Annotated in this window: 47 protein-coding genes (2 of these 47 only partly in view); 22 read left to right on the top strand and 25 right to left on the bottom strand. The window is 71.5% G+C overall.

The features are described from left to right. From ACSP50_RS12455 to ACSP50_RS12440, 4 genes are all read right to left on the bottom strand, one after another. Positions 1–461 carry the 5' portion of an SGNH/GDSL hydrolase family protein gene (locus ACSP50_RS12455; protein WP_014689552.1) on the bottom strand. It extends 781 nt beyond the left edge of the window, so 461 of the gene's 1242 nt are visible here — the first part of the coding sequence; the start codon lies at positions 459–461; the stop codon falls past the left edge of the window. A gap of 112 nt (positions 462–573) precedes the next feature. Then, the gene (locus tag ACSP50_RS12450) at positions 574–1647 is read right to left on the bottom strand and encodes a lytic polysaccharide monooxygenase (RefSeq protein ID WP_014689551.1); all 1074 of its coding nucleotides are present in this window, start codon (positions 1645–1647) and stop codon (positions 574–576) included. 5 nt (positions 1648–1652) lie between these two features. Continuing rightward, positions 1653–4574 (bottom strand): glycoside hydrolase family 48 protein, encoded by a 2922-nt coding sequence (locus ACSP50_RS12445; RefSeq protein WP_014689550.1) that lies wholly within the window; start codon positions 4572–4574, stop codon positions 1653–1655. Positions 4575–4585: 11 nt separating this feature from the next. Continuing rightward, on the bottom strand, positions 4586–7204 hold the full coding sequence (locus ACSP50_RS12440; protein ID WP_014689549.1) for a cellulose binding domain-containing protein: 2619 nt from the start codon (positions 7202–7204) through the stop codon (positions 4586–4588). Positions 7205–7571: 367 nt separating this feature from the next. Between ACSP50_RS12440 and ACSP50_RS12435 the strand changes: the two genes are divergently transcribed. From ACSP50_RS12435 to ACSP50_RS12420, 4 genes are all read left to right on the top strand, one after another. Further along, positions 7572–8936 (top strand): UDP-glucose/GDP-mannose dehydrogenase family protein, encoded by a 1365-nt coding sequence (locus tag ACSP50_RS12435; protein ID WP_014689548.1) that lies wholly within the window; start codon positions 7572–7574, stop codon positions 8934–8936. Positions 8937–9282: 346 nt separating this feature from the next. After that, complete coding sequence (locus ACSP50_RS12430; protein WP_014689547.1) at positions 9283–10656, top strand: ABC transporter substrate-binding protein; 1374 nt, start codon at positions 9283–9285, stop codon at positions 10654–10656. Positions 10657–10794: 138 nt separating this feature from the next. Next, complete coding sequence (locus ACSP50_RS12425) at positions 10795–11748, top strand: carbohydrate ABC transporter permease (protein ID WP_052311564.1); 954 nt, start codon at positions 10795–10797, stop codon at positions 11746–11748. Continuing rightward, positions 11748–12659: a carbohydrate ABC transporter permease gene (locus ACSP50_RS12420; RefSeq protein WP_014689545.1), complete on the top strand. Its 912-nt coding sequence runs from the start codon at positions 11748–11750 to the stop codon at positions 12657–12659. Before ACSP50_RS12425 ends, ACSP50_RS12420 begins: the two co-directional genes overlap by 1 nt. Positions 12660–12724: 65 nt before the next feature. Here ACSP50_RS12420 and ACSP50_RS12415 read toward each other — a convergent pair whose 3' ends face one another. Genes ACSP50_RS12415 through ACSP50_RS12400 form a run of 4 tightly spaced genes read right to left on the bottom strand, consistent with a single transcriptional unit; the run spans position 12725 to position 19855 of the window. Continuing rightward, a complete protein-coding gene (locus ACSP50_RS12415; RefSeq protein ID WP_014689544.1) occupies positions 12725–13405 on the bottom strand; it encodes an ABC transporter ATP-binding protein in 681 nt (226 codons plus the stop codon). Then, positions 13402–14355: an ABC transporter ATP-binding protein gene (locus ACSP50_RS12410; RefSeq protein WP_014689543.1), complete on the bottom strand. Its 954-nt coding sequence runs from the start codon at positions 14353–14355 to the stop codon at positions 13402–13404. The genes ACSP50_RS12415 and ACSP50_RS12410 overlap by 4 nt, the downstream gene beginning before the upstream one ends. After that, positions 14352–16997: an FtsX-like permease family protein gene (locus ACSP50_RS12405; RefSeq protein ID WP_014689542.1), complete on the bottom strand. Its 2646-nt coding sequence runs from the start codon at positions 16995–16997 to the stop codon at positions 14352–14354. Before ACSP50_RS12405 ends, ACSP50_RS12410 begins: the two co-directional genes overlap by 4 nt. Beyond that, positions 16994–19855, bottom strand: a complete 2862-nt coding sequence (locus tag ACSP50_RS12400) for an ABC transporter permease (RefSeq protein ID WP_014689541.1) — start codon at positions 19853–19855, stop codon at positions 16994–16996. The genes ACSP50_RS12405 and ACSP50_RS12400 overlap by 4 nt, the downstream gene beginning before the upstream one ends. A 356-nt stretch (positions 19856–20211) precedes the next feature. On the opposite strand from ACSP50_RS12400, the gene ACSP50_RS12395 reads away from it, so the two are divergent. Continuing rightward, positions 20212–20430, top strand: a complete 219-nt coding sequence (locus ACSP50_RS12395; protein WP_014689540.1) for a hypothetical protein — start codon at positions 20212–20214, stop codon at positions 20428–20430. Positions 20431–20800: 370 nt separating this feature from the next. Here ACSP50_RS12395 and ACSP50_RS12390 read toward each other — a convergent pair whose 3' ends face one another. From ACSP50_RS12390 to ACSP50_RS12360, 7 genes are all read right to left on the bottom strand, one after another. Next, positions 20801–21388, bottom strand: a complete 588-nt coding sequence (locus ACSP50_RS12390; protein ID WP_014689539.1) for a hypothetical protein — start codon at positions 21386–21388, stop codon at positions 20801–20803. A 241-nt stretch (positions 21389–21629) separates the two neighbouring features. After that, on the bottom strand, positions 21630–22955 hold the full coding sequence (locus ACSP50_RS12385; protein WP_014689538.1) for a NarK/NasA family nitrate transporter: 1326 nt from the start codon (positions 22953–22955) through the stop codon (positions 21630–21632). A gap of 1 nt (position 22956) precedes the next feature. Next, positions 22957–23262, bottom strand: a complete 306-nt coding sequence (locus ACSP50_RS12380; protein WP_014689537.1) for a Rieske 2Fe-2S domain-containing protein — start codon at positions 23260–23262, stop codon at positions 22957–22959. Further along, positions 23259–25721, bottom strand: coding sequence for a nitrite reductase large subunit NirB (gene nirB, locus ACSP50_RS12375; protein ID WP_014689536.1), 2463 nt, complete (start codon positions 25719–25721; stop codon positions 23259–23261). Before nirB ends, ACSP50_RS12380 begins: the two co-directional genes overlap by 4 nt. A 95-nt stretch (positions 25722–25816) precedes the next feature. After that, entirely contained in the window at positions 25817–26473 is a 657-nt protein-coding gene (locus ACSP50_RS12370) for a sirohydrochlorin chelatase (protein ID WP_014689535.1), read from the bottom strand. Between the two features lie 202 nt (positions 26474–26675). Beyond that, complete coding sequence (locus ACSP50_RS12365; RefSeq protein ID WP_014689534.1) at positions 26676–27776, bottom strand: uroporphyrinogen-III synthase; 1101 nt, start codon at positions 27774–27776, stop codon at positions 26676–26678. Positions 27777–28699: 923 nt separating this feature from the next. After that, positions 28700–29593 (bottom strand): diiron oxygenase, encoded by an 894-nt coding sequence (locus tag ACSP50_RS12360; RefSeq protein ID WP_014689533.1) that lies wholly within the window; start codon positions 29591–29593, stop codon positions 28700–28702. 92 nt (positions 29594–29685) lie between these two features. Here ACSP50_RS12360 and ACSP50_RS12355 point away from each other — a divergent pair, with 92 nt between their 5' ends. The 7 genes from ACSP50_RS12355 to ACSP50_RS12325 all read left to right on the top strand — a co-directional run bounded on the left by ACSP50_RS12355 (position 29686) and on the right by ACSP50_RS12325 (position 35602). Beyond that, complete coding sequence (locus ACSP50_RS12355) at positions 29686–30369, top strand: TetR/AcrR family transcriptional regulator (protein ID WP_014689532.1); 684 nt, start codon at positions 29686–29688, stop codon at positions 30367–30369. Then, positions 30366–30665, top strand: a complete 300-nt coding sequence (locus ACSP50_RS12350; RefSeq protein WP_014689531.1) for a DUF4873 domain-containing protein — start codon at positions 30366–30368, stop codon at positions 30663–30665. Before ACSP50_RS12355 ends, ACSP50_RS12350 begins: the two co-directional genes overlap by 4 nt. Beyond that, the gene (locus ACSP50_RS12345) at positions 30662–32119 is read left to right on the top strand and encodes an NAD(P)/FAD-dependent oxidoreductase (RefSeq protein ID WP_014689530.1); all 1458 of its coding nucleotides are present in this window, start codon (positions 30662–30664) and stop codon (positions 32117–32119) included. The genes ACSP50_RS12350 and ACSP50_RS12345 overlap by 4 nt, the downstream gene beginning before the upstream one ends. Continuing rightward, on the top strand, positions 32119–32985 hold the full coding sequence (locus ACSP50_RS12340) for an SDR family oxidoreductase (protein WP_014689529.1): 867 nt from the start codon (positions 32119–32121) through the stop codon (positions 32983–32985). The genes ACSP50_RS12345 and ACSP50_RS12340 overlap by 1 nt, the downstream gene beginning before the upstream one ends. Beyond that, positions 32982–33821 carry an alpha/beta fold hydrolase gene (locus ACSP50_RS12335; protein ID WP_014689528.1) on the top strand — a complete coding sequence of 280 codons (840 nt, stop codon included), beginning with the start codon at positions 32982–32984 and terminating at the stop codon, positions 33819–33821. Before ACSP50_RS12340 ends, ACSP50_RS12335 begins: the two co-directional genes overlap by 4 nt. Positions 33822–34206: 385 nt before the next feature. Next, positions 34207–34674: a hypothetical protein gene (locus ACSP50_RS12330; RefSeq protein WP_014689527.1), complete on the top strand. Its 468-nt coding sequence runs from the start codon at positions 34207–34209 to the stop codon at positions 34672–34674. A 289-nt stretch (positions 34675–34963) separates the two neighbouring features. Further along, complete coding sequence (locus ACSP50_RS12325; RefSeq protein WP_014689526.1) at positions 34964–35602, top strand: nitroreductase family protein; 639 nt, start codon at positions 34964–34966, stop codon at positions 35600–35602. 376 nt (positions 35603–35978) lie between these two features. Here ACSP50_RS12325 and ACSP50_RS12320 read toward each other — a convergent pair whose 3' ends face one another. Continuing rightward, on the bottom strand, positions 35979–37232 hold the full coding sequence (locus ACSP50_RS12320) for a citrate/2-methylcitrate synthase (RefSeq protein ID WP_014689525.1): 1254 nt from the start codon (positions 37230–37232) through the stop codon (positions 35979–35981). A 68-nt stretch (positions 37233–37300) separates the two neighbouring features. On the opposite strand from ACSP50_RS12320, the gene ACSP50_RS12315 reads away from it, so the two are divergent. Next, positions 37301–38431: a citrate synthase 2 gene (locus ACSP50_RS12315; RefSeq protein ID WP_014689524.1), complete on the top strand. Its 1131-nt coding sequence runs from the start codon at positions 37301–37303 to the stop codon at positions 38429–38431. Then, positions 38428–39276, top strand: a complete 849-nt coding sequence (locus ACSP50_RS12310) for a class I SAM-dependent methyltransferase (protein ID WP_014689523.1) — start codon at positions 38428–38430, stop codon at positions 39274–39276. Before ACSP50_RS12315 ends, ACSP50_RS12310 begins: the two co-directional genes overlap by 4 nt. Positions 39277–39482: 206 nt before the next feature. Here ACSP50_RS12310 and ACSP50_RS12305 read toward each other — a convergent pair whose 3' ends face one another. Beyond that, on the bottom strand, positions 39483–41375 hold the full coding sequence (locus tag ACSP50_RS12305) for an ABC transporter ATP-binding protein (RefSeq protein ID WP_014689522.1): 1893 nt from the start codon (positions 41373–41375) through the stop codon (positions 39483–39485). A 203-nt stretch (positions 41376–41578) separates the two neighbouring features. Between ACSP50_RS12305 and ACSP50_RS12300 the strand changes: the two genes are divergently transcribed. Beyond that, positions 41579–41983, top strand: coding sequence for a MarR family winged helix-turn-helix transcriptional regulator (locus ACSP50_RS12300; protein ID WP_014689521.1), 405 nt, complete (start codon positions 41579–41581; stop codon positions 41981–41983). Positions 41984–42300: 317 nt separating this feature from the next. On the opposite strand, the gene ACSP50_RS12295 is transcribed toward ACSP50_RS12300, so the two are convergent. After that, entirely contained in the window at positions 42301–43146 is an 846-nt protein-coding gene (locus ACSP50_RS12295; RefSeq protein WP_014689520.1) for a tetratricopeptide repeat protein, read from the bottom strand. A 63-nt stretch (positions 43147–43209) separates the two neighbouring features. Further along, on the bottom strand, positions 43210–43713 hold the full coding sequence (locus ACSP50_RS12290) for a MarR family transcriptional regulator (protein ID WP_014689519.1): 504 nt from the start codon (positions 43711–43713) through the stop codon (positions 43210–43212). Positions 43714–43787: 74 nt separating this feature from the next. Between ACSP50_RS12290 and ACSP50_RS12285 the strand changes: the two genes are divergently transcribed. Further along, on the top strand, positions 43788–45743 hold the full coding sequence (locus ACSP50_RS12285) for an MMPL family transporter (protein ID WP_014689518.1): 1956 nt from the start codon (positions 43788–43790) through the stop codon (positions 45741–45743). On the opposite strand, the gene ACSP50_RS12280 is transcribed toward ACSP50_RS12285, so the two are convergent. The 3 genes from ACSP50_RS12280 to ACSP50_RS43885 form a co-directional block, all read right to left on the bottom strand. Beyond that, positions 45733–46878: an LLM class flavin-dependent oxidoreductase gene (locus tag ACSP50_RS12280; RefSeq protein ID WP_043514020.1), complete on the bottom strand. Its 1146-nt coding sequence runs from the start codon at positions 46876–46878 to the stop codon at positions 45733–45735. The genes ACSP50_RS12285 and ACSP50_RS12280 overlap by 11 nt on opposite strands. A gap of 157 nt (positions 46879–47035) precedes the next feature. After that, positions 47036–47209 carry a CsbD family protein gene (locus ACSP50_RS12275; RefSeq protein ID WP_063714005.1) on the bottom strand — a complete coding sequence of 58 codons (174 nt, stop codon included), beginning with the start codon at positions 47207–47209 and terminating at the stop codon, positions 47036–47038. An 81-nt stretch (positions 47210–47290) separates the two neighbouring features. Next, positions 47291–47476 carry a hypothetical protein gene (locus ACSP50_RS43885; RefSeq protein WP_231956914.1) on the bottom strand — a complete coding sequence of 62 codons (186 nt, stop codon included), beginning with the start codon at positions 47474–47476 and terminating at the stop codon, positions 47291–47293. Here ACSP50_RS43885 and ACSP50_RS12270 point away from each other — a divergent pair. The 3 genes from ACSP50_RS12270 to ACSP50_RS12260 all read left to right on the top strand — a co-directional run bounded on the left by ACSP50_RS12270 (position 47460) and on the right by ACSP50_RS12260 (position 52752). Next, the gene (locus tag ACSP50_RS12270; RefSeq protein WP_231956913.1) at positions 47460–48416 is read left to right on the top strand and encodes a LacI family DNA-binding transcriptional regulator; all 957 of its coding nucleotides are present in this window, start codon (positions 47460–47462) and stop codon (positions 48414–48416) included. The two genes, ACSP50_RS43885 and ACSP50_RS12270, sit on opposite strands and share 17 nt — an antisense overlap. Before the next feature lie 82 nt (positions 48417–48498). Further along, positions 48499–50172 carry a glycoside hydrolase family 13 protein gene (locus ACSP50_RS12265; RefSeq protein WP_014689514.1) on the top strand — a complete coding sequence of 558 codons (1674 nt, stop codon included), beginning with the start codon at positions 48499–48501 and terminating at the stop codon, positions 50170–50172. Between the two features lie 195 nt (positions 50173–50367). Next, entirely contained in the window at positions 50368–52752 is a 2385-nt protein-coding gene (locus ACSP50_RS12260; RefSeq protein WP_099344048.1) for a bifunctional diguanylate cyclase/phosphodiesterase, read from the top strand. Between the two features lie 168 nt (positions 52753–52920). Here the strand turns inward: ACSP50_RS12260 and ACSP50_RS12255 are convergent, their stop codons facing one another. From ACSP50_RS12255 to ACSP50_RS12245, 3 genes are read right to left on the bottom strand one after another with little or no spacing between them, the layout of a single operon-like run. Next, the gene (locus ACSP50_RS12255; RefSeq protein ID WP_014689512.1) at positions 52921–53730 is read right to left on the bottom strand and encodes an ABC transporter ATP-binding protein; all 810 of its coding nucleotides are present in this window, start codon (positions 53728–53730) and stop codon (positions 52921–52923) included. Continuing rightward, positions 53717–54748: a glycine betaine ABC transporter substrate-binding protein gene (locus tag ACSP50_RS12250; protein ID WP_014689511.1), complete on the bottom strand. Its 1032-nt coding sequence runs from the start codon at positions 54746–54748 to the stop codon at positions 53717–53719. The genes ACSP50_RS12255 and ACSP50_RS12250 overlap by 14 nt, the downstream gene beginning before the upstream one ends. Before the next feature lie 14 nt (positions 54749–54762). Beyond that, the gene (locus ACSP50_RS12245) at positions 54763–55611 is read right to left on the bottom strand and encodes an ABC transporter permease (RefSeq protein ID WP_014689510.1); all 849 of its coding nucleotides are present in this window, start codon (positions 55609–55611) and stop codon (positions 54763–54765) included. Positions 55612–55773: 162 nt separating this feature from the next. Here ACSP50_RS12245 and ACSP50_RS12240 point away from each other — a divergent pair, with 162 nt between their 5' ends. The 3 genes in view from ACSP50_RS12240 to ACSP50_RS12230 are tightly spaced (at most 15 nt apart) and all read left to right on the top strand, a layout consistent with a single transcriptional unit that may run on beyond the window. Continuing rightward, positions 55774–56685 carry an amino acid ABC transporter permease gene (locus ACSP50_RS12240; protein WP_043511293.1) on the top strand — a complete coding sequence of 304 codons (912 nt, stop codon included), beginning with the start codon at positions 55774–55776 and terminating at the stop codon, positions 56683–56685. Next, a complete protein-coding gene (locus ACSP50_RS12235) occupies positions 56682–57449 on the top strand; it encodes an amino acid ABC transporter ATP-binding protein (protein ID WP_014689508.1) in 768 nt (255 codons plus the stop codon). The genes ACSP50_RS12240 and ACSP50_RS12235 overlap by 4 nt, the downstream gene beginning before the upstream one ends. Before the next feature lie 15 nt (positions 57450–57464). After that, on the top strand, positions 57465–57671 hold the beginning of the coding sequence (locus ACSP50_RS12230; RefSeq protein WP_014689507.1) for an ABC transporter substrate-binding protein. It continues 771 nt past the right edge of the window; only the first 207 of its 978 coding nucleotides appear in the window; the start codon lies at positions 57465–57467; its stop codon lies beyond the right edge, outside the window.

Below are 57671 nucleotides of genomic sequence, written 5' to 3'. Positions count from 1 at the left end.
CGGCCGTGCTGGAAGGAGTGCGGGCTGAGGGTGCCGGTCCGGGTCCGTTCGGGCAGGTGAAAGCTGATCACCAGGTCGGCGCCGGGCGCCAGCGGCAGGTCCGGCACCGGGTCGCTGACCAGGTCACCCCAGGCCGGCAGCCGGCCCTCGGTGCGGCCGTCGAAGGTGACCGGGCGGATCGTGCCCGGCCACATCGCGGTGCTGTCCGGGTCGCCGGCACGCACCCCGATCCAGACCTCGCCGAACCGGATCCGTTCCGGGCCGTACCGGTTGGTCAGGTGCACCCGCGGCGCGGCGCCGCCCAGGCTCAGGTGCACGACCTGGCGCACGGTGCAGTCCGCGGGCAGCGGTGCGGTGTCCGGTGTCGCCTCGGTCGGCCCGGTGCTCCAGGTCCCGGTCCAGGGCGCGGCGACGCGGGCGGCGTACTTCGGCCCGGCGTTGCCGGGCACGGCGATCAGCACGGTGACGCCGGCGCCACCGAAGATCAGGGCGCGCCGAGAGACGGCGCGCCCTGATCCGCGGGTGGAACCTGGTGGCAGGATAGTCAGAAGGTAGGAAATCGTGCGGGTGGCGTCAAGAGCCGGAAGTGCAGGTCAGGTTCGGTACGGTGGCCGGCGCGCTGCCCGAGCCGAGGAACCCGAACGTGGTGTGGTCGCCGGCCGCGATCGTGCCGTTCCACGTCTCGTTGGTCACCGACACCAACGATCCGGTGCTGGTCGCCCTACCGCTCCAGAGCGAGGCCAGCGTCTGACCGCCGGGCCAGGTCCAGGAGACGTGCCAGCCGTTCACCGCGGTGGTGCCGGCGTGCACCATCACCTGCGCCTGGAACCCACCGGTCCAGGACGAGGTGACGTTGTACATCGCCGAGCACCCGCTGCCGGTGCCGCCGCCCGGGGTGGACGGCGACGCGCTGGGTGAGGACGGCGGCGGTGAGCTCGGCGGGGTGCCGATTCCGGTCACCTGCCCGTTGCCGCCGTCGAACACCACGTCGGAGCAGCCGTAGAAGGTCTCCGTGCTGTCCGAGCGGGACCAGACCGAGTAGATCAGGTGCTTGCCGCTCTTGCCGGACGGCAGCTTCCCGGTCCAGTAGTAGTGTCCGGCGTCGGTGCCCGGCCCGCCGTCGGCCGGCGGGTTGGTCACCGTGTCGAACGGGGTCGGCTCCAGGTCGCTCCAGGCGAGCGGCCTGGTCGGGTCGTACCCGTCCTTGGTGATGTAGAGCGAGAAGGTGCCGGGGTGCTTGGCCCAGTCGTTGTAGTGGAACTCCATGGTGGCGCCGGCCGTCAGGTGGGTCGTCGGCCAGTCGTCGCGGGCCAGGTTGTAACCGGTGAAGTCGTACGGTCCACCGGTCCCGCCGCTGCACAGCTGGCCGTCCGGGATGAACCCGGAGACCCGCCCGGCCCCGTCCGAGCGGAGCACGGCGAACCAGTTGTACAGCGACGTCACCCCGCTCTTGGCGACCGCCGCGGCACAGGCCGGGTTCTTCGGCTCGATCGCGCCGGTGGTCGGGTTGCGGCCGTCCTGGTAGCAGAACCAGGTGCGGCTGCCGGGCACTTGGATGGCCCCGTGCGCCTCGGCCGTGGCCGGGACGAAGAGGGCCCCGGCCGCGGCAGCCAGGACGGCTGCCGCGACCAGACGGGCGAGTTTCATGCGTGTCACCCCTCCGGGAAGAGTCGGGCGTAGTCGGCGTAGCCGGTGGCGACGTCGACCTGGGCCCAGAACCGGTGGTAGTTGAAGGTGGGTGCGGCACCGCCGTTCAGGTACGCCTGGACCTTCGGGAAGTCCGGGTCCTTCTTGTAGAAGGAGCGGATGTCGAGGAACGACACCCCCGGCTTGATCACGTCGCCGTTGGGCATCCTGCCGGTCCAGCCGTTCGGGATGTAGATGCCCTGGCCCGTGGTGGCGTCGTAGGTGTCGTCCATCCGCTTGTAGTCCTCACGCGTCTCGGTGACCGAGACACCCTTGGTGTCCTTGTGCGTCCAGATCGCGTCGAGCAGGTTCTTCGCCGCGGTCTTGGCCGCCGTGTTGCCGGACTTGGCGGCGTAGTAGGCGAGCAGCTTGGCGAACGAGCCGGCCACCCCCAGGTCGGTGCCCCTGCTCTTCACCGTGACGTGCAGGTTCGTGTTGGCGGCCGGGCTGGCCGCGTTCCACGTCGCCGGAGCGCCCGACCAGCCCAGGTCGGACGGGATGGCGAAGCTGCCCGCGGTGATGTCGGAATTGGCGAGGGCCCAGGTCACCCACTTGTCGAGGATGGTCTTGGCCGTGGCGTCACCGGTCGTGTAGTAGTACTCGGCGAGCCGCTCCAGCGACCAGGTCTGCATCCCGAACCACTGGTTGGACGGCGGGTCGCCGTACACCGGCGCCTCCACGTACGACATCCCGTAGAAGGTCGGCGTGCCGGCCGGCGGCGCCGAGTAGCTGCCGTCCCAGCTGTTCGTGGCACCACCGGCGATGGCGCCCTCGCTGGACTGCAGCCACCGGTAGAACTCCAGCTGCCGGCTCAGGCTGGCCTGCCAGTCGGCCTTGCCGGTGGGCGACTTCGGGTTGAGTGCGGCGACGCTGGACAACGCGTACGCCGCCATCGGGTTCTGATAGCCGAAGTGACTGGTGCTCGATCCGATCCGCCAGGCCCACCCAGCGCTGGTGTCGTACGCGCCGCCCCAGGCGTAGTACCAGGACAGCAGGTTGCTGGAGCTGTTCTTGCCGGTGCCGGCCGGGCACGCGGTGGACGTGCAGCCGGGCTGCTTGAAGTACTTGTCGTAGAACGCGTACCGCAGGTAGTCGCCCATCTTGGCGGCGTTGGCCACGGTGCCGGAGATCTGCGACTGCTTGCCCTGCGCGGTGGCCCACCGGTTGGCCCAGTAGGCGACCTGGATCGACCGTGCGTCGGCGTCCGGCGCGTTGGTGTACTTCCACTGCCTGGCGTACGACGTGTCCTTGGTGAACAGGTCCAGGTAGCCGTTCGGACCGCCGAACTTGAACGTGTCACACGACGGCTGCGGCACCGTCTCGAACGTCGACTCCTGCGGGCCGCGCTGGAAGGTGTTGATGTACGCGACCCGGGTGGTGCCGTCCCCGCAGTGCCCGAAGCCGTAGACGTTGTCCACGTCCATCAGCCAGTGCGTGCCGTAGATGTCGTCGGTGTTGTACGTGCTCTTCAGCTCGGCGGCCAGCGGGTCGGAACCCACCGAGACGCTGCTGTCCAACTGTGACGGGTACTGCGACGGCAGCGGGTGCTCGGCCGCGTAGGTGGCCGGCTTGGACGCGTTGTAGTTGGCGTTGGTCGGCTGGTCGGCGTGCGACGGGATGATGTACTTCTCCATCGTCGACCAGGCACTGTTGAACGGCGCCCAGTCCCCGGTCACCTGGCCGTGCTCGGCCTCCAGCCACAGCCAGTAGCTGAACGCCTCGCTGGTCGTCTCGTGCCCCTGGTCGGGCGCCTCGTCGATCAGCGTCTCGATCGAGTGGTACGGCACGCCCTCCGGGCTGAAGTAGCCGTTCGACGGGTTCTTGATGTCGTTGTACATCTGGGTGAACCGGACGTCGGTCGACCCGGCCGCGACCACGCTGACCGCCACGGTCGCCGCCGTGTACCCGGTGGCGGTGGCCGAGATGGTGGCGGTCGACCCGGCGGTCGCCGAGGTGCTGGCCGCGACCGTCACCGGCTGGCCGGTCCGCCAGTTCTGCGGGGTGAAGGTGAGCGTGGCCGGGGTGGCGGTGACCGCGGTGGTGCCGGCCGACCGGGCCACCGTGACCGTCACGTCGGCGGTCGGCGCCGCGCTCAGCGCCAGGTTGAACGTCCCGCTCCGGCCCGGCTCCAGGGTGGCCGAGGTGGCGTCGGCGACGATCGACGGGGTGGTCGACGCGTCGACGAAGACCGGTACGTCGGCGGTGCTGCTCCTGGTGCCGGCCCCGTCGTACGCCACCGCCTGCAGGTGGTAGGCAGCGGCCTGGGCCGGGACACCGCTCCAGGTGTACGTGTACGGCGCCGTGTCGTCGCTGCCCAGCAGCAGCCCGTCGTGGTAGAACTCGACCTTGGCGATGGTCTGCCCGCCGGCCGCGGTCGCGGTGGCCGCGATCGGGATGGCCGCCGGCCCGGTGTACCGGGTGTTCGCGGCGGGGCTGCTGATCGCCACCGTCGGCGCGGCGGCCGAGCCGTTGCAGGGCTGCCCGTTGAGGGTGAACGAGGTCGGCACCGGGTTGGTCGAGCCGAACGTGCCGTTGAACCCGGTGCCGGTGGTGGCGCCGGTGCCCAGCGTGCCGTTCCAGGACGCGCTGGTGATCGTGACGTGTCTGCCACTCTGCGCGTATGTGCCGTTCCAGCCCTGGGTGACCTTCTGGGCGGCGTCCGGGAAGTCGTACTCCAACTTCCAGGAGGTGAGCGGGTCGCCGGAGTTGGTGATGGCGATGTCGCCGGTGAACCCGCCGGGCCACTGGCTGGGCACCTTGTAGACGACGGCGCAGCCGGCCGCGGCGTAGGCGGGTGGGCCGCCGGCCGCGAAGGCCGCGCCGGCGCCGAGAACGGCGACGCCGAGGACGGCGAGCCTGCGTCGCAGGCGGTGTGCGGACTGTCTCACGGGAAGTCCTCCTAGGGGACGCGGGAGCAGGAAACGGGAGACGGGACGGGGTCGGTGGTGCCGGTGGTGCTGCCGAGGAATCCGAAGGTCGTGGAAGCCCCGGACGCGAGGGCGCCGTTGTAGGACGCGTTGGTGACGGTGACCGCGGAGCCGGACTGCGCGGCGGTGCCGCCCCAGCTCTGCGTGACGGCCTGTCCAGCCGTATAGGCCCACTTGACGGTCCAGCCGGTGGTGGCGGACGCGCCGGTGTTGGCCACCGTGACTTCGCCTTGAAAACCGCCGGACCAAGAGCCGATTGTTTTGTACGAGGCGGAGCACCCGGCCGTGGGCCGACGGGGACTGGTCGACGGGGATGCGCTCGGGCTCGGCGACGCGGGTGCGGAGGGCGTTGCACCGGTCCGGTCGGCGTAGAGGATGCCCCGGCCGTTGGTGCCGAGGTAGACCCGGCCGTAGATGCGGGGGTCGCCGGCCAGGGCGTCGCCGGCGTTGCCGTACCGGTGCCCGTCGTCGTTGATCCGCACCCAGGAGGCCCCGGTGTCGTCGGAGCGGTACACCCCGTCCACCCCGTCGACCGTGCCGACCAGGAAGACCGCCGGGTGGCTCGCGCCCGGCGCGGCCTTGCCGAAGGCCACGTTCACGCCCGCGGTCACCTCCGCCGACACCTGGGTGAAGGTCTTGCCGGAGTCGGTCGAGCGGAGCAGCCCGGTGCTGCCGGCCACCCACACCTCGCCGGCCACGCCCGGCACCGCCTTCACGTGCAGCCGCCCGGCGCTGGGCAGCGCCACGGTCGACGCGGTGAAGCTGGCGCCCCCGTCGACGCTGGTGTAGAAGCTGCCGCCGGCGTACGCGTAGAAGGTCTCGGGGTTGACCCGGTCCGACTCGACGATCGCCCCGGCCGGGACGCCGGTGGACGCCGTCCAGCTGCTGCCGCGCGTGGTCGAGTAGTGGACCCCGGTGCCGGCCGGCGACCAGACCACCGCGTTCGCGTCGGCGCCGACTGCGACGGTGCCGCCGCCGGACACCCCGGCCGGCTCCTGCCCCTGGTACCAGGTCTTGCCGCCGTCGTTGGAGACGCCGATGTGCGGTGCCGCGTCGGCGTTGCCCACCCGGACGAAGAACGACGGGCTGAGCTCGGCGAAGTCGAGGCTGGTGTTGCTGCCCAGGCTCGGGGTGTCGTGGAAGCTCGCCGGCACGGTGTCCAGGTCGGCGTGGTAGAAACCGCCCACGTCACCGAGCGCGCTGACCAGCGGGGCGCCGCTGGGCGGGCTGGCCAGGTCGAGGACCGCGGTCTCCTCGATGCCCTTGGCGACCGGCTTGATGGTGATGGTGCCGCCGGAGTCCCACTTGGTCAGGTCGGTGGTCCCGTACAGGGTGGCGCCGGTGCCGTAGAGCAGCCGGTTCGAGTCGAACGGGTCGATCTGCAGCGACTCGTTCATCCAGCCGAGCTTCGGGCTCTCCTCCGGGGCGGCCGGGGCGTTGTTGAAGTCCAGCCACGGGTCGGCCGAGATGTCCAGGGCGTAGCGCCGGGAGCGGCTGGGGTAGCCGGTCCAGTCCCAGGCCCGGGTCCAGGTGGCGCCGTTGTCGGTGCTGCGGAAGAAGATCGCGTCCGGCCACCAGGAGATCTGGGTGGCGACCATCAGGGTGCCCGGGTGCTGGGTGTCGACGGTCAGCCCGGAGTAGCCGTAGTACCGGTCGGCGACCGCGGTCGGCGAGATGTCGGTCCAGGTGGCGGTGCTGATCCGGTATTTCCAGACCGCGCCGGCGCCACCGTCGTACGGCCCGCCGGTATCGCTGGTCGCGATGTACAGGTAGTCGCCCTGAACCACGCCCTTGTGCGCGAGGTATCCGGTGGGCTGCCCGGCGATCCGCGACCAGGTGACGCCGCTGTCCGCGGACATGTAGACCGGGTTGGCCCGGTCCGCGACCCCCACGAAGACCTGCCCGGCGGCCCCGAAGGTCACCCAGGTCAGCCCCTGGTTCTGGGCGAGGTAGCCGCTGGTGTCGGCGGGGTCCTGCACGTAGTTGCCGGCGTTCGGGAAGGCGGTCACCCTGGCCCAGGTCACGCCGTGGTCGGTGCTGCGCCACAGCCCGTTGCCCCCCTCGGCGGCGAAGTACACGTTCCGGTTGTCGTGCGGGTCGACGGCCAGCCGCTCCCCCATGCCGCGACCGGGCATGTTGCCGCCGACCTTGAACGGCAGATCGGTCTGCTGCCAGGTGGCGCCCCGGTCGGTGGAGCGCAGGATCGCGCCGTTGTTCGGGTCCCAGCTGTTGGTGTACATGCCGACCGCGGCGTAGACCCGGCCGGTGTCGACCGGATCGGCGGCGATGCTCAGCACGCCGTTGTGGCCCCAGTCGGTCTGGCCGACCCCGTCCAGCAGAGGGGTCCAGCTCTGGCCGGTCTGGTTCCAGCGGTAGGCGCCGCCGATGTCGGTGCGGGCGTAGATCAGGTTCTTCTCGCCGGGGTTGAAGACGATGCCGGGGATGAAACCACCGCCGTCGATCCGGACGTTCTTCCAGGTGTAGGGGTCGGCCGCGGCAGCCGTGGCGGAGGGCGGCTGGGCGACGACGACCACCGAGGTGGCGGCGACCACCAGGGCGGCGACCAGCGCGCCGCCGGGGGACCATCTCATGGGGGAGCCCTTCCATTGACGTACATAAACCTGGGAGCGCTCCCAAAGCGTCGGCCTCCGTCATCGCCGTGTCAAGAGTCGGAAACATGCGTCCGACGTCGCCGCTCGACTACACAGCGCGACATCCGGCGGCGGATCCGGCGCGCGACCAGATTCGATCCCGGGGCACCGGGGTAGATGGCCTGGTCAGCGCCGGTGTGCCCGAGTGAAGTGCGGTGAGCAGCGACAAGTTGCGGGAGGGGCGGATGTGTATCATTCGGCGGGACACGCGGGCCGGCGCCTGTCGGGCGGCCCGGCGAACAGCCGGCGGGCAGAGGAACCGGTACACGGCGTGACGACGGCCCGGCGTAGCGGTGGAGGAGATTGCATGAAGGTTTGCGTTGTGGGTACCGGCTATGTCGGTCTGACCACCGGCGTCAGCCTCGCCTTCCTGGGGCACGAGGTGACGTGCGTGGATCTCGACCAGAACAAGGTCGACATGCTGCGTGCCGGCAAGTGCCCGATCTACGAGCCCGGGATGGAGGAGCTGCTCGCCGAGGCGGCACCCAACCTCAGCTTCACCACCAGCTACGACGAGGGCGTGCCCGGCGCCGACGTGGTGTTCGTGGCGGTACAGACCCCGTCGGCCGCGGACGGCAGCCCCGACCTGCGGTACCTCCGCTCCGCCGCGGAGAGCGTGGCCCGCTCGCTGAACCACGACTTCACCGTCGTGGTGAACAAGTCGACCGTGCCGATCGGCAGCGGCAACTGGGTGGACGCGATCCTGCGCGAGTCGTTCGCGCAGCGTGACGACCGCCCGGCCGGCGTCGAGTTCGCGGTCGCCTCGAACCCGGAGTTCCTGCGCGAGGGCAACGCGATCGCCGACACCCTGTTCCCGGACCGGATCGTGATCGGCTCGGACAACCCGCGCAGCCTGGAAGTGCTCAACCGGCTGTACCGGCCGATCATCAACCAGACCTTCACCGCGCCGGCCTTCCAGCCCCGGCCGGAGGATGCCAGCGCGGTCCCGCTGGTCTCCACCGATCTGGCCTCGGCCGAGCTGATCAAGTACGCGGCGAACGCGTTCCTGGCCCTCAAGATCAGCTACGTGAACGAGATCGGCCAGCTCGCCGCGAAGGTCGGCGCCGACATCACCGAGGTCGCCCGCGGCATGGGCCTGGACCAGCGGATCGGCTCCCGGTTCCTGCAGCCCGGCGTCGGCTGGGGCGGCTCCTGCTTCGGCAAGGACACCAAGGCCCTGGTCGCCACCGCCAGCGAGTACAACCTCGAGATGCCGATCGTCACCGCGGCCCGCGACGTCAACCAGCGGCAGCGCGCGATCGCCGTCGAGCGCCTGCAGAACGAGCTGCGCATCCTCAAGGGCCGCAAGATCGGCCTGCTCGGCTGCGCGTTCAAGCCGAACACCGACGACCTGCGCGACTCCCCCGCGCTGGACATCGCCAACCTGCTGCTGGCCCGGGGCGCCCGGGTGCGGCTGCACGACCCGATCGCCGGCGAGCGGTTCCGCCGCGAGCAGCCCGAGCTCGCGCCGTACCTGAGCGAGACCCTGGACGGCGTCTTCGACGACTGCGACGCGGTCGTGCTGGTCACCGAGTGGGCGCAGTACCTGGAGCTGGACTGGGGCAAGTTCGTCGGCCTGATGCGCAACCCGCTGGTGCTGGACGGGCGGCACGCGCTGGACGCCGAGCGGATGCGCCGGCTGGGCTTCAAGTACGTTGCGGTGGCCGGCTGACCGCGGCCCCCCGTTTCCCCGAACCGCCGAGGCGATCTTCGCCTCGGCGGTTCCTTTTGTTCGATCCGTCCGGCCTTCTCCCGGGAAGCGCAACAAAACCGACTCACCGCTCGTATGATGACCGATAAACCCCTACATATAAGGGTATAACCCCCGCCAGAACTGGCGTCTTCCCACTATCTTCTTAACCGGTTAAGGTGCCGGGCCGTCGCAGCTATATCGTTACCGACTCGATCACGCGGAAATCATTGCGCAACGTGGCGGTTACCTCTTGACTGTTGGTCAAGAAGCGCTTCGGACGGCGGCGTCGCCAGACGCCGGAGGCGCTCAAGACATAGGGAGCGGTATGTTCGGTCACAGTGGGAGTTCGCGATCCCGAGTCGCGCTCGCCGGTGCCCTCAGCGCCGGGCTGATCTTCAGCCTGGCCGCGTGCGGCAACGACAAGAAGAGCGACTCGACCGGTTCGAACGATGCGGCCTCGGCGGGCATCGACTGTTCGGTGTTCAGCCAGTTCGGCGACATCAAGGGCAAGACGGTGTCGGTCTACACGGGCATCGTCACGCCGGAGGACACCCCGCACAAGAAGTCGTACGAGCCTTTCGAGAAGTGCACCGGCGCCACGGTCAAGTACGAGGGCGACAAGTCCTTCGAGACCCAGATCCTGGTCCGGGCCAAGGCCGGCACCCCGCCGGACATCGCGTACGTGCCGCAGCCGGGTCTGCTGCAGCAGCTCGTCGCCACCGGCAAGGCCGTCGAGGCCCCGGCCGAGGTGTCGGCGAACGTCGACAAGTTCTGGACCAAGGACTGGAAGGCGTACGGCACGGTCGACGGCAAGTTCTACGCCGCGCCGCTGGGCGCCAACGTGAAGTCCCTCGTGTGGTACTCCCCCAAGCAGTTCAAGGAGAAGGGCTACACGGTCCCCACCACGCTGGACGAGCTGAAGGCGCTGAGCGACAAGATCGCCGCGACCGGCAGCAAGCCGTGGTGCGCGGGCATCGGCTCCGGTGACGCCACCGGCTGGCCGCTGACCGACTGGGTCGAGGACTTCATGCTGCGGATCAACGGCGTGGACACCTACGACAAGTGGGTCAAGCACGAGATCCCGTTCAACAGCCCCGAGGACATCGCGGCGTGGGACGCGGTCGGCGCCTACCTGAAGAACGACAAGTACGTCAACGGCGGTCTCGGCGACGTCAAGAGCATCGCGTCCACCACGTTCCAGGACGCGGGTCTGCAGATCCTCGAGGGCACCTGCTCGCTGCACCGCCAGGCCTCGTTCTACGCGGCCAACTTCGCCAAGGGCACCGACATCTCGGAGAACGGCGACATCTACGCCTTCTACCTGCCCGGCAAGGACGCGGCCACCAAGCCGGTCCTGGGTGGCGGTGAGTTCGTGGTCGCCTTCAACAACCGGCCCGAGGTCAAGGCGTTCCAGTACTTCCTGTCCACCGACACCTGGGCCAACCTCAAGGCCAAGGTGTCGAGCGGCTGGGTGAGCGCCAACAACGGTCTGAAGATCGAGAGCCTGACCAACCCGATCGACCAGCTCTCCGCGAAGATCCTGCAGGACCCGAAGGCGCAGTTCCGGTTCGACGGTTCCGACATGATGCCCGCCGCGGTCGGCTCGAACGCGTTCTGGAAGCAGGCCACGGCCTGGATCATCGGCCAGGACACGCAGACCACGGTCAACAACATCGAAGCCGCATGGCCCAAGAAGTGATCTGAGTTCTACTCCGAGGCCGGCCGGGATGCTCCCAGCATCCCGGCCGGCCATCGCCCTCTTTCCCCTCGGAATCACGAAGGAGGTCCGGGTCGCGTGTTTCACACCGCAAACGACACCCCTGAAAAGCTTCTTCAGATGCTCTCCGCGCTGCTGCTGTTCGCCGCAGTGCTGGGCGTCATTCTGTTCCTGGCGAGCCGGGTTCGGGGCAAGCGCTCCGACAACTGGGTCGGCTACCTCTACCTGCTGCCGGTCGTGCTGCTGCTGGCCGTCGGCCTGGTCTACCCCGGCCTGCGCACCGTCTACGAGTCGTTCTTCGATGCCAGCGGCGGCTCGTACATCGGCCTCGACAACTACAAGACGATCTTCACCGACGACGACCTGCTCCAGGTGCTGTTCAACACGATCCTCTGGACGGTGCTGGTCCCGCTGGTGGCCACCGCCATCGGTCTGATCTACGCCATCCTGGTGGACAAGTCGCGGTTCGAGTCGTTCGCCAAGGCTCTGATCTTCCTGCCCATGGCGATCTCGATGGTCGCGGCCGGCGTCATCTGGAAGTTCATGTACGAGTACCGGGTCGACCAGCCGAACGTGAAGCAGATCGGCCTGATCAACCAGCTCATCGTCTGGCTCGGCGGCCACCCGCTGCAGCTGCTGATCTCCGACAACCTGCCGGGTCCGCTCGGGATGAACACCCTGCTGCTGATCGTGGTGTTCATCTGGATCCAGGCCGGCTTCGCCATGACGATCCTGTCCGCGGCGATCAAGGCCATCCCGGACGAGATCATCGAGGCCGCCCGTCTCGACGGCGTCACCCCGTGGAGCATGTTCGTCAAGATCACGCTGCCGAGTGTCCGGACCACCATCGTGGTGGTGCTGACCACGCTGGCCATCGGCGCGCTCAAGGTCTTCGACGTGGTCCGCACGATGACCGGCGGCAACTTCAAGACCAGCGTCATCGCGAACGAGTTCTACAGCCAGCTGGTCCGGGCCAGCAACCAGGGGCTCGCCGCCGCGCTCGCCGTGGTGCTGTTCCTCCTGGTCACCCCGATCATCATCTACAACATTCGCCAAGTCCGTCAGGAGGCATGATGACGGTCACCCCGCTGACGACCACACCGGACATCACTCCGGTACAGCTGAGCGCCGCCGCTGTCGCCAAGAAGAAGCTCAGCTCGCCGTGGGCCTCCCTGGCCGCGATCGTGATCGCGGTGCTCTGGACGATTCCGACCTTCGGGCTGCTGGTCTCGTCGTTCCGGCCCGAGCTGGCGATCAAGCGGACCGGCTGGTGGACGTTCTTCAGTGACCCGCAGGTCACGCTGGACAACTACCGCGCGGTCTTCGACAGCGACTCCGGGATCTCGCTCGGCACGTATTTCATCAACTCGCTGATGATCTGCATCCCCTCGGTGCTGATCCCGCTGTCGCTGGCGGCCCTCGCGGCGTACGCGTTCGCCTGGATCAACTTCCGCGGCAAGAACATCCTGTTCGTGGCGGTCTTCGCCCTTCAGATCGTCCCGCTGCAGGTCACCCTGATCCCGCTGCTGACCATCTTCGGCAAGGTCGGGATCGCCGGCACGTTCTGGCCGCTGTGGCTGGCGCACACCACGTTCGCCCTGCCGCTGGCGATCTACCTGCTGCACAACTTCATCAAGGAGATCCCGGCGACCCTCATCGAGGCGGCCCGGGTGGACGGCGCGGGCCACGTGTCGATCTTCTTCAAGGTGATGTTGCCGCTGCTCACCCCGGCCCTGGCCGCTTTCGGCATCTTCCAGTTCCTCTGGGTCTGGAACGACCTGCTGGTCGCCCTGGTCTTCGCCGGCGGCGGCGACACGGTCGCCCCGATCACCCTGCAGCTGGCCAACATCACCGGCACCCGGGGCACGGCCTGGCACCTGCTGGCGTCCGGCACGTTCGTCTCGATCATCGTGCCGGTCACGGTGTTCCTGCTGCTCCAGCGGTTCTTCGTGCGCGGCCTGCTCGCCGGCAGCGTCAAGGGCTGACCGCCGCATCGGAAGGGGCCGCACCGTCCGGTGCGGCCCCTTTTCCGGTGCCGCTCCCGGCGCGGTCAGGCCGCGCCGGCCTCCAGGCGGCCGTCGCGCAGGGTCAGGACGCGGTCGGCGCGGTCCATCAGGCTCGGGTCGTGGGTGGCGACCAGCGCGGTCATCCCGCGCGCGTCGACCACCGCGCGCAGCAGGTCCATGATGGCCCGCCCGGTGTCCGAGTCCAGCTGCCCGGTCGGCTCGTCGGCGATCAGCAGATCCGGATCGTTGGCCAGAGCCCGGGCCAGCGCCACCCGCTGCTGCTGCCCGCCGGAGAGCTCGCCGGGCCGCTGGTTCGCCTGCCCGCCCAGCCCGACCAGTTCGAGCAGCACCGACACCCGCTCGTCGCGGTCCCGCGGATCGCGACGAGCGAGCCGCATCGGCACGCTCACGTTCTCCGCCGCGGACAGGATCGGCACCAGACCGAACGACTGGAAGACGAAGCCGATCCGGTCACGCCGCAGCTCCAGCAACTCCCTCTCGCCGGCCCCGGTGACCTCCCGGCCGGCCACCACGATCCGCCCGGCGGTCGGCTGGTCCAGCCCGCCGATCAGGTTGAGCAGCGTGGTCTTCCCCGCTCCGGACCGGCCCCGGACGGCGACCAGCTCACCCTTCTCGGCGGTGAACGACACCCCGGCGAGGGCGTGCACGACGCGGTCCCCGCTGCCGAAGTCACGACCGACCCCGGTCACCTCGACGACGCTCATGCCGGCTCCCCCTGCTCCGCCGCGGTTCCCGGGCGCACCTCGACGTGGTCCGGTTCCAGATTGAGGCGTACCCGGTCGCGCAGCTCGAGCGCCTCCACGAACGCGGCCGGCAACTGCAGGCGCCCGGCCCGGTCGAGAACCGCGTACTCCTCGCTGACGTGGTGTTCGCTTCCGTCCGCGGCGAGTCGTGCGGAACGACGTACCTCCGAAGCCGTCTTGCCGTCGCGGATCGCGACCGCCCGGCGGACCTGGCCGGCCACGTTCCGGTCGTGGGTGACCACCACGACGGTCACCCCGAGCTCGGCGTTGACCGTGCGCAGCGCGCCGAACACCTCGTCGGCGGTGGCCTCGTCGAGTTCCCCGGTGGGCTCGTCGGCGAACAGCACCTCCGGGTCGTTGGCCAGCGCCACCGCGACCGCGCACCGCTGCTGCTCGCCGCCGCTCATCTCGGCCGGCCGGCGGCCCGCCTGATCGGCCACCCCGACCATCTCCAGCAGCTCCTCGGCCCGTTTCCGGCGCCGTCTGCCGGCCAGCCGCATCGGCAGCTCGACGTTCTCCCGGGCGGTCAGGTAGGGCAGCAGGTTGCGCGCGGTCTGCTGCCAGACGAACCCGACGATCTTCCGCCGATATTCCAGGCGCCGTTTCGCGGTCATCCCGAGCAGATCGAATCCGGCCACCGTGGCGATCCCGGCGGTCGGCTCGTCCAGCCCGGACAGGATGTTGAGCATGGTCGACTTGCCGGAGCCGGACGCACCGACCACCGCCAGCAACTCCCCGCGGTCGATCACCAGGTCGAGGCCCTGCAGGGCCATCACCTCGACACCCTCGGTGCGGAAGATCCGGACCAGGCCGTCGCAGACGATGTGCCCGCGCAGCCGGTCCTGCCCTCCGGCGCGGGCCACCGCGGCGGCCGCCGCCCGCCTCTCCAGATCGGCCAGATCGGTCGTCACGACTGCTCCTCTCCGAGCCGCAGCACCGAGCCCACGCGGAGCCTGCGGTTCGCGACGTTCTCCACGGCGAGCGCCGCGATCACCGCGACCACCGCGAGGGCCAGGACCCCACCGGCGAACCACGGATCGAGACTGATGCCGGCGGTCACCCCGGCGGTGAAACCGTCGAGGCCGAGCGCCGGCCCGATCAGCGCCGGCAGGGTGAACCCGGCCAGGCCGCCGGCCAGCACCGCGACCGCGACCAGCGGGACCAGCTCGAAGACCAGCAGCCGGCGGCCCTGCCGCCGGGACAGGCCCATGGTGCGCAGCCGGGACAGCGTGCGGCCGCGGGCCGGAGCGCCGGTCAGCACGGCCAGCGCGACCGCGGTCAGCGACAGGGCCGCCGCCGCGACCATCCCGGCGGTGAAGGTGAAGCTCAGCGCGCCGTCGACGCCGCGTTGCTCCAGCGATCGGCGGTACGCCGTGCGGGTGGTCACCGTGGCCGGGACCGCGAGCTCCCAGGCCTGCACGGCCCGTCCGGTCACCTTCCTCAGCTGGTCGACCTGGCCCGCGTCGGCGGTGTCGCGCAGTCTCGCCACATCCAGGCCGGCGCCGTCGACCAGCAGCCGGTTCGGCACGATCGGCGCGAAGTCCGGGATCGGCATGGCCTGCTCGGGCAGCACCATGAAGTCCTGTGTGTCGGTGCCGAGCCCGGGCACGGTGGCGACGATCGCGGCGACGGCGTACCGGTACCGCCGGCCCTGCACGTCGACCGAGCCGGCCGTGCCGATCCGCTCGGCCAGGTGCGGCGAGACGGCGACCGGGATCGCAGCCGTGCCCGGTTTCGCGGCGACCAGCGCGGCGGGCAGGTCGAGCCCGGCGGCGGCCGCGTCGACCACCATCGCCTGCCCCTGCAGGATCATCGGGCTGGTGTCGCCGTGGATCGTGGTGCCGGGGGCGAGCAGCACCGGGGTGACCCGGGTGACGTGCGGCAGCGCGGCCAGCCGGGCAGCCGTGTCCGGGGTGAACGCGAACCCGGTGACCAGCGCGTCGGCCGGCACGGACAGGTCCGCGGCCCGGTCCCGGGCGCCGCCGACCGTGCTGGTCACGGTGCCGGTGAACAGGCCGGTGGCGATCGCCACGACCAGCACGGCGAGCGGTCCGGAGTGCATCGGGGCCCGGCCGGCGCCGCTGAGCCCGAGGAACGCGATCGCGCCGCGGGCCCGGGCCGCGATCCGTCCGGCCCAGCGCAGCGGGAACGGCACCAGGCGCAGCGCCACCACCGAGGCGGCCAGGGCGAGCAGCACCGGGGTGCCGATCAGGTACGGGTCCACACCGGCCCCGGCGTCGAGTCCGCGCCGGCGCAGCAGCAGGATGCCGCCGACCGCGAGCAGCACCAGGAACCCCTCGGCGGTGAGCCGGCGGGTCGGCGGGCGCAGCGCCGCCACGTCACCGCGGTGCCCGGAGAACGACGGGCGCCGCGCGTCGAACGCCGCGTAGGCCGGGGCGGCCAGCAGGCCGACCAGGAGCACCGCCACGACCAGGTACGGCTCGGCCGGGTCGGGCCGGCCGCTCACCAGGGCGCCGCCGAGCCAGCCGAGCGCCACCGCGGCCGGCACCACCACCAGGGTCTCCAGGACGGTCCGCCCGGCCACCGTGTGCACCGCCCCGCCACGCGCCCGGATCAGCGCGAACTCGGCCCGCCGCCGGCCCGCCATCAGCCGGGCGGCGAGCAGGATCAGCCCGGCCGCGGTGGCCAGGATCCCGGCCTGCACCACGGCGAGCAGCGCCCGCACCGCCCGCACCTGCCGGTCGAACGCGGCCAGCGTGCTGTCCAGGCTGCTCTGCAGGGTGGTCTCGGGCGGCGGGTTGTGCCGCAGCCGGGCGACCGCCGAGGCGAGCGCGTCCACCCGGTCGGCGGTGATCCGCCGCTCGTCGAGCCGGAACCGCCACCGGTCGCCGAAGTCGCCGACGAGATTGCCGGCCTCGGCCGCCGCGGTCTGGTCGCCGAGCAGTACGGCGAGACTCCGGGTGCCGTCGCGCGGGTCGGGGCAGGCCACGTTCGGCACCAGCTTCAGATCGTCCCAGATCGGGTCGGCCGGATCGTTCGCCCGGTACAGCCCGACGACCTGGACCCTGCCGGTGCCCCAGCGCGAGGTCAGGTCGAGCCGGTCACCCAGCCTGATCCGGAGAGCCTGCGCCTCGTGCTCACCGAGCATCACCTCGGGGATCCGGGTGGTGTCCGGTTGGCGGCCGGCGACCATCGTGATCGCCGCGGCGGCGGCCGGCTCGTAGCGGATCGTCGCCGCGTTCGGGCAGGAGCCGGCCGTCGTCCCGGCCGGCACCACGGACGCCCGGCCACTCTCCGCGATGTACCACGACCCGCCGATCATGCCGGTCAGCGGCGCGGGCAGCTTCTGCCGCAGCGCGGCCAGCTCGCCGGCGCCGGCCGCCCTACTCGGCTCGTAGTCCCTCTGAATCGCGGACAGGGTCAGATCGCGGCTGGTGTACGCCAGCCTGCCGATGTCGCCGCGCAGGCCGTCGTCGGTGCGCCCGTTGGCGAGCCGGACCGGGCCGGCCACCAGGAAGGCGGTCAGCCCGGCCAGCACCGCCAGCAGGAGCAGCTGCCCGGCGAAGGCGCGGACGCGCCGCAGCACACTCATCGGTCCTCCCCCAGCCGCAGCCGGGCCGCCGGAAGCCGGCGGGTGGCCGAGGTCGCGGTGATCGCGCTGACCGCCAGGGCGATCACCACCAGCAGCGCGGCGCTGCCGGCCGTGCGTCCCCAGAGGACCCGCAGCAGCGCGTCCGGCACCGGCCGGGCGGCCGCCGGGGTGAGCACCATCTGCGGCACCATCCCGGCCGCCACCAGCAGGCCGACCGCCAGGCCGGCGACCGCGCCGAGCCCGGCCAGCAACGCCTGCTCGACGATCAGCGAGCGGGCCAGCAGGCGCGGGCCGGCGCCCAGGGTGTGCAGCACGGCCAGCTCCACCGAGCGGTGCCGGGCGGTGGCCCGGGCGTCGGCGGCGATGCCGGCCACCGCCAGCACCATCGCGCCGAGCGCGGCGCCGAACAGCGCGACCCGGCCGGCGGTGTCGAACGGATCCTCGCCGGAGGCGAGCTCCTGCCGGTCGAGCACGCGGAGCCCGGTCAGTCCGGTGAGCCCGGCAGGCCGCCCGCTGATCCACCACTCGCCGGTGTCACGGACGATCCCGTAGCCCTGGAACAGCCGCGAGTCGACGACGCCCCGGTCGATCAGGATCGCGGCCGGTACGGTGGTGCCCGGCACCCGGTTGACCGTGGCGACCACCGTGACCGGCACCGACACGCCACCGATCTGCAGGTGGGAGACGTCGCCCAGGGCGGATGCGGCCGGCCGGGTGATCGCGATCGGCACCGGAGTCCACGGGCCGGACGAGCGGACCACGGCATACCCGCCGACCGCCTGCGGGGTCAGCGGCGACCAGACGTCGTCCTGGCCGGTGATGTCCCAGGTGATCGGCACCTGCCCCGAGGACTCCACCCGGAAGCCGAGCAGCCCGGGCCCACCGTCCCTGATCCGCAGCGGCCGGTCGGCGTCGCTGGTGCCCAGCTCGACCCGGCGCCCCCCGGCGAAGATCGCGGTGACCCGGGCCGGCCCGGAGGTGGTGATCCGGCCGGCCTTCAGGGTCGCGGTCGCCGCGGTGCCGGTGCGGGCGGCCGCGGCCAGCTCGGCCAGCAGATCGGCGGGCGCGCCACCGGTCGCGTCCGCGCGGGCCCGGACCACCCCACCGGCGGTCGCGGTGTCCATCGCGACCAGGTCGGCCGGCTCCCTGCCGGCGGCCACCTGCACCGAGTCGCGCCAGGCCGGAACGACGGCGCGCACCCCGGGCAGCGCGGCGAGCTGCCGGTCCCGACCGGCCGGGGCGACCCCGCCGGTCTCGACCAGCCGCAGGTCGGCGCCGACCAGCTGCTCCGCCTGATCGGCCCGGGACTGCTGCGCGGTCGCGGCCAGACACCAGGAGACGGTGGCGGCGGCCACCGCGAGCGCGAGCATCACCATCGGACCGGCGTGCGAGCGGCGCCCGGCCTGCCAGGCGCCGAGCAGCGAAGCCTGCGAGCGGCCCCGGCCCAGGCGGGCCGCGACGGACCTGGCGACCGGCGGCAGCAGCCGGATGGCCAGCACCGCGCCGGTCAGCACGCCCAGTGTGGGCGCCGCGGCCAGCAGCGGGTCGATGCCCAGGCCGCCCGCCCCGGTCGGCGCCGAATACTGCCGCAGCTGCAGCCAGGCCAGCGCGGCCAGGGCGACGACGACCAGGTCCAGGCCGGCGCGGCGGAGCACCGGCAGGCGTTTGCGCCCGGCGGTCTCGGCGAGGTAGGTGCCGCCCCGCCGGGTCGCCGGGGCGGTCAGCGCGAGGATCCCGCCGACCGCGACCAGGACCCCGATCAGCCACACCCCGGCGTCCAGCCGGACCCTGGTGTGCAGGCTGACCAGCGCGACGGCCAGTGGCGGACCGAGCAGCGCGGCCGGCAGGACCAGGGCGAGGGCCTCGGTCGCGGCCAGCGCGGTCAGCTGCCGGCGGGATGCGCCACGGGCCCGCAGCAGCGCGGTCTCGCTCTTGCGCGACTCCGCGAGCAGCAGCGCGACCAGCGACAACGCGTATCCGCCGAGGACCACGACGAGCAGCATCGGGGTGACCAGGGTGGACCGGCGGACCAGGTCCGCCCGGCCGAGGCGGCCGGCCAGGTCCGGCAGGCCGGTGGTCACCGTGGCCGACGCTCCGAGACCCGACTTCGCCGGCAGGTCCGCTCCGGTCGCGGTCATCGATTGCGCGGTACGCCGGATCGAGCCCAGTGTCGGCGCCGACAGATCCGGCTGGACCAGCCAGCCCGCCGACGCGTTGTCGAAGAACGCCGGGTCGGTGCTGACGATCGGACCGTAGGTGGACGTCTGCGGCAGCCGGCCGGCCGTCACGTCGGGCAGCAGCAACCAGTACGGGTCGGCCGGGTCGCGTGGCCGCCAGACGCCGCTGACCGTGCGGGCCACCGGCCTGCCGGTCCGCCGGTCCCGCAGGCGCAGCGTCGCCCCGGCGGTCAGGCCGAGCGCGGTCGCCGCCGGCTGGGCCAGCGCCACCTGCCCGGTGCCGGCCGGCCACGCCCCGGCGAGCAGGTCGGCGTGCGCCGGCAGGTCGTCGATCCGGACCAGCGACGCGTAGACCACACCGGACGAGTCGGGGACCGCGCTGCCGCGGGCACCCTCGACCGCCCAGCCGGAGCCGTACCGCGCGCCACTGATCCGGGCCGGCGCGTACGCCTGCCGAATGGTCTTGTCGCGGGCCTGCGGATCCGTTCCGGCGGCACCACGCACCAGCACCGACCGCTCGTCCGGATCGGCGAGGGCGACCGCCGCGCGCACCCCGGCGCCGGCCGAGGCGGTGGCGTACGCGGTCAGCCCCGTCATCAGGAGCACCGCGGACAGCATCACCGCGGCCGCCGCGGCGAGCAGTCCCCGAGCTGCCGCCGCACGCCGGACGATCAGCGCCATCGGCGCCCCGGTTCGAGCATGCGGCGCATCTTGCCAGATGGGATCAACACCGGGAGCCCCTGGCCCGTCGGCGGGATTCCGGCCGCCCCGCCGTTCCCCACCATTGACCATGGTGTTCATCGCGTCGGGCACCACCCGGGTCAGGGTCATCCCGAGGCGCACGTCCGGGAACGGCGGCGGGTGAGCGAGGTCGCTCGGGTGCGGGACGGTTTCAGCTTGGTTGCCGGTTGCGCGTGGCGGGTCGGTCAGTGGCGTTGACCGAGCGTGGGAGGGCAGGGGGCCGAAGGAGGGTGGGGCCGGCGGGGTGAGGCGTGCCAGAGTGGCGCCTGATGCATGCCGGGCAGGGAGAGGGATCGATGGACGACGCACTGGTGGCCTACAACGCCGGTCGGGTGGACGGGGCTGCCGGGCACCGGGACCCGCAGATCGCCGAGGATCCGGAGGTGGGAGCGGACTACCGGATCGGGCTGCTGGACGGGCGGATCGCGGCATATCACATGATCAACGAGGTGCGGGGGATCCTGGGGGTCACCGACTCGCTCTTCGATCAACCGGATGATCCGCGACCGGCGTGACCGAACTGCCGGATGACGCGGGACAGGGCGCGGATGCCGGACGGCCCCCGATCGGTGTGCGGAATTGCCGGTCGGTCCCCGCATGGCGTGAGAATGCGGCCGGACCTCCGCTGAATGGACGGCATGCCGGTCGACCATTCGGCCAGAATTAAACGGAAAAAGACGGATATTCCCGAATTAGGTGGAACGAAAACCTCGGGCGGATAAGCCACGGGGCTGCTGACCGCGTACCGGGAAATCGCCAGTGAGAAATCGGCGGCGGACCGCGCCGCGCCGGATCGCCGCAAGCGGGGAAAATGATCGCGTCGCCGGAACGGCCGCGGGCCGCATCCCCGGAAGGATGCGGCCCGCGGCCGAGAGAAATCCGTGTTCAGTTCTTCTTCCAGGGGCCGGGGCCCCCGTGCGGTCCGTCATGGAAATCCGGGCCGTCATGGAATCCGGGGCCGTCGTGGAACCCCGGGCCGTCGTGGAACCCCGGGCCGTCGTGGAACCCCGGGCCGTCGTGGAACCCCGGGCCGTCGTGGAAGTCCGGACCGTGGTGGAAGTCCGGACCGTGGTGGAAGTCCGGACCGTGGTGGAAGTCGCCGGGCCCGGCCCACCCGTAGTACGCCTTGAGCGCCCAGCTGCCCCGCCGGAACCCGTGCCGCACCGGGATGCAGTCGTGGCTGGCCCACTGGTGACGGAATTCGCCGCGGCGGCCGACCGCGTGGCAGGCCATCGGGCTGCGGTAGAAACCGACGATCCGGTCCTGCAGGTGCGCCTTGGCCTGCGGGGCGGCGGGGGCCTGCGGGGCAGCGGGCTTCTGCGGGGCAGCGGGCGCCTGCGGAGCTGCGGGCTTCTGCGGGGCGGCGGGCGCCGACGACGTGCCGGTCGATGCGGCGGCGGGCCCGGCGGCGACGGCCAGGCCCGCGGCGACCGCCAGACCGGACATCGCGACACCGCGAATGATCCTGTTCATGGGATCACCTTTCGTTGCAAAAGGTAATTTCGGACAAACTGATCATATGAGGCATCTGGCATAGCGCCGAAAGCGACACGTCCCACGATCAGGTGACCCCGGTGCGCCATTCGATCTTGAATAGCAATGCATTTTCGCAGCTCATTACGGCATTGACGGAGTGGCGGCTGCACAGCGGACAGAAAGTGCGAAATGCCGACGGCCCGGCGCGTCGTCACGCACCGGGCCGTCGGCTGACCGATCAGACCGCGATCGCCCTCCGGGCCCCGGGCCGCAGGTAGACCACCCAGGTGACCACCACGCACAGCGCGTAGAAGCCGATGAACGCCAGGTACGCCGCGTCCGCATCCTTGTAGATCAGGAACGACTGCCGGAAGGCCAGGTTCACCAGCACCCCGCCGACCGCCCCGATCGCCCCGGCGATGCCGATCACCGCACCGGACAGCCGCAGGGCCTGCGGGGCGTCGTCCGGGTACTTCGCCTTGAAGATCGCCGGGATCATCTTGTACGTCGATCCGTTGCCCAGTCCGCTGAGGATGAACAGCGTGATGAAGCCGGCGATGTACAGCGGCAGCGACCGCTGCTGTGCGGCCACCAGGACGACGCTGGCGCCCAGCCCCATCGCGATGAAGTTCACGAAGGTCACCCTGGCCCCGCCGAGCCGGTCGGCGAGCGCCCCGCCGAGCGGCCGGATCAGCGAGCCGAGCAGCGGGCCCAGGAAGGTCAGGTACGCCGCCTTGATCGGGGTGTTGAACTGGCCGGCGAACTGCACCTGCAGCACCTGGCCGAAGGCGAACCCGAATCCGATGAACGAGCCGAAGGTGCCGATGTAGAGCAGCGACATCACCCAGGTGTGCCCGTCCCGGATCGCGTCGCGCATCCCCCGCTTGTCGTTGCGGGCCTGCGACAGGTTGTCCATCCAGAGTGCCGAGCCGAGGGTGGCCAGCACGATCAGCGGGATGTAGATGCCGGCCACGATCCCGGGGTGGCCGGCGCCGGCGGTGGCGAGCACGGCCAGGCCGACCAGTTGCACCGCGGCGACGCCGATGTTGCCGCCGCCGGCGTTGATGCCCAGCGCCCAGCCCTTGTAGCGGTTCGGGAAGAACGCGTTGATGTTCGCCATCGACGAGGCGAAGTTGCCGCCGCCCACCCCGGCCGTGGCGGCCAGCAGCACCAGCGTGGTGAACGAGATCCCCGGCCTGATCAGGAACGCCGCCAGGATCGACGGGATGAGCAGCAGGGACGCGCTGATCACCGTCCAGTTGCGGCCGCCGAAGCGGGCCACCGCGAACGTGTACGGGATCCGCAGCCCCGCCCCGACCAGCGTCGGGACGGCGGTGAGCAGGAACTTCTGCGCCGGGTCGAAGCCGTATTTCGGGCCGAGGAAGAGCACCATGACCGACCACAGCGACCAGACCGAGAAGCCGATGTGCTCGGAGAAGATCGAGAAGATCAGGTTGCGCTTGGCGATCCGCGACCCGCCGTTCGACCAGAAGGTGGGGTCCTCCGGATCCCACCGGTCGATCCACTTGGCCCGCAGGGTGGGACGTTCGGCTACCAGGGTCATGTCACTCTCCCAGAACGATCTGGCCGTCGTCGACCCGCACCGGGTAGACGTCGATCGGGGGCTGGCCGGACGGGGAGCACCCGGTGGCTAGGTCCCAGGTGAACAGGTGCAGGGGGCAGACGACGACCGCGTTGTCGATCTGCCCGTCCGCCAGCGGGCCGCCCTTGTGCGGGCAGACCGCCGAGACCGCGCGCAGCGAGCCGTCCCGCAGGCGGAAGATCGCGATCATGTCGTCCCCGACGGCGTAGGTGCGTCCTTCGCCGAGGGGGATGTCGGAGACGGGGCCGAGAGTGGTCAGTGTCTTCATGCGCGCACCGGAACCTGGGGGAGGACGATCAGGGGCAGGGAGGTACGGAACTGGCCGGGCGTGGCCGGCTCGGCCCGCTCCTTCCAGGGGTCCTTGTAGGACTGAACGGCTTCCTCGACGGCGGCGTCCAGGGCAGCGGCGATGCCGTCCGCGTCGTCGACGACGATCTCGCGGATCCGGTCGATGCCGACCCGCGGGACGAACGCGTACGTCCGCTCCAGCCAGTTGGCGTTCTCCCGGTAGTACTGCAGGAACCGGCCGGTCAGCCGGATCACCTCCGCGGCCGAGTCGACCGTGGTGAGCAGGTCGCCCTTGCGGATGTGGGCGCCGGCCGCGCCGCCGACGTAGATCTCCCACCGGCCGCCGTCGATGGCGACCACACCCAGGTCCTTGACGTACGCCTCGGCGCAGTTGCGCGGGCAGCCGGAGACGGCGAGTTTCATCTTGCCGGGGCCTTCGAGGCCCTGGAACCGCTCCTCGATGGCGATGCCCAGCGCGGTCGAGTCACCGACGCCGAACCGGCAGAAGTCCGAGCCGACGCAGGTCTTCACGGTCCGGAAACTCTTGGCGTACGCGTAGCCGGACGGCATGTCCAGGTCGGCCCAGATGGCCGGGAGCTGTTCCTTCGGGATGCCGAGCAGGTCGATGCGCTGGCCGCCGGTCAGTTTGACCATCGGTACCTGATACTTCTCGGCGACCTCGGCGATCCGCTTGAGCTCGGCCGGGGTGGTCACGCCGCCCTTCATCTGCGGGACGACGGAGAAGGTGCCGTCCTTCTGGATGTTGCCGTGGACGCGGTCGTTGATGAAGCGGGCGTCACGCTCGTCGACGTACTCGGCGCCCCACATCATCTTGAGCAGGGAGGCGAGACCCATCTTGCTCTTGGCGTCCTCCGCACCGCCGGGCACCAGCGTGGCGAAGACGGACGATACGCTTTTCAGCCCGAATCCTCGGATGGCGGCCATGAGTTCGGGCTTGGGCATCGGCACCCCGGGCACGTACCAGGACGCCGCCGGATCCTCCTCGGCAGCACCGCCGTTGGCCCACTCCACGATCCGCTGGACCAGCGGCTTGCAGGTGCCACACCCCTTACCGGCCCGGGTCCTGTCCATCACCCCGCTGACCGTCGCGCAGCCCCCGGCGACCACCCCGCAGATCGCACCCTTGCTGACCCCGTTGCAGTTGCAGACCTGAGCGTCATCCGCCATCTCCGCGGGCGGGACCTCCCCCGCCGGCCCGCCGATGTCGAAGATCAGCTCGGCGCGCTCCTCCGGCAGCCGGACTCCGCTCTCGAAAGCCTGGATCAGCGACTGCGCCTTGCCGTTGTCCCCGACGAGGGTCGCGCCGACGAGCACGTCGTCCCGGATGATCAGCTGCTTGTGAACGCCCTTGCGCGGCTCGTTGTAGACGATCACCTCGTCGTCCTCGGACTCCGGCGCGATCAGCCCCATCGAGGCCACGTCGATGCCGGCCACCTTGAGCTTGGTGTAGAGCTTCGACCCCTCGTACGCCGCGCCGGCATCACGGCCGGTGATGTGGTCGGCGAGCACCTTGGCCTGCTCCCACAGCGGCGCGACCAGCCCGTACAGGTTGCCGCGGTGCTGGGCGCACTCCCCCACCGAGTAGATGTCGGCCTGGCCCCGCACCCGCATCTGGTCGTCGACCACGATGCCGCGTTCGACCGGCAGGCCGCTGCCCGCCACCATCTCGGTGTTCGGCCGGATCCCGGCCGCGATCACCACCACGTCGCACTCGATGACCGTGCCGTCGGCCAGCTTGACCCCGGTGACCCGGTCCTTGCCGAGGATCTCGGTGGTCATCGCGTTGGTGATCACCTGGATGCCGAGCCTGCCCTCCACACTGGCCTGCAGCATCCGGCCGGCCTTCGGGTCGAGCTGGCGCTCCATCAGGTGGCCCATGGCGTGCAGCAGGGTCACCTGGCTGACGTGGTTCTGCAGGCCGCGGGCGGCTTCCAGGCCGAGCAGGCCGCCGCCGATCACCACGGCCCGCTCGTGGTCCCGGGCGTAGCGGATCATGCCGCGCGTGTCGTCGAGGGTCCGGAACGCGAACACGCCCTGGTGGTAGCCGCGCTTCGGGTTGTGCACGTTCTTCATCGGCGGCGTCCACGAGTAGCTGCCGGTCGCAATGATCAATTTGTCGTACGGGGTGACCACGCCGCGGCTGTCGACGACGGTCTTGGTGGTCGCGTCGATCCGCTCGACCTTGACGCCGGCGTTCAGCGTGATGCCGTTGTCCCGGTACCACGCCAGGTCGTTGAGGAAGATGCCCTCCTCCGTCTCCACCCCGGCGAGCAGGTTGGACAGCATGATCCGGTTGTAGTTGCCGTACGGCTCGTCACCGAACATCGTCACGGAGAAGTCCCCGTCGCGGGCGAGGATCTCCTCGACCGTGCGGGCCCCCGCCATGCCGTTGCCGATGACGACAAGCTTCTGAGTCACTGCGTCGGTCCCTTCTCCTCCGGTGTGTCCGCAACTCTCGCGGTGCGGCGTTAACCGGGAAGACCACTTGCGGTGACACTGTTGTTCGGAAATCCCTACAAGCGGCGGCCCGCTGTTGTGAGGACCGCGCTGTCGAACCGACCCAGAACGAGGTCGGCGACGGCCGCGTCCCGGCACAGTGGCGGGGTCACCGCGTCGGCCCCGGCGCCGCTCAGCGAGCGGTAGAAGAGGCCGTCGGCGAGCAGGTAAGCGGCGATCGCGATCCGTTCGGCGCCCTCGGCACGCAGGCCGGCGACCACGTCGGGAACGCGCGGGCCGCTGCCGGAGACGTAGCCGACCCGGGCTGGGCCCGGCAGCCGGGTGGCGACCTGGGCGACGTCCGCGCGCCAGGCGGGATCCGAGGATCCGGCCGCGGCCAGCACCACGGCGCCGGCCGGCGGCAGGTGCCGCATCATGGCGTCGAGCAGCAGCGGGTCCGGGCCGAGCGGGGCGGTGACCGGGATGCTCGTGCCGGCGACCGCCTCGGCGATGTCGACCCGCACGTGGTAGCCGGCCGACAGCAGCAGCGGGACGACGACGGCGTTCGGGGTGATCGGGACGATGTCGGCGACCTTCGGCTCCTGCACGTCGACGTAGCAGAGTCGGACGTCCAGGCCGGGGCGGCGGCGGGCCACGGCGCCGGCGAGGTCCTGCAGCTGGCGGCGGCCGTTCGCGGACCGGGTGCCGTGCGCGACGGCGATCAGAGTGGGCACGGTGCCTCCTAAGGGCTTTCCAGCGGCATTTCCGGTACGTCGCGGCAGCCGACGGCTGCGATCGCGGAGGTGGCGGTACGGCGTGGGCAGCGCGCCGGGTCGCTTCGGTGCGACCCTGGCGGCGTCGCCGGACCCCGCGGCCGCCCCGGCATGATCATCGGGTGCCGGCCGCGCGGCGTCACCGGTATGACCGGTGCTCCGCTCAGGCTGCTTCGTCGACCCGGAGACGGTAGCCGCGTTTGATCACGGTCTCGATGTGCCTGCCGGAGCCGAGGGCGGCCCGCAGCCGGGCCACCGCCACGTCCACGGCGTGCCCGTCGTTGCCCCGCGGCAGCGCCGCCGCGAGCTGTTCCTTGGAGACCACCGCGCCCGGCCGGCGGGCCAGCGACGCCAGGATCGCCATGGCGGCCGGGGCCAGCGCGTGGACCGCCCCGTCGATCAGCACCGCGTGCCCGCGAACCTCGAGCGTCGTCCCGGCGACCCGCAGCCGCACCGCCCGCCGGGGCAGCTCGTCGGTGACCGTCTTGATCAGCGCACCGAGCCGGAACCGTTCCGGCATCACCACCGGCACGTCCCGCTCCACCAGCGGCGCCGCGGTCACCGGACCCACGCAGGCGGCCAGCGTGCCGTCCCGGAAGGCGGCCGGCACGTCCACGCCGGTCTCCCCGGCGATCTGCAGGAACGCCTTGACCGCCGGCGCGCTGGTGAACGTGACCGCATCGATCTGCCCGGCGGCCACCTGCTCGGCCAGCCGGCGGACCGGGGTGGTGTCGGCCGGCAGCGCCCAGCGGTACACCGGCACCTCGACCACGGCGGCCCCGGCGGCGCGCAGCGCGTTCACGAACTCGGTCTGCGGCTCACCGTGCTCCTGCACCACGATCTTGCGCCCGGCCACCCCGTCGTGCAGCAGCCGTTCGAGCACCTCCTCCGACGCCTCGGTCTTGGCCGCCCAGTCCTCGGAGAGCCCGGCCGCCCGGATCGCCCCGCACGGTTTCGGCCCCCGGGCGATGATCTTCGCGGCTCGCAGCGCCTCGCGCAGCGTCTCGGCGAGTCCCCAGCCCTCGGCCGCCTCCAGCCAGCCCCGGAAGCCGAACCCGGTGGTCGCCACCACGAGATGCGGCTCCAGCCCGATGCACGCCTCGGTCGCCGCGCGCAGCGCGTCGTCGTCGATCAGCGGCACAATGGTGATCGCCGGCGCGCTCACCACCCGAGCCCCCCGCCGCTCCAGCAGCGCGGTCATCTCACCGCGGCGCCGTTCCGCGGTGACCGCCACGGTGAACCCGGCCAGTGCGCCCTCGGTCATCCGGTCTCCATCCCGTGCGGTCGTTTCCGCTGCAAGAGTCCTAAGGCCTCATTTCGGGACCGGCAAACAAATGTTTCCACCCGAATAACGCCGACTCACTTCGGCCGCCGACCGCCTTGTGACCGCCTGATCATCTTCCGGTCACGACCGCGCCGGCTCGGGTCCCGACCGGGGCGGCGCGCTCCCGCGGACCCCGAGACGCCGGTCTCCCACCGGGGCCGCTCCGAGCCCGACCACCAGCACCGCCACGACACCGGCCACCGGATCCGGCGACAGAAGCCCCTGCCGGGATTGTCCGCCTCGCCACCGCCCCCGAGCGGCCGAACTCCCCGGCTGCCGGCAATTTTCCCGCCACCCGGCGCCACCGCTGAACCCGGCACCGCCGCTGAATCGGCCGCTACCGCTGAACCCGCCGCCACCGCTGAACTCGCCGCCATCGCTACCGCTGAACCCCGCGCCACCACTGAACCCGCCGCCAACGCCGGCCCGCCTGACTGGCCGACCCGGCGTCACCCGGTGCCACGGGGGCGGCCCCTGCCATACGACTCGCGGGTGCATACGGGACGGTCGCAGCCAGCCGGGGTTTCAGTGAGCACACGCGGATGTAGGACCGGAGGGCTTCGCGTTCTGGACGCGTTGCGGCCAGCGAAGCCCGCAGGGACCCTCGGCGGGAGCGGCGATCAGTTATCGGCCGCAGCGCACGACATCAAGATCTTGAAGTTGATCTTGATTTTTCCGCACGAAAGCGCCGGCCCGCGCCTTCGGAGGACGCGAGCCGGCGCGGCCCCGGCCGGAAGCCGGGACGTCTGCCATCGGGATCTCCTCGCCGACGACCGCCCCAGGGGGATCATGCGGTCGGCGGCCGCCTCAGGAGGATCATGCCGTCGGCGGCCGCCTCAGGGATCTCCTCGTGGCGGGCCTTCTTATCGCGGGAGTAGGCCGCTCGCCTTCCACAGCGCCTTGGCCGGGCCGCCGCCGATGAGGTCCAGGTCGGACAGGTATCCGACGATGCGTTCGCCGGCCCAGCGCATCGTCTCCCGGTGGTAGGGGTTGGCGCGGGCGACGCGGCGGCCCTCCTCCGGGTCGATGCCGACGGCGCGGTAGACACGCGGGTCGATGAGGCGGGTGCCGGTGAGGTAGGCGGCTCGGGCGATGACCAGGCGGTCGAAGGCGAGCCGGGATTTGCCGGCGAGGCGGATCTGGCGGGCCAGTTCCTCGCGGGCGAAACGGACGTGGCGGGCCTCTTCGACGACGTGGATCCGGGAGACCATCCGGACCAGCGGCTGGACGGTCTCGTCGGCCATCGCCTCGCGCTGCAGGGTGTCCAGGATCTCCTCGGCGATCAGGATGGCGGCGAACATGCGCGGACCGGTGGCGGTGTGCGCGATCCAGGTGCCGAGGAACTGGTTGATGCCGTCGGGGCGGTAGACCGGGGTGTCGAGCCGGGCGATCATCTTGCCGAACATGATCGAGTGGCGGCATTCGTCGCCGATCTCGGTGAGCGCGTACTGGGCGTGCGGCGAGGTGGGGTCCTGCCGGTAGTAGCCGCGGACCAGCAGCTGCATCAGGATCGTCTCGAACCAGACGCCGAGGCCGGCGATGCTGGCGACCTCGTGCTTGGTGAGTTCGATGCGCTGCTGCTCGGTGAGCCGGTCCCAGAGCGCGGTGCCGTACAGGCTGGAGCGGTGCACCGGGACGAAGTACTTGCCCTCGACGAACGGGGCGTCCCAGTCGATCTCGATCTCCGGGTCGTAGGAGTGCTCGGCGGAGGAGCGCAGCAGCCGGCTGGCGGTGCGGTCCCGGTCAGTCACTGTCATCGGTCCTCCAGAGAGTTTCGCTTGGTGACGCCAGTAGTTCTCGACGCCATTTGTTCTTGACGTTACCGGCGGTAACAGTTACTTCTAGTACTATGAACTCGGTCACCCCACCCGTCAACACCGATGGCCGCCGCGGCCGTTGGGACAGTCATCGCGAGCAGCGCCGCGCCGAGCTCACCGCCGCCGCGATAGAGGCGATCCGGCAGCACGGGCCGGAGGTCGGGATGGAGGCGATCGCCGCGCACGCCGGGGTGAGCAAACCGGTGCTCTACCGCTACTTCAGCGACAAGTCGGAGCTGTGGCTCGCGGTCGGGCAGCAGGCCGGCACGATGGTGCTGGAGGCGATGATCCCGGCGGTCGCCTCGGTCCGCGAGGAGCGGGCCGCGATCGCGGCGGCGATCGACGTGTATCTGACGCACATCGAGGCCGATCTCAACCTGTACCGGTTCGTGGTGCACCAACCGGACATCGCCCGGCACCGGGACGTGGTCGCCGACGTGGTGGACACCGTGGCCAGCGGCCTGGCCCGGATCTTCGGCGACCGGCTGCGGGCCCGCGGGCTGGACTCGGGCGCCTCGCTGCCGTGGGCGTACGGGGTGGTCGGCTACGTGCAGTCGGTCGGCGACTGGTGGCTGCGGCAGCAGCAGCCGATCAGCCGGGAGGCGCTCGGCGAATACCTGACGACGTTCCTCTGGGGTGGCGTCGCCGGCATCAGCCGCGCGGCGGACATGCCCGGTGGCCTGGCAGCGCAAGCGGAAGGGTGGTTGCAGGCATGACCGATGAGGAGGAGTACCGGGGCCCGGCACTTCTGAGGATCGAGGGAAGTGAGTTCCCCGTCGACATCCGGATGTCGTCGCACTTCGAGCCGATCGAGGGGCGGTTCCGCTGGGCGGGGCGCACCAACCCGGTCGACGAGCTGCGGGAACGGGTCAGCGGCGGGTTGCGCAAGGCGACCATCGCGATTCCGGGAGCACCCGACACCGCGGTGCGGTTGAGCGAGCCGGACCCGTGGGGCGGGGTCCGGATCAGCGGGACGGGCACTCCCCCGTGGTTCCCGGCGGTGCCGGCATGAACCACTTCGACATGCTGATCATCGGCGCCGGGCTCTCCGGGATCGGGGCCGCCTGGCGGCTGCAGGACCAGCGGCCCGGCGACACCTACGCGATCCTCGAGGCGCGGGACGCGATCGGCGGCACCTGGGACCTGTTCCGCTACCCCGGGGTGCGATCCGATTCGGACATGTTCACGCTGTCGTATCCGTTCCGGCCGTGGCGGGAGCCGGAGTCGCTGGCGTCCGGCGACAAGATCCGGCGGTACATCGAGGAGACCGCGGCGGAGGCCGGAATCACCCGGCACATCCGGTTCGGGCGCAAGGTCGTCAGTGCGAAGTGGTCGTCGGCCGAGGCCCGCTGGACGGTGCGGACCGCCGGCGGCGAGGTTTACACCGCCGATTTCGTGTACGCGTGTGCCGGCTACTACAGCTATGCCGAGGGCTATCAGCCCGACTTCGCGGGGCTCGGGGACTTCCGTGGCCGCGTCGTACATCCGCAATTCTGGCCGGACGATCTCGATTTCCACGACCGGAGGGTCGTGGTGATCGGCAGCGGGGCGACCGCTGTCACCCTGGTGCCGGCGATGGCCGCGGACGCCGCGCACGTCACCATGCTGCAGCGCTCACCCACCTACGTGATCCCGCAGCCGAACCGCGACGTGGTCGCGAACGCGGCCCGCAGGCTGCTGCCGCCGCACGCCGCGAACCGGGTGGCCCGGGCCAAGAACGTGCTGGTCACGCAGCTGTTCTACCAACTCGCCCAGCGACGCCCGAAGCTGGTCCGGCGGGTGCTGCGGGGCGTGGCCGGGCGCTATCTGCGCACCCCGGGATACGTCGACACGCACTTCAACCCGCGGTACGACCCGTGGGACCAGCGGCTCTGCGTGATCCCGGACGGCGACCTGTTCCGGGTGATCGCGGACGGCCGGGCCTCGGTGGTGACCGACCACGTCGACGCGTTCGTGCCCGAGGGGATCCGGCTGAGGTCCGGCACCGTGCTGGCGGCGGACGTGGTCGTCTCGGCGACCGGCCTGTCCCTGCTGCCGGTCGGCGGCGTTCAGGTGAGCATCGATGGAACGCCCGTCGATATCGGTCAGCACGCCGCGTACCGCGGGATGATGCTGTCCGGGGTGCCGAACTTCGCGTACTGCATCGGATACGTCAACGCCTCCTGGACGCTGCGCGCCGACCTCTCGCACCGCTATGTGCTCAAGCTGCTCGACCACATGGCCCGCCACAACCTGGCCGTGGCCACCCCCGCCGAACCCGGCGCGGCCGGCCGGCCGCTGCTCGACCTGAGCTCCGGATACGTCCAGCGGGCCCTCGACAAGTTCCCGCGCCAGGGCGACCGGGACCCGTGGCTGGTCCGGCAGAACTACCTGCGGGACGTGGTCGCCACCCCGCGCGCCGACGTCACCCAGGACATGCGTTTCACCCCGCGCTCCGCCCCCGTCCCTGCTTCCAAGGTGGTCTGATGCCCCGACTCGATCCCTACCGGTTCGCCGGTCGCACCGCCGTGCTCACCGGCGCGGCCAGCGGCATCGGTGAACAGCTCGCCTACGGCCTGGCCCAGCGCGGCAGCCACCTGATCCTGGCCGACGTCGACGCCGCCCGGCTCGACCCGGTCGCCGCCCGGATCCGCTCCGCCCACCCGGCACTCTCGGTCGAGACGGTCGTCGCCGACCTGTCCGACCGGTCCGCTGTCGACGCCGTCGCGGCCCGGGTGCCGGCCGCCATCGGACTGCTGATCAACAATGCCGGTGTCGCCCTCGGCGGGCGCTTCGACCAGGTCAGCGTCGACCAGTTCGAGCATGTGATGAACGTGAACTTCCGCGCCCCGATGCTGCTGACGCACGCGCTGCTGCCCGCCCTGACCGCCACCCCGGGCGGCCACCTGGTGAACGTCTCCAGTCTCTTCGGGCTGATCGCGCCGCCCGGGCAGAGTGCCTACTGCGCCAGCAAGTTCGCGCTGCGCGGTCTCAGCGAATCGCTGCGCGGCGAGCTGTTCGAGAACGGGGTCGGCGTCACCACGGTGCACCCCGGCGGCATCCGCACCCGGATCGCGGAGAGCGCACTGATCGGCGAGGGCGTGCCGGAATCGGACATCGCGCCGACCCGCAAACTGTTCGCCGCGCTGCTCTCCTTCCCCGCCGAGAAGGCCGCCGAGCAGATCCTGCGGGCCACCGAGAAACGCAAGGCCCGGCTGCTGATCGCGGCCAACGCGAAAGGCCCCGACCTGCTGCAACGCATGCTCCCGGTCGGCTCCGGCACCATCATCAGGGCGCTCACCGCCGCCACGGTCAAGACCGCGGGGCGCGCCAAGGCGGGTGCCACCCGATGAATTACCTGGACGTACGCGGTTCCCGCATCCGTTTCCACGAGACCGGCGACCCGGCCGCCCCGCCGGTGGTGCTGCTCCACGGGATCGGGCGCAGCCTGGAGGACTGGTCACTGCAACACCCCCGGTTCGACTCGGACTATCGGGTGATCAGCATCGACATGCCGGGGTTCGGGCTGTCCCGGCGGGTGCCGGCCACCACCACCCTGCCGGTGCTGGCCGACGCGGTGTGGGCGACGCTGGACGAGCTCGGCGAAACTCGACCGGTGCACCTGATGGGCAACTCGCTGGGCGGCGCGGTGTCGATGACGATGCTGGCCGGCACCCCGGATCGGGTGACGACGCTGACCCTGGTGAACAGCGCCGGCTTCGGCAAGGAGGTCACCTGGGCGCTGCGCGTGATGGCCCTGCCCGGCCTGGGTCGCACGATGCTGCGCAACATCGACAAGCGCACCGCCCCCCGGGTCGAGCGAACCCTGTTCCGCGACCGCGCGCTGGTCACCCCGGAACGGGTGGAGATGGCCATCCGGATCGCCCAGCAGCCCGACTTCGCCCCGGTGTACCTGGAGGTCGCCAAGGCCCTGGGCGGCCTCCGCGGCGTAGCAGCCCCCTGGCGGACCGCGCTGCTCGCCTCCATGGCCGGCCTCACCACCCCCACCATGATCGTGTGGGGCGACCGCGACATGATCCTGCCCAGCCACCACATGGCCGCGGCCCGGGCCGCTTTCCCGCATGCCCAGTCGCACATGTTCCCGGAGACCGGGCACATGCCCCAGATCGAACGCCCCGACGAGTTCGCGGCCCTGGTCCGCCCCATGCTCGCCGCGGTCCCCGCCTGATACCGGGATCCGGGCGACGAAAGGGGGCGCCGCCCGGATCCCCTCCCCTCGCTTGCGGCCGCACCGCTCGCCGCTTCCCCTCCGCCGCCCGGATCCCCTCCCTCCGCTTGCGGCCGCACCGCTCGCCACTTCGCCCTCCGCCGCCCGGATCCCCTTCCTCCGCTTGCGGCCGCACCGCTCGCCGCCTCCCCTTCCGCCGCCCGGATCCGCTCCCTCCGCTTGCGGCCGCACCGCTCGCCGCTTCCCCTTCCGTCTCCCTTCAGCTTCCGCGCCGGACGCCCCTCCGACTTTCCACGCCGGGCCACCTCCGGCGGCTGTCCACCTTCCTGTGGCAATCACCCGACGGTGGAGTTGCGGAACCAGATTCACGCGGTTGGATGGAACCATGCGCCGAGCGATCCTGTTGTTCGTCGCGCTGATCGGGGGATTGCTCGCGGGCTGCGGCTCGGCATCACCGAAAGCGCCGGCCCCAGCCCTGCCCGCCGTCACCGGCACCCACCCGGTGGGTTCGGTTCAAGACCTGCAGACCGCCGATTCGTCCGTGCGGGTCAAGGTCGCCGCCGCCGGCGCGGCCGCCGACCGCTACGTGGTGCGGGTGACCGTGCAGGTCCTCCGCGGCACCTACGAGTTCAACCCAGTCCTCCTCCATCTCCGCGACACCACCGGCGCCGACACCGGCCCGGTCCCCGGCCGGTCCCGGCCAGCGACCGCTTTCACCCTGCACCCCGGAGTCACCCTGAGCTGGCGTGTCCCCTTCCCGCACCCCGCAGCCCCGGACGCCCAGGTCGTCCTCACCAGCCGATCCGGCACCGCCCTGGCGGCCTGGAACACCCGCCCCGCCGGCACCCCGTAACGGCCGTCCCCCGTCAACCACGCCGCTCTGCGGTCGCCTCCCAGCCCGGCTCCGACGGCGCCGCCCAGCCGGGCCTGCTATCCGCTCGTCGTGCCGTCCGCTCGTCGTGCCGCCCACTCGTCGCGCCACCCGCTCCCCCTGCCACCCACTCGCCCTGCCACCCACTCGCCCTGCCACCCACTCGCCCTGCCACCCACTCGCCCTGCCACCCACTCGCCCTGCCACCCGCTGCCTTCAACCTTGCGGCGGTCCTGCTCGGCGGGCGTTGCACCTGTCCTAGGCTTCGGTCATGACCACTCCCCAGCCGCAGGATCTCCGTCTGCTGGAGGCGTTGCACTCCACGCCGGCCCGCCGCTACCTTTCCACCGAGCCGATCGCCGACGACGTGATCCGCGACATCCTGGACGCCGCGATCCGCGGCCCGTCCGGCGGCAACAGCCAGCCCTGGGTCTGGATCGTGGTCCGGGACGCGGACACCAAGAAGCAGATCGCCGACTGGTACCGGGAGGGCTGGGAACGCCACTACGGCTCCCGCCGCGAGGAGATCCTCAACGCCCCCGACGGCGGCCCGATGTCCAAGCGCAGCTTCCTGGCCGCCGACCATCTGGCCGCCCATCTGGAGGAAGCCCCCGTCTGGATCATCCCCGCCATCCTCGGCGCCGCGAAATCCAGCAACCCCCGCCTGGGCTCCTCCATCTACGGCGCGGTCCAGCAGCTCATGCTGGCCGCCCGCGCCCATGGTCTCGGCTCCACTCTCACCACTCTGCACATCGGTCACGAAGCCGACGTCCGCGACATCCTCGGTCTGCCGGAGAATGCCCTCACCATGGCCCTGATCCCGCTCGGCTACCCGAGCAAGGGCCGCTGGGCCCAGCCGAAGCGGCGTCCCCTGGAAGAAGTCGTCTTCTTCGACCGCTACCAGCAGTAACCACCGGCCCCGGCTCACCCACCGGTCGGCCGGGGCCGCGCCGTCGGTCCCTCCCCCGGACACCGCGCCCGGACACCGCGCCCGGTCGTCGCCCAACCGGCCCACCAGCCCCGCCGCCAGCCCGGGCGACCGCGGCCGACCACATCGCCGAGGCAGCACAACCATTCATCCACTCCACCCCCCACAGCTCGGGCGCTCCAGCCCACCGATGCCGCACGTCCTGATCACCGCGAGCGGCCCAGGCGCACCGACCGCACCGCCCGTCGGGGAAGGCCCCGGCCCGAGCGGCGTCACCAGCCTCCCGAGTGGAGGTTCGGCCCGTCAACCGTGCGGGGCGGTGGGCGCACTCGGTTCTCCTGACAGATGAATTGCTTGGTCAGGCGGGTGGCCGGCCGGAATATTGGCCCGTGGGACGGAACCGGACCGGGTGGTTGGCGTACTCCTCCAGAGCGTGCGCCAGCCAGCCCGCGGTGCGGGCGATGGCGAAGATTGCCTCGCCCGCGTCGGACGGCATACCGAAGTGGAGGGTCAGCGTGGCGAGCGCGAGATCGATGTTGGGGTGGATCCCCGAGCGGGCCTGGACCGCGTCGGCCAGCGCGGTCGCGGCCCGCCGGGCGGGATGGTCACCGAGCAGCCGGAGGATGGTGATGGCGCGCGGATCACCGTTCTGGTAAAGCAGATGCCCGAAACCGGGAATCCCGCCGGAGACCCGCAACCGCTCGGAGATGATCGCAACCGGGTCCGCGCCGGCCAGCGCTTCGACGAGCAGCGGGTGGACGTACTCACTGGCGGCGCCGTGCAGCGGACCGTCGAGGGCCGCCAGGCCGGCGCTGACCACGGCATAGGGATGCGCCCGGGTCGACGCCGCCACCCGGGCGGCCAGGGTGGAAGCCGCGATGTCATGGTCGGCCAGCAGGATCAGCGCCGCTTCCAGGACCCGCCGTCCCACCTCGGTCATCGGCTCTCCGGTGAGCCTCGGCCACAGCAACTCGGCGATCGACCCGGGACCCCCCGCCCCGGTCGGCGCCGACGGATCCGATCGGAGGATGTCTACCGGCTCCCGGGCTGACCGGAGAGGCAGGGCCGCGACCATGGTGGCGATCAGGGTGCGACCGGTGGTGACGACAGCGGCGGGGCTGGTGTCGAAGCGGAACGGATCGGCGGCGGCGATGGCGGCCACCGTGACCCGCAGGCGGTCGGTGAGGCGGGCCGTTGCCGGCAGCAGCGCGCCCACCCGCTCCGCCAGCGCCAACGATGCGCGACTGACCGCGAACGGCGCCGGCTCCAGAGCGCCGCCCCCGTCCAGGCCCGGCTCCGGGTCGTGCGGGCCGGTCCAGAGCAGGGTGGCGACCGCTTCATAGGTCGAGGTGCGGGCCAGTTCGGTGGCGTCCCGTCCGCGGTAGAACAGCGCGCCGTCGCGGATCAGGGTGATGCCGGTCTGGATGTTGGGGGTGGCGCGTTTGCGGCCGGCGAGCAGGGCGTCGACGTCGGCCTTGGCGAACAGGCTGCCCTTCCCGGCGGCGTTGCGGCGGCTGGGGAGCAGGCCACGGCTGACGTATGCGTACACCGTCGCCGGTTTGACGCCGAGCCGCTGGGCGACCTGATCGGTGGTGAGGAGCTGCTCCGACATGTGCACATCATCTCATGTTGACCGCATCAACATTGACGGCACATCCATCAAGTCGTCATGTTGAGAGCATGTTGACAGTGAATCCAGGACTTGCCGGTGTCGTCGCCTTCGACACCGAGATCGCCGAGCCCGACCGCGACGGCGGCTCCCTGCGCTACCGGGGTGTGGACATCCGTTCGCTGGCGGGAAACGTCTCCTACGGCGACGTCTGGGGTCTGCTCGCCGACGGCGACTTCACCCGCGCGCTGCCCCCGGCCGAGCCGTCCGCCGTCCCGGTGCGCTCCGGTGACGTGCGCGTCGACGCGCAGGCCGCGGTGTCGATGCTCGCCCCGCACCTCAGGCTGCGGCAACTCATCGACATCGACGATGTGCAGGCGCGCGACGACCTCGCCCGGACCTCATCCATGATTCTTTCGTACGTCGCGCAGGCGGCCCGCGGCGCGCACCTGCCCGTGATCCCACAGCGGCTGGTCGACGCGGGCCGCAGCACCACCGAACGGTTCATGATCCAGTGGCAGGGTGAGCCGGATCCACGGCAGGTGGCGGCGCTGGACCGGTACTGGATCTGCGCGGCCGAGCACGGCATGAACGCGTCCACCTTCACCGCGCGGGTCGTGGCGAGCACCGGCGCCGACGTACCGGCCTGCCTGTCGGCGGCGATCTCGGCGCTGTCCGGCCCGCTGCACGGCGGCGCCCCGGCCCGGGTGCTCGGCATGATCGAGCAGGTGGAGCGCGCCGGGGATGCTCGGGCGTACGTCCGCGGGGTTTTGGACAGCGGTCAGCGGCTGATGGGTTTCGGTCACGCGGTGTACCGGGCCGAGGATCCCCGCGCCCGGATCCTGCGGGATGCGGCGTTCGAGCTCGGCGCGCCGCGTTTCGAGGTGGCCCGGGACCTGGAGCTGGCCGCCCTCACCGAGCTGCGCGAACGGAAACCGGACCGTGTCCTGGAGACGAACGTCGAGTTCTGGGCGGCCGTGATCCTCGACTTCGCGGGCGTGCCCGCGGAGCTGTTCACGTCCCTGTTCGCCTGCGCGCGCACGGCCGGCTGGAGCGCGCACATCCTGGAACAGAAGCGCCTCGGCAAGATCATCCGCCCGTCCGCCGACTACGTCGGCCCGGCTCATCGCCCGGCCGAAGCGCTTGCCGGCTGGTCCGACGCCCTGCACCGCAACCGCCTGCCCGGGAACGTGACCGCATGAGTGCGGACACCGCCGATCTCGGGCAGCCCGTCGCCGACTTCGGAAACGCCAAGGACTTCGGACAGGCCGCGGCAGGCTTCGGCGAAACCGTCGATTTCGGACGGACCGCCGCCGACTACGCCCGGCACCGGGCCGGTTTCCCGCCCGCGCTGATGGACCGGATCGACGACGTCGCCGGCCGGACCGTGCTGGACCTCGGCACCGGAACCGGCAGCCTGGCCCGTCTTTTCGCCGCCCGCGGCGCGGTCGTCACCGGTCTCGACCCGGCGGAGCCGCTGCTGGACCAGGCTCGTCGCCTGGATCGGGAGGCAGGTTTGAGCATCCGGTACGTCGTCGGCGCCGCCGAATGCATCCACCTGCCGGACGCCACGTTCGACCTGGTCACCGCGGGTCAATGCTGGCACTGGTTCCGGGCCGGCGAGGCAGCCGCCGAAGTGTCGCGGCTGCTCCGTCCGGGCGGCCGGATCGTGATCGCGCACTTCGACTGGCTGCCCCTGCCGGGCAACGTGGTCGCCGCCACCGAGGAGCTGATCGTGGCGCACAACCCGGCCTGGGCGCTGGCCGGCGGCACCGGCATCCATCCGCGCTGGCTCACCGACCTGCGCTCGGCCGGCTTCACCGGGCTGGAGACGTTCTCCTTCGACGTGGACGTCCCGTACTCCCCGGTCGACTGGACCGGCCGGATCCGCGCCAGCGCGGGCGTCGCCGCGAGCCTGCCACCGCCCGCTGTCGAGCGCTTCTCGGCCGAACTCACGGCCCTGCTGGAGCGCGACTTCCCTGCCGACCCGCTGCTCGTCCCGCACCGCGTATGGGCCGTCGTGGCCCGCAAACCGGACGACCGGTAGCGCAGGCCCGGTAGCGCAGGCCCCGCCGATCGACGGCGACCAGTCCCTGCCGATCGACGGCGATGAAGACCAGCACCCGCCGGTCGACGGCGAGCAGGTCCCGCCGATCGACGGCGACGAGAACCAGCACCCGTCGGACGCGGCCCTGCGGGTGAAGAGCCCGCACGCGGAACGCACCGACGGGTGGCGGGTCGCGGTCCGCGCCCTCAGGAGGCAAGGGCCGCGTACCGGCCGCCCTCGGAAAGCAGCGAGTCGTGGGTGCCGGATTCGACGATCCGGCCGTGGTCGATCAGCACGATCTGGTCGGCGTCACGCACCGTCGACAGGCGGTGGGCGATGGTCACCGTGGTCCGGCCGCGGGACAGCTCGTCGAACGCCCGCTGCACCGCGCGTTCGGTCTCGTTGTCCAACGCGCTGGTCGCCTCGTCCAGGACCAGGATCTTCGGGTCGCGCAGCAGCGTGCGGGCGATCGCGATCCGCTGTTTCTCGCCACCGGAGAAGCGGTGGCCGCGCGAGCCGACCAGAGTGTCGTACCCCTCGGGCAGACTCTCGATCAGCGCATGGATCTGGGCGGCCCGGCAGGCCGCCTCGATCTCCGCGTCGGTGGCCGTGGGCTTGGCGTAACGGAGGTTGGCTCGGATGGTGGTGTGCAGCAGATACGTCTCCTGGCTGACCACGCCGACGATCGTGGACAGGTCGGCGAGGTCCAGGTCGCGCAGGTCGACGCCGTCGATGGTGACCCGTCCGGCGGTGGGGTCGTGAAGCCGGGCGATCAGCGCCGCGGCCGTGCTCTTGCCCGAGCCGGTCTCGCCGACCAGCGCCAGCGAGGTCCCGGCGGGCACGTCGAGGTTGACGTCGGCCAGCGCGGCTCGGCCGCCGAGCGCATCCTGCTTGACCTCAGACCGCGCGGACCTGCCCGCCGGCCCGTCCGGTTTGATGCCGACCGGCACGTCACGGTCGACGCCGGTTCCGCCGGAGACGCCAACCGGCGCATCGCGGTTGACATCGGTCGCGGTGGAGGCATCGGTGTCGTACGCGAAAGAGACGTTCTCGAAGCGGAGGTGACCGCGGACCTCCGGCAGCCGGATCGGCGAGGCCGGCGACGCGATCTCGACCGGCAGGTCGAGATATTCGAAGATGCGCGCGAACAGCGCCAGCGAGCTGGTCATCGTGACGCTGACGTCGAGCAGGCTCATCAGCGGACGGAAGAGGTTGCCCTGCAGCGCGGTGAAGGCGACCAGCGTGCCGATGCTCATCCCGCCGGCCGCGAAGGGCAGGCCCGCGGCGAGATAGATGGTGGCCGGAATGATCGCGAAGATCACGCTCATCGCCGCCATCCGCCAGCGACCGGCCAGTTCGGAGCGCAGTTCCAGGTCGATCAGCCGGCCGGACGATCCGGTGAACCGCTCGACCTGTGCCGCGCCCGCGCCCATCGTCTTGCTGAGCTGGATGCCGCTGATCGACAGCCCCTCCTCGATGATCACGTTGAGCTCGGCGAGTTCCCGCTGACGTTCGGCGGTGATCTGCCGGCGCATCCGGGCGACCCGCCGGGTCAGATAGATCGCCGGCGGCAGCACGAGCAGCGAGATCAGGGTGAGCTGCCAGGTCAGCGCGACCATCGCGACGGTGGTGGCGACCACGGTGGTGAGGTTGGCCGCGATGCTCGTCGCGGTCGACGTGACCACGGTCTGCATGCCGCCGATGTCGTTGGTGATCCGGGACTGCACCTCGCCGGTGCGGGTCCGGGTGAAGAAGGCGATCGACTGCTGCTGCAGGTGGGCGAAGACGTCGACGCGCAGCCGGTGCATGACCCGCTGGCCGACGGTGGTGGAGATCCACGTCTGCAGCACGCCGAGCACCGAGGTGATCGCGGCGACCACGATCATGCCGAGCACCAGCCAGGACAGCAGGTGCAGATCGCCGTGCGGCAGGGCGACGTCGATGATCTGCCGGAGGAGGAAGGGGGTGGCCATACCGAGCACGGATGACACCACGATGATCGCCACCACGACGGCGAGCTGCCGCCGGTGACCGATGAAGAGCGCGCCGATGCGGCGCAGCGAGACGGATCGGGCCTGCGCCCTCTCCGCGGGGGTCACGGTGCGTGCCGCGCCCCGGCCTGGTCGTTCCGCCAAGAGCAAAACCTTTCCTGTGTACGGGGATGGCCCCGCCGTCGAAGACCAACCGGACACGGCGCACGCAACGCGGTGCGCTCACCGTGGTGGTGTCTACGGTGGTGGCCCAGCAAGCTGAGGTTACCTCACCATGAGGGAGCAACGGTAATTGCTGGTACGTTGTTCCCGTGGAGGAAGAGTCGCTCAACGACGCGTTCTGGGCGGTCAGTCGCCGGCTGCGTGAGCAGGCCCGCAGCGAGATGGAGCCGTGGGGCGTCGCGCCGTCGCAGTTCCGCGCGCTGAGCGTGCTACTCGCCCACGGTGACATGCGACTCAGTGCGCTGGCTGAGCGGCTCCGGATCGCCCCGCGGTCCGCCACCGAGGTCGTCGACGACCTGCAGGAGCGCGGCCTGGCCGAGCGCCGCCCCGACCCCGACGACCGCCGCGCCACCCTGGTCACCCTCACCGACCTGGGCCGCACCACCGGCGCCGAGATCAAAGCCGCCCGCTCCGCCGCCGGCCAGCGGGTCTTCGCCGCCCTCACCCCCGACGACCAGGCGCAGCTCGCCCGCATCCTCCGCCAGCTCACCTGACCGCGCACTCCCACACCGCCGACCAGGCACTCCGGCACGACGGGTGAAACGCCCGGCGCGCGCGATGAGCGGCCTGGAGATCGAACAGCGCGGGGATCGCGCGGCCAACGATCGCCCGGCGCGAGGGTGGGGCAGCGCGAGGGTAGGGCAGCGCGAGGGTGCGGCAGCGCGAGGGTGCGGCAGCGCGAGGGTAGGGCAGCGCGAGGGTTGAGCGGCGCGAGGGTTGAGCGGCGCGAGGGTTGAGCGGCGCGGGGGGTCCAAGGATCGCGCGGCGCGAGGATTGGGCGGCGCGAGAGTTGGGCGGGCTCGGGGAGGGGTCAGAGGAGGGAGCGGCGGAAGGCGATCGCGCCGCAGCCGGCTACGGCGCCCAGGCAGAGGATGGTCAGGTACAGGCCGGCCGGCAGGGTGACCAGCGATGTCGCGGCGAGGACGCCGAGGACCAGCAGGGCGACCAGGCACCAGGTCAGGGCCACCCGCGCGACGTAGCCGATGGCGTCCTTGGCCAGGACGGCGCGCTCGTCGACGCGGCCGGTCGGCCCGACCCGGAGTGACTCGGCGAATCCGTCGGCGGCCTGCGCCAGGGAGGCGGCGTCCACCACCGGCTCCATGGCGATCTCGAACAGGGCCAGGGTGCGGTGCGCGGCGGCGTGCCCCGGTTCGAGGGCCAGGGCGCGGCCGACGGATTCCCGGGCGCTGAGCGGGCGGCCGGCGGCGAACAGGGCGCGGCCGAAGGTGACGTGCAGGTCGGCGTCGTAGTCGGCGAGCTCGACGGCGATCTTCAGGTTGTCCAGGGCGTCACCGACGTGGCCGGCGGCGAGCTGGGCGTCGGCCAGGCGGTTGTGCAGCCGCGGGTTGCCCGGGTCCTCGCGGCAGGCCGCGGCCGCGGCTTCGATCGCTTCGCGGTGCCGGCCGAGTTCGGTGGCGGCGCGGCTGAGCCAGTACAGGGTTTCCGGCCCGTGCGGGTCGAAGTGCCAGGCGGCCTTGGCGGCGCGCAGACCGCCGTCGAGGTCGCCCATCTCCAGGTGCGCCCGGGCCATCCGGTGCCAGGCGTCGACGTTCTCCGGTTGCCGGCCGACGATCGGCGCCAGCAGGTGGGCGGCGTTCTCGGCACGACCGCGGTCGAGGAGGTCGTCGGCCTGGGAGAGGAGGGGCTCGGTTCGCACGAGGCTGAAGATCGGCCGGGGCCGCGCCGACCTCGGCGATTCCCACGTTGCGACCGGGTTGCGTTATTCCGCGCGGAGCTCGTCCCGGTAGGCGAGCAGCGCCTCCACCATCCCCCGCACGAAACGCTCCACCACCTGCAGCTCTTCGGTATCGAACCGGGCCATGACCGCATCCGTGCGCGGCGCCAACGGCTGAAAGAACGCCGCGGCCAGCGCCATTCCCGCCTCCGCATACCGCAGGTGGACGACTCGCCGATCGCTGCTCTCCCGGCTGCGCCGCAGATGCCCGCCCCGCTCCAGACGGTCGATCATCGCGGTCGTCGCCCCGGAGGACAGTCCCATCGTCTCGCCGAGCCGCCCGGGTGTGAGCGGCTCCCCGGCGCGCTCCGCGTGCATGACGGCGAGGAGCGCGTGCAGGTCGGGCCCGTGCAGCCGGTGGCGTCCGGCGAAGGCGTGCCCGATGTGGTTGGCCTCGCTGGAATAGGAGTTGAGCAGGTCGACAAGCCGTGACCGGAGTCGCTGGCGTTCTGCCTTGTCCGCTTCGTCGGGCGCTCTCGTGTCCTCCACGGGGGTAAGTGTTGCAGATCCCGCAACCCTCGTGGAGAATCTCGATTATCGAGATTCTTATTCATGGAGGATTCATGAGACGGGCATGGGTTTCCCTGCTCCTGGCCCTGCTGCTGGGCGGCCTGGTCATCGGCCTCGCCGGTGAAACCCGGGTCGACAACGACCCCACCGCCTCGCTGCCGTCCTCGGCCGAGTCGACCCGGGTCGCGCGGGCGCAAGCAGGCCGCCCCACCGCGGCCCTGGTGGTGGTCGCCAGGGGCGGCCAGCCGCTGGCCGACGGCGACCTGGTCACCGTCACCCCGCTGGGCCAGCCGATCGTCAGCCAGGACCGCAGGGCGGCGATCGTCTCGGTGCCGCTGCCGTCCGGCGTCTCGTCGGACGAGACCATCAAGCAGGTCCGCGATCTGCGCACCAGGGTGCGGGCCGGCCTGCCGGCCGGGGTGACCGCCCAGGTCACCGGTGGCGCCGGGTTCTCCGCCGACCTGGCCGACAGCTTCACCGGGGCGAACACCCGGCTGCTGCTGGTCACCGTCGTCGTGGTGGCGCTGCTGCTGCTGGTGACCTATCGCAGCCCGCTGCTCTGGCTGGTCCCGCTGATCGTGGTGGGCCTGGCCGACCGGGTCACCACCGGCCTGATCTCGCTGATCTCGCAGCACACCAGCCTGCCGATCAACGGTTCCACCACGGGCATCGTCACGGTGCTGGTCTTCGGCGCCGGCACCGACTACGCACTGCTGCTGATCTCGCGGTACCGGGAGGAGTTGCACGCCGTCGACGACCGCTTCGAGGCGATGCGCCGGGCGCTGCGTGGGGCCGGTCCGGCGATCGCGGCCAGTGCCGGCACGGTGATCCTGAGCCTGCTCACCCTGCTGCTGGCCAGCCTGGAGAGCAACGTGTCACTGGGGGTCACGGCGGCCGCCGGGATCGCGGTGGCGGCACTGTTCGCGCTGCTGGTGCTCCCGGCCGCACTGGTGGTCTGCGGGCGCGGCCTGTTCTGGCCGTTCGTGCCGCGGGTCGGCCAGGACGGCGTCGAGGCGGAGAAGGGTGTCTGGGCCCGGGTCGGCCGGGCGGTGTCCCGCAAGCCGGTCGCGGTGACGATCGTCTCGATCATCGTCCTGGGCGTACTGTCCGCGGGCGGTCTCGGCACCCGGCTGGGCCTGTCGCAGACCGAGCAGTTCCGGGTGAAGTCGGAGTCGGTGGCCGGCCTGGAGACCCTGTCGACACACTTCCCGGCCGGCGCGGCCAGCCCGACCGTGGTGCTGACCGGCCCCGATCAGGCGCAGGCGGTGCTGGCCACGGTGTCCGGCACGCCCGGCGTGGCGCAGGCACGGGTCGTGGAGCAGGGCTCCATTCAGGTGATCCTGAACGCGGCGCCGGACACGAAGGAGGCGTTCGACGCGATCCGCACGCTGCGGACGAGTCTGGCTGGCCGGGCCCTGGTGGGTGGCAGCGTCGCGACCAGTCTGGACACCCGCGACGCGACCCGACACGACCTGCGGGTGATCGTCCCGGTGATCCTGCTGGTGGTGCTGCTCGTGCTGGTCGTGCTGCTGCGCGCGCTGGTCGCCCCGCTGCTGCTGATCGTCACGGTGATCATCAGTTTCGGCGCGGCGCTCGGGGCCGGATCGTTCCTGTTCGGGCACGCCCTGGACAACCAGGTGCCGCTGTTCTCGTTCCTGTTCCTGGTGGCGCTCGGCGTCGACTACAACATCTTCCTGGTCACCCGGGCCCGGGAGGAGGCCGGCAAGCGTGGCACCCGGGACGGCATGGTGCACGCGGTCGCGGTCACCGGCGCGGTGATCACGAGTGCCGGCATCCTGCTGGCCGCGGTCTTCGCGGTGCTGGGCGTGCTGCCGGTGATCACACTGACCCAGATCGGCGTGATCGTCATGATCGGCGTCCTGCTGGACACGCTCCTGGTCCGCACGGTGCTGGTGCCGGCCCTGGCCACCATCCTCGGTGACCGGTTCTGGTGGCCGGGCCGGCCGCACAGCGCCGCGCCGAACGCGCCGGAGTTGATCAGCGCTTAGCGAGGCTGGGCACCCCGGCGAACGGGATCGCCGCCGGCGCCGTGTCCTTCTCCCCCGCCGGGTGCCGCCACAGGCCCCGGCGGCGGAGCTCGGGCAGTACACCTTCGCCGAACCAGTACGCCTCTTCCAGGTGCGGGTACCCGCTGAGGATGAACTCGGAGATGCCGAGCGCGGCATACTCCTCGATCCGGTCGGCCACCTCGGTGTGGCTGCCCACCAGCGCGGTGCCCGCGCCGCCGCGGACCAGACCGACGCCGGCCCACAGGTTGGGCGCGACAAGCAGCCCGTCCCGGTTGCCGCCGTGCAGTTCGAGCATTCGCCGCTGCCCCTCGGACTCGCTGGTGCGCAGGCCGGCCTGCACGCCGGCGATGTCGGCCTCGGACACGTTCTGCAGCAGCCGGTCGGCCTCGGCCCAGGCGGCCTCGGCGGTGTCCCGGGTGATCACGTGCAGCCGGATGCCGAACCGCATGTCCGGCTTCAGCGTCCGGATCCAGGCGAGTTTCTCGGCCACCTGCGCGGGCGGCTCGCCCCAGGTCAGATACACGTCGGCGTGTTCGGCCGCGACCGGGCCCGCGGCTTTCGACGACCCGCCGAAATACACGGTGGGTGCGATGTCCGGGACCCGGGCGAGGCGCGCGTTCTCCACCTTGACGTGCGTACCGTCGTACGAAATGGTCTCGCCGCGCAGCAACCCGCGGACCACCGTGAGGAATTCCGCGGTCCGCGCGTAGCGCGCGTCCTTGTCCAGGAAGTCGCCGAACTGGCGCTGCTCGGCGGACTCGCCGCCGGTGACCACGTTGAGCAGCAGCCGGCCGCCGGAGAGCCGCTGGAAGGTCGACGACATCTGCGCGGCCAGGGTGGGCGAGATCAGCCCGGGGCGGAACGCGACCAGGAACTTGAGCCGCTCGGTGACCTCGGTGAGCATCGCGGTGGTCAGCCAGGCGTCCTCGCACCACGCGCCGGTGGGGGTGAGCGCGCCGACGAAGCCGAGCTGTTCGGCGCTGCGCGCGATCTGGCCGAGGTAGCCGATGGTCAGCGGGCGCACTCCGCCGGCCGAGCCGACCGGTGTGCCGTGACCGCCACCCACGATGTCCCGGCTGTCGCCGTTGGTGGGCAGAAACCAGTGGAAGTCCATGCCCGGGAGCTTATCCAGAAAACCCATGTAACAGATAGGCGAGGTGCGCGATTCGGATCACGGTCCGCCGCTGGTCACGATCGTCTCCTGGGGGTACGCCGTGGCACGCGAGCGGGCCGGGACGATGGTCCGTCCCGGCCCGCTCACGTCGTACCGCTCAGGACTTGAAGACGTCCTTGATCTTCTCGCCGGCCTGCTTGATGTTCGCGCTGGCCTGGTCGGCGTGACCCTCGGCCTCGAGCTGCTCGTCGTCGGTCGCCTTGCCGACGCCCTCCTTGACCTTGCCGCCGAGCTCCTCGGCCTTGTTGTCCACCTTGTCGTCGAAAGCCATCTCATACCTCCAGGTGGTGAAGTCGTGTCGAACTGTCTGGTACCCCGAGGCGGCGCGCTCCATGCATCCGCGCCTCATCGGTCACAGCGGGTTATGGTGGGCGCCGATCCGGGGAGCGTGCATGCCGTCCAGGAAGGCACCTGCAAGAACTTTCATCAACAAGGCCGGCAGCGTGCCAGAAAAAATCGCAAAAGGTGGCAAACCGACGTCGAGTGACGTGGCCGCGGCGGCCGGCGTGTCACGGTCCGCGGTGTCGTTCGCGTTCAACAATCCGCAGCGGATCTCGACCGCCACCCGGGAGCGGATCCTGGCGGTCGCCGAGGAGCTCGGCTACACCCCGAGCACGCTGGGCCGGATGCTGCAGGCCGGCACCACCAACTCGATCGGGGTGCTGCTGCCGCAGCGGCTGGCGCAGGTCATGGAGAACCCGTACTTCGCGCGCTTCCTGATGGGTGCCGGCCAGGTCTGCGACCGCGAGGGTTACACCCTGCTGCTCACCCCGCCGCTGCAGGACTCGGTGCTCAAGGCCATCCCGTACGCCGCGGTGGACGGCTTCATCGTCTGCGGCCTGGAGATCGACCGGGGCGAGGTGGCCGAGCTGGACCGGCGCGGGATCCCGTTCGTGCTGATCGACTCGGACCGGCACGAGGGTGCCCCGCACGTCGAGGTCGACGATCGCGGCGGCGCCCGCGAGGTCGCCCGCCACCTGCTGGAACTCGGCCATCGGCGGATCGCGGTGCTCTCCCTGGGACCGCGGTCGGCGGACGGGCACCGGGGACCGCTCGCGCGCCGGCTGGCCGGGATCACCGATGCGCTCGCCGAGGTCGGGCTCACCCTCGCCGACGTGCAGCTGGCCGAGGTGCCGGTGACCCGCGGCGACGGATACCGGGCGACGAAGGCGCTGATGTCCGACGCGAAACCGACCGCGATCCTGGCCCTTTCCGACGTCCTGGCCTACGGCGCCGTGGATGCGCTGCAGGAGCTCGGCGTCGACGTCCCCGGCCAGGTGTCGGTGACCGGTTTCGACGACCTGGCCGAGTCCGCCTGGTTCCGACCCCGGCTGACCACCGTGCGCCAGCCGATCGTGACCAAGGGCCGGATGGCCGCCGAGTTCCTCGTGTCGGCCATGCGGGGCGAGGATCAGCACCCGCAGCAGACGCTCGGGACCTCCCTGATCGTGCGAAATTCCACCGCAAAACCCGCATAACGACGGCTTGCAAGAACTTGCTGAAAGAAAGCAGCCGTCAGGCTATGTAACACGTGTTAGTTGCCTGCTACCGTTCCTCGCCATGACCGACCAACTGATCGCACCGCCCACTGTCGAGGCGCCGCCGGCTTCCTGGTGGCGCAACGCGGTCATCTACCAGATCTATCCCCGCAGCTTCGCCGACTCCAACGGCGACGGCATCGGCGACCTGCCGGGCATCAGCAGCCGCCTGCCGTACCTGAAGGATCTGGGCGTCGACGCGGTCTGGCTCTCCCCGTTCTACGCGTCGCCGCAGGCCGACGCCGGCTACGACGTCTCCGACTACCGCACCGTCGACCCGATCTTCGGCACCGTCGCGGACGCCTCCGAGCTGATCGCCGGCGCGCACGCGCTGGGCCTGCGGGTGATCGTCGACCTGGTCCCGAACCACTCCTCCGACCAGCACGAGTGGTTCCAGAAGGCGATCGCCGAGGGCCCCGGTTCGCTGTTCCGCGAGCGCTACCACTTCCGCCCCGGCAAGGGCGAGAACGGTGAGCTGCCGCCCAACGACTGGCCGAGCATCTTCGGCGGGCCGGCCTGGACCCGGGTCGCCGACGGCGAGTGGTACCTGCACCTGTTCGCCCCGGAGCAGCCCGACTTCAACTGGGAGCACCCGGCGGTCCGCGACGAGTTCAAGACCATCCTGCGGTTCTGGCTCGACCTCGGCGTCGACGGTTTCCGCATCGACGTGGCGCACGGCCTGGTCAAGGAGGCCGGCCTGCCGGACGTCGGCTCGCACGCCGAATGGCACCTGCTGGGCGTCGGCGAGAGCCCGTGCTTCGACCGCGACGGAGTGCACGAGATCTACCGCTCGTGGCGGCGGATCCTCGACGAGTACCCGGGCGACCGGGTCGCGGTCGCCGAGGCGTGGGCGCCGACCCTGGCCCGGGTGGCCGACTACGTCCGCGACGACGAGCTGCACCAGGCGTTCAACTTCAGCTACCTGGGCACCGCGTGGAACGTGCACGAGCAGCAGCAGATGATCGAGGACTCGCTGGCCGCGATGCGCGCCGTCGGCGCCCCGACCACCTGGACGCTGTCCAACCACGACGTGGTCCGGCACACCACCCGGCTGATGCAGACCGCGGACGGCGAGGTGGCCGGCCGCAAAGCGGTCGCCGTCGACGAGGCGGCCGGCCTGCGCCGGGCCCGGGCGGCCAGCGCGCTGATGCTGGCCCTGCCCGGCTCGGCCTACCTCTACCAGGGTGAGGAGCTCGGCCTGCCCGAGGTGCTCGACCTGCCGCCGGAGGTCCGCCAGGACCCGGCCTTCCACCGGGCGACCGGGCAGGACGGCTACCGCGACGGCTGCCGGGTGCCGATCCCGTGGAGCGGCGACACCGCGCCGTACGGCTTCGGGCCGGACGGCGGCGGCAGCTGGCTCCCGCAGCCCGCCTCGTGGGCCGGGCTCAGCGTCTCCGCGCAGGCCGGGACGCCCGGCTCGACCCTGGAGCTGTACCGTGCCGCGCTCGCCGAGCGGCGGGTCAACCCGGCGCTGCAGCCGATCGACAACCTGCGCTGGCTCAGCGCGCCGGCCGGGGTGCTCGCCTTCGAGCGGTCCGTCGAGGGCGCCCCGGTGTTCCGCTGCACGGTCAACATGGGCGACCAGCCGGTGACCGTCGCCCGCCCCGGCACGCCGCTGCTGGCCAGCGGCCCGATCGAGCTCGGCCCGGACGAGGTCGAGCTGCCGCCGGACACCACCGTGTGGTGGTCCGTCTAAGCCTGGAAACCGGCCCGGCCACCCGTGGACGGTACGGGTGGGCGGGAGTGCGGGTGTGACGTGCCTTGGGGGGTGAGCGTCACACCCGCACTTTATCCTTTTCAAGATCAACACACGATGCGCCGGTACGCCGATGGCCGCACCCCTTCTGCGACTCTTCTCAGCTCACCCGGGATGCCGCCGATCGTGCCGGACATGCGACCAGTGGGACGACCGGCCCGCACGGCCGGGCGCATTCTGCTCCTGGCCTGTGTCTGGGCCGGGCTGAGCATCGTGCTCGGGATCGCCGGCATGCTCAGCGACCACCCGCCGGCCTGGCTGCTCTGGCCCACCGGGATCGCGGCGGCCGCCACCGCGGCGTGGGCTGCCCACACCGCGGCGGCCGGCACCGAGGGCGACGCGCACCGGTTCTGGCGGCGGCTGACCATCTCGGCCTGCGTGCTGACCCTCGGCACCGTCAGCCACGCCATCCGGACCACCCTGGCCGGGCATCCCATGCCGATGAACACCCTGAGCGCGGTGTGCTATCTCGGCTCGGTGGCCGGAACCGCGTACGCCATGATCCGCCTCCCGCACCCGCCGCGGACCTGGCGCGCCAATCTCGCGATCTGCCTCGACATCGCCATCGTCGGCGTCGCCTCGGCCGTGGTCATCACGCACTTCCTCTGGTCGATGCCGGTGCCCGGCGGCCCGCCGACGGGTGGCCCGATGCCGGCCGGCGACATGCCGCCCGGCCCGATGCCGCAGCTCGGCCTGGCCGCCGGCCTGATGCTGATCGTCCTGGTCACCGCGATCACCGCGGTGGTCGCGGTGATCCGGGTCGGGATCACCGGCGCGGGCGGCGTGCACGGGCCGGCCCTGTGGTACCTCGCCCCGCTCGGCCTGCTCGCCCCGATCTCCTGGCTGATCTACCCGGCGGTCCGCGACTGGCCGCACCTGTCGGTCACCGCGATCGTGATGCCGCCGCTCGGACTGATGTTCGCCCTGGCCACCCGCGCCCAGCTCCGGCACGTCGACCACCCCCCGGTCCGCCGGGTCGGCCCGCCCTGGGTGCAGCGCTGGCGCCGGGTCAGCGTGGTTCCGGTCGCCGCCGTCGTCGTCACCGTCGGCATGCTCGTCTTCGTCACCCTGCACCTCGGCTTCCTCCCGCCCGGCCTGGCCGGCGGCTCGGTGGCGCTGACCACCCTGGTGGTGATCCGCCAGCTGACCGCGCTGTCCGACAACACGGTGCTGGTCGACCGGCTGGAGGAGCAGGCCAACCACGACGATCTGACCGGCCTGCCGAACCGCCGCATGTTCAGTGCGACCCTGCAGGACCGGACCGACCCGGTCACCGTGGCGGTCTGCGACCTGGACGGCTTCGGCACCCTCAACGACCGGCTCGGCGACGCCCGCGGCGACGCCCTGCTGCGCGCGGCGGCCGCCCGCATCACCGCAACCTTCGGGCCGGACGCGGTCGTCGCCCGCCTGCTCGGCGACGAATTCGGCATCCTGCTCCCCACCGGCGCGGTCCTCCCGGCCACCGGGCTGCCCGGCTCCGGACCCCCGGCCCCGCTCGCCTCGACCACCGGCCTGCCCGGCTCCGGATCGCTGGGTGAGCGGCTGGTCCGGGCGTTCCGGCTGCCGCTGCAGGTGGACGGCCACGACCTGCTGGTCACGGTGACCGTCGGGGTGGCCGCCGGCCGCGACGACGAGGTCCCCGACCTGCTGCGCCGGGCCGAGCTCGCGCTCAAGGCCGCCAAGCGGGCCGGTGCCAACCGGCACACCGAGCACACCGACGAGATGGACAGCACCGCCCAGCACGACGCCGACCTGGCCGCCGCGCTGCGCCGCGGTCTGGACAGGGGCGAGTTCCGCCTGGTCTACCAGCCGATCGTCGAGCTGCCCGGCGGCCGGATCACCGGCGTCGAGGCGCTGGTCCGCTGGCACCCGGCGGACGGCCCGCCGGTCTCCCCGGCCGAGTTCATCCCGGTCGCCGAACAGACCGGCCTGATCCTCGACCTCGGCCTCTGGGTGATCGAGACCGCCTGCGCGGACGCCGCCCGCTGGCAGCTCCGGCACGGCGTCGACGCGCCCCGGGTCAACATCAACGTCTCGGCCCGTCAGCTGCTCGACCCGGACCTGCCCGACCAGGTCGCCGCCACGATGGCCCGCTACCACCTGGACCCCGACAAGATCACCCTGGAGATCACCGAAACCGCCGTGTTCGGCGGCGGCGCCGCCCTGAACACCGTCCGCGACCTGCGCGACCTGGGCGTCGGGGTGGCCCTCGACGACTTCGGCACCGGCCAGAGCTCGCTCACCCTGCTGCGCACCTGCCCGGTCACCACCCTCAAGGTCGACAAGTCGTTCATCGACGAACTCAACGGCACCGCCGAACAGGAGGCGATCGCCACCTCGCTGAGCACGATCGCCGCCACGCTCGGCCTGCGCGCGGTCGCCGAGGGCGTCGAAACCCGCGAACAGGCCATCCGCCTGGAGGCGCTGGGCTACCGCTACGCCCAGGGCTACTACTTCGCCAAGCCCGGACCCGCCGCCCTGATCGACGCCGCCCTCGACCACACCCCGGCCACGATCTGAGTCCCGCCGGCGGACCGGTCCCGGCCGCCTGACCCCGCGGTGGCCCGGCGAGCCGGAGATCGAGGCAGCGGATTCTGGCGATGAGTTCGACTCGCGGCCCCGGCGTGCTCAGCGCCCGAGGCCCCGCGGTGGTGCCCGGACGTGCGACACCACCACGGGGGCGGCCGGTCAGACGGTGGCGCGGTCGCGGATGGCGTGGCCGACCTCGGCGCGCAGGGCGGCGAACTCCGGCGAGCCGCGCAGCTCGTCGGCCGCGACCCCGGTGCGGGGCAGGGCGATCGGCAGGTCGAGGGCGATCTGCCCGGGCCGCGGGGTGAGGACCACGACCCGGCTGCCCAGGAAGACCGCCTCGTCCACGCTGTGCGTCACGAACACGCAGGTCCGCCCGGATTCGGCGCTCACCTTGCGCAGGTCGGCCTGCAGGCGTTCCCGGGTGAGCGCGTCGAGTGCCGCGAACGGCTCGTCGAGCAGCAGCAGCGGGTTGTCGACGGCGAGGGCGCGGGCGATCGCGACCCGCTGCTGCTGGCCGCCGGAGATCTGCCAGGTGCGCCGGTTGGCGACGTCGTGCAGGCCGACCCGTTCCAGCAGTTCGTCGATCCGGCCGCCGGTGGCCGGCTGCCCGGCGTATCTCAGGGCGAGCGCGATGTTGCCGCCGACGGTCTTCCACGGGAACAGGCGGGGCTGCTGGAAGACCAGGCCGGCGCCGCGCCCGGGCACCGGTGGCGACCCGGCGGTCCGCACCGTGCCGGAGGTGGGCTGCTCGAAGCCGGCGATGAGCCGCAGCAGCGTGCTCTTGCCGCAGCCGGACGCCCCGACCAGCACCAGGAACTCACCGGCCGGCACGGTCAGGTCGACCGGCCCGACCGCGGTGACGTCCCCGTAGGCATGCGTCACCGCGTCGAGCCGCACGGCCGCGGCCCCGGCGCCGGAGACAGCGGCGGTGGAGCCGGCGGCGAGACCGATGTCAGCCGAGGGCACTGGGCAGACCCTTCACATAGATCGCCTTCTGCGCCGCGTCGAGGCTCGGCACCGCGTCGATCTTCTGCTGCGACTTGAGGAACTCGGCCGCGCTCACCAGGTTGTCCGCGATCTTGCCCACCTTGCCGTCGGTGCCCAGCCAGTCCGGCGACGAGATGTCCGCCGGCTTGAGAAACACGCCCTGCTGCAGCTGGTGCGCGGCGTCGTCGGCGGACAGGTTGAGTTCGGCGCCGACCGCCTTGGCCGCCGCGGCCGGGTCGGTGGCGATGGTGTTCAGCGCCTGCGCCTCGACCTTGCGCCAGGCGTCGACCGCCTCCGGGTGGGCTCCGGCGAACGGCGTCGACACCACGCCCAGGTCCAGCGTCGGCTTGCCGGCGGTGGCCAGCTGGCGACTGCTGATCAGCACCTTGCCGGTCTTCTTGATCTCGTCGAGGGACGGCAGCCAGGTGTACGCCGCGTCCAGATCGCCGCGGGTCCACGCGGCCTGGATGTCCTGCGGCTCCAGGTCGACGATGGTCACCTCGGACTCCTTGACCCCGGCCTGGTCGAGCGCGGCGAGCAGGCTGTAGTGCGAGGTGGACGCGAACGGGGTGGCGACCTTCCTGCCGCGCAGCCCGGCCACGTCGGTGATCCCGGTGCCGTTGCGGGCGACCAGCGCCTCGTTGTCGCCGGCCACGTCGAGCACGAAGGCGACCTGGTAGGGGATGTTCAGCGGCGCGGACAGCCCGCGGGCGACCGGGCTGGAGCCGATCGCGGCGATGTCGACGCTCTTGGCGACGAACGCCGTGTTGATCGACGCCCCGGAGTCGAACTTCGTCCAGGTGATCTTGTAGTCGGGCAGCGCCTTCTCCAGCAGCCCCTGGTTCTTGACGATCAGGTCGCCGCTGGGGAACGCCTGGTAGGCGATGCGGATGGCCTTCTTGGAGGCGTCGCCGCCCCCGCTGGCGGCGCCGCCGCTGCCGCAGGCGGCGACCAGCAGCAGGGACAGGGCGGAGGCGGCAGCGAGCAGTCTCTTCATGGGGAACGTTCCTTTTAGCTAATGCCCCGCCACGGGATCAGCCGTTGTTCGGCTACCCGCAGCAGGGCGTCGATGAGCAGGCCGGAGAGGCCGATGGCGAAAAGTCCGAGCACGACCACGTCGGTCTGCGAGTAGCGCTGCGCGTCGCGGATCATGCCGCCGATCCCGGGCACCCCGTTGATCGTCTCGGCGGCGACCACCGAGGAGTATGCGACGCCGACCGCGAGCCGGATGCCGGTGAAGATCTCCGGCAGCGCGCTGGGCAGCACCACGTCGCGGATCGACTGCCAGCGGCCGGCGCCGAGCGCGCGGGCCGCCTCGATCAGTCCGGCCGGCGCGCCGTGCACCGCGGCGGCGGTGGCGACCGCGACCGGGGGCAGCGCGGCGATCGAGAGCAGCCACAGCTTCGGGGTCTCGTCGATGCCGAACCAGATGATGAACAGGCTGAAGTAGGCGAGCGGCGGCAGCGCCCGGACGAAGGTGACCACCGGCTCGGCGATCACCCGCAGCCAGCCGACCGTGCCGAGGAGCACGCCGATCAGCAGGCCGCCGGCGATGCCGATGGCCGAGCCGATGACGATCCGCCGGAGGCTGACGCCGAGGTGTTCGATGAGCAGGTGGCCGCTGTATCCACGGACGCCGTCGTGCACGGTGGAGGTGAGGATCAGCTGGTGCCAGACGGCGCCGGGCGACGGGATGAAGGCCGGGTTGTTCAGCACCCGGGCCGCGATCTCCCACAGCAGGCCCAGCGCGACCAGAGCGACCAGCCGGAGAACGAGGCGGCGGCGCAGTCCGCCACCGGGCGCGAGCGCCGTGGTGGCGACCGGCGCGGTGGCGCCGGCAGGAGCGAGCAAGGTGGTCACGGATATCTCCAGGCAGAGGCATGTGGCAATGCCTGGTATTCCTATCGTACCGATGGGCTTTATCGCAATACCGGTCCCATGGGGTGGCGGTAACAAGCTCGTAAAACATATTCGCTCGATAGGACTTGTGGGTTACCGCCATGGAAACCTAGCGTCAGCGTCGTGAGCGTCCTCTCCCCACCGCGTCCGACCGCACAGGCCGGCGACGACACCCGCGTGGTGCCCGCTCGGCACCCCTGGCGCTGGGCCGGAGCCGCCCTGGTGCTGGTCCTGCTCGCCCAGTTCGTCCACGGTCTGGCCACCAACCCCGGCTGGGAGTGGCACACCTTCACCGGCTACATCTTCGAGAAGTCGGTGCTGCACGCCCTGCTGGTCACCCTCGAGCTGACCATCGCGGGCGCGGCACTCGGCTTCCTCGGCGGCATCCCACTGGCCGCCATGCGCCTGTCACCCAGCCCGATCCTGCGCACCGTCAGCTGGACCTACACCTGGGTGTTCCGGTCCGTGCCGCTGATCGTGCAGCTGCTGTTCTGGGCCAACCTGGGCTACCTCTACGAGAAACTGCAGTTCGGGCTGCCGTTCGGGCCCGGCTGGTCGTTCGCCACCAAGGACCTGATCGGTTCGTTCGGCGCCGCCCTGCTCGGCCTGGCGCTGCACGAGGCGGCGTTCGCCGGCGAGATCATCCGCTCCGGCCTGCTCAGCGTCGACCAGGGCCAGCACGAGGCGGCTGCGGCACTCGGCCTGCCCCGGCACCGGCAGTTCTTCCGGATCGTGCTGCCGCAGGCGATGCGGGCCATCCTGCCGAACGCCGCCAACCTGCTGGTCGACCTGCTCAAGAGCACGTCGATCGTGTACGTGCTGGCCATCGGCGAGCTGTTCTACCAGGTGCAGGTCGTCTACGGCCGCAACGGGCGGGTGGTGCCGCTGCTGATGGTCGCCACCGTCTGGTACGTGGTGCTGACCGCGCTGCTGTCGATCCTGCAGTTCTACGTGGAGCGCTATTTCGCCCGCGGCGCCGTGCGGACCCTGCCGCCCACCCCGTTCCAGCGACTCAAGGCGGCGATCAAGCGATGAGCACCCCCGTGGTCGAGCTCACCGGCGTGCACAAGTCGTTCGGCACCCTCGAGGTGCTGCGCGGCATCGACCTGACCGCGCAGGCCGGCACGGTGACCGTGATCCTCGGCCCGTCCGGCTCCGGCAAGTCCACCCTGCTGCGCAGCATCAACCACCTCGAGAAGGTGGACCGCGGCCGGGTCCGGGTCGACGGCGAGCTGATCGGTTACCGCGAGGCCGGCGAGAAGCTGCACGAACTCGGCGAGCGGCAGATCCTCAAGCAGCGCGCCCGGATCGGCTTCGTGTTCCAGAACTTCAACCTGTTCCCACACCTCACGGCCCTGGAGAACGTGGCGGAGGCGCCGATCTCGGCGCTGAAGAAGAACAGGGCGTCGACGTACGCGCAGGCCCGCGCCCTGCTCGACCGGGTGGGCCTGGCCGACAAGGCGGACGTCTATCCCCGGCAGCTCTCCGGCGGCCAGCAGCAGCGGGTGGCGATCGCCCGCGCGCTGGCCCTGGAGCCGCGGCTGATCCTGTTCGACGAGCCGACCTCGGCGCTCGACCCGGAACTGGTCGGCGAGGTGCTCGACGTGCTGCGCGACCTGGCCGCGGCGGGCACCACGATGATCGTGGTGACCCACGAGATCGGCTTCGCCCGGGAGGCCGCCGACACCGTCATCTTCATCGACGAGGGCCGGATCGTCGAACAGGGCCCGCCGGCCGAGGTCCTCGACAACCCCCGCCACGAGCGGACCAAAGCATTCCTCTCGGCAGTTCTCGTCTAACAAACGGAGTCATCCATGCGTACAAGAGTCGCCATCGTTTTTGCCGCAGTGGCGGCGCTGGGCCTGACCGCCTGCGCCGCGCCGGACGAGTCCCCGGCGGCCGCGGCCGCCGCCCCGGGCGCGTCGGCCGGGCCCGGCATCAACATCAGCCCCGACCAGAACCGGATCGTCCCGGCCAAGGACGACGCGATCGCGGCACTCGTCCCGGCGGACATCCGGGCC

The organism is Actinoplanes sp. SE50/110 (assembly GCF_900119315.1).
Classification (GTDB): domain Bacteria; phylum Actinomycetota; class Actinomycetes; order Mycobacteriales; family Micromonosporaceae; genus Actinoplanes.
The sequence above is the reverse complement of the archived record's forward strand: the minus strand, read 5'-3'. Positions and strand labels throughout refer to the sequence as shown.

What these genes read in the sequence shown, in the direction of transcription:
- ACSP50_RS12420 (WP_014689545.1), top strand. Translation starts at nt 11,748, where the DNA reads ATGACGGTCACCCCGCTGACGACCACACCGGACATCACTCCGGTACAG.
- ACSP50_RS12360 (WP_014689533.1), bottom strand. Translation starts at nt 29,593, where the DNA reads ATGACAGTGACTGACCGGGACCGCACCGCCAGCCGGCTGCTGCGCTCC.
- ACSP50_RS12380 (WP_014689537.1), bottom strand. Translation starts at nt 23,262, where the DNA reads ATGAAGACACTGACCACTCTCGGCCCCGTCTCCGACATCCCCCTCGGC.
- ACSP50_RS12260 (WP_099344048.1), top strand. Translation starts at nt 50,368, where the DNA reads ATGCGACCAGTGGGACGACCGGCCCGCACGGCCGGGCGCATTCTGCTC.
- ACSP50_RS12280 (WP_043514020.1), bottom strand. Translation starts at nt 46,878, where the DNA reads ATGGACTTCCACTGGTTTCTGCCCACCAACGGCGACAGCCGGGACATC.
- ACSP50_RS12250 (WP_014689511.1), bottom strand. Translation starts at nt 54,748, where the DNA reads ATGAAGAGACTGCTCGCTGCCGCCTCCGCCCTGTCCCTGCTGCTGGTC.
- ACSP50_RS12275 (WP_063714005.1), bottom strand. Translation starts at nt 47,209, where the DNA reads ATGGCTTTCGACGACAAGGTGGACAACAAGGCCGAGGAGCTCGGCGGC.
- ACSP50_RS12405 (WP_014689542.1), bottom strand. Translation starts at nt 16,997, where the DNA reads ATGAGTGTGCTGCGGCGCGTCCGCGCCTTCGCCGGGCAGCTGCTCCTG.
- ACSP50_RS12430 (WP_014689547.1), top strand. Translation starts at nt 9,283, where the DNA reads ATGTTCGGTCACAGTGGGAGTTCGCGATCCCGAGTCGCGCTCGCCGGT.
- ACSP50_RS12325 (WP_014689526.1), top strand. Translation starts at nt 34,964, where the DNA reads ATGACCACTCCCCAGCCGCAGGATCTCCGTCTGCTGGAGGCGTTGCAC.
- ACSP50_RS12330 (WP_014689527.1), top strand. Translation starts at nt 34,207, where the DNA reads ATGCGCCGAGCGATCCTGTTGTTCGTCGCGCTGATCGGGGGATTGCTC.
- ACSP50_RS12320 (WP_014689525.1), bottom strand. Translation starts at nt 37,232, where the DNA reads ATGTCGGAGCAGCTCCTCACCACCGATCAGGTCGCCCAGCGGCTCGGC.
- ACSP50_RS12345 (WP_014689530.1), top strand. Translation starts at nt 30,662, where the DNA reads ATGAACCACTTCGACATGCTGATCATCGGCGCCGGGCTCTCCGGGATC.
- ACSP50_RS12350 (WP_014689531.1), top strand. Translation starts at nt 30,366, where the DNA reads ATGACCGATGAGGAGGAGTACCGGGGCCCGGCACTTCTGAGGATCGAG.
- ACSP50_RS12315 (WP_014689524.1), top strand. Translation starts at nt 37,301, where the DNA reads ATGTTGACAGTGAATCCAGGACTTGCCGGTGTCGTCGCCTTCGACACC.
- ACSP50_RS12440 (WP_014689549.1), bottom strand. Translation starts at nt 7,204, where the DNA reads ATGAGATGGTCCCCCGGCGGCGCGCTGGTCGCCGCCCTGGTGGTCGCC.
- ACSP50_RS12310 (WP_014689523.1), top strand. Translation starts at nt 38,428, where the DNA reads ATGAGTGCGGACACCGCCGATCTCGGGCAGCCCGTCGCCGACTTCGGA.
- ACSP50_RS12335 (WP_014689528.1), top strand. Translation starts at nt 32,982, where the DNA reads ATGAATTACCTGGACGTACGCGGTTCCCGCATCCGTTTCCACGAGACC.
- ACSP50_RS12390 (WP_014689539.1), bottom strand. Translation starts at nt 21,388, where the DNA reads ATGAACAGGATCATTCGCGGTGTCGCGATGTCCGGTCTGGCGGTCGCC.
- ACSP50_RS12385 (WP_014689538.1), bottom strand. Translation starts at nt 22,955, where the DNA reads ATGACCCTGGTAGCCGAACGTCCCACCCTGCGGGCCAAGTGGATCGAC.
- ACSP50_RS12425 (WP_052311564.1), top strand. Translation starts at nt 10,795, where the DNA reads ATGCTCTCCGCGCTGCTGCTGTTCGCCGCAGTGCTGGGCGTCATTCTG.
- ACSP50_RS12435 (WP_014689548.1), top strand. Translation starts at nt 7,572, where the DNA reads ATGAAGGTTTGCGTTGTGGGTACCGGCTATGTCGGTCTGACCACCGGC.
- ACSP50_RS12415 (WP_014689544.1), bottom strand. Translation starts at nt 13,405, where the DNA reads ATGAGCGTCGTCGAGGTGACCGGGGTCGGTCGTGACTTCGGCAGCGGG.
- ACSP50_RS12340 (WP_014689529.1), top strand. Translation starts at nt 32,119, where the DNA reads ATGCCCCGACTCGATCCCTACCGGTTCGCCGGTCGCACCGCCGTGCTC.
- ACSP50_RS12365 (WP_014689534.1), bottom strand. Translation starts at nt 27,776, where the DNA reads ATGACCGAGGGCGCACTGGCCGGGTTCACCGTGGCGGTCACCGCGGAA.
- ACSP50_RS12265 (WP_014689514.1), top strand. Translation starts at nt 48,499, where the DNA reads ATGACCGACCAACTGATCGCACCGCCCACTGTCGAGGCGCCGCCGGCT.
- ACSP50_RS12395 (WP_014689540.1), top strand. Translation starts at nt 20,212, where the DNA reads ATGGACGACGCACTGGTGGCCTACAACGCCGGTCGGGTGGACGGGGCT.
- ACSP50_RS12400 (WP_014689541.1), bottom strand. Translation starts at nt 19,855, where the DNA reads ATGGCGCTGATCGTCCGGCGTGCGGCGGCAGCTCGGGGACTGCTCGCC.
- ACSP50_RS12450 (WP_014689551.1), bottom strand. Translation starts at nt 1,647, where the DNA reads ATGAAACTCGCCCGTCTGGTCGCGGCAGCCGTCCTGGCTGCCGCGGCC.
- ACSP50_RS12285 (WP_014689518.1), top strand. Translation starts at nt 43,788, where the DNA reads ATGAGACGGGCATGGGTTTCCCTGCTCCTGGCCCTGCTGCTGGGCGGC.
- ACSP50_RS12235 (WP_014689508.1), top strand. Translation starts at nt 56,682, where the DNA reads ATGAGCACCCCCGTGGTCGAGCTCACCGGCGTGCACAAGTCGTTCGGC.
- ACSP50_RS12355 (WP_014689532.1), top strand. Translation starts at nt 29,686, where the DNA reads ATGAACTCGGTCACCCCACCCGTCAACACCGATGGCCGCCGCGGCCGT.